We start from the raw sequence: 57455 nt of genomic DNA, 5'->3' as shown, positions 1-57455 counted from the left end.
CACGCGGGTCATCGCCGCCCGGCAGGCAGCCCACTCGCGTGGATGGCGCTGCGCATAGGCGCGCAAGGTGGGATGGCGATCGAGAAAGGCGAGAAATTGGCGCGAGGCGCGGGCCAAACTCGTCACGCGGACCGACTTGCCGAAACTGGTATCGTAGATGCGATGGCGAAAGGTCGCTTCGTCACAATACACGATCCCGCGCTCGATGCTCAACGCGACCAACAACGCATTGTCCACCCCATTCCCGCCATCAAAGTCAGGATACCCTCCCACGGCGCGCAATTCTGCCGTGCGGGCCAGATTGGTGGTAAAGCAGATAAACTTGTGCTCATGATACCCCCAGCGCGTAATCCAATCAGGCCCGCTCATACGACGCGGCGGCAAGGGCCGGTCAGCGGTTGAACCCACCACCCGATCCTGCTCATCGAGCACCTCAACCCGCGAGATAGCCGCCGCCGCGTCAGGATGCGCCTCTAGCGCCGCCACCATTGCCGCGAGATAGCCCGGCGCCAACTCGTCATCATCGCTCAGCAGCACGAAATAGTCGCCGTTCGCCGCCGCCAGCAACTGGTTGAAATGCGGCACAATCGGCACTGAGGCCGGATTCTGGCGAAAGACAAACGGGCGCGGGTAGTTGGCGCGAGCAATATTCAGCACCTCATCGCCGTTACAACCATTATCCGACACAATCAACTCGATGGCAGGATACTCTTGCGCCGCAACCGACCGGATCGCCTGCGCTACGTAGGTGAGCCGTTTGTACACCGGAATTGCAACCGTTACCGTTGCTGCCATGCGCCACCTCATCGCGTTGTAATCTCGCCAACATCACGTGCCGTCCGCTCACGGACAACACGCGCCGGCGCACCTGCCGCAACCACCCCTGCCGGCAGGCTGCGCGTGACCACACTGCCCGCCCCTACCACTGTACCAGCGCCGATCGTTACTCCTGATAGCACTACTACACTATACCCTAGCCACACATCATCTTCCAGTACGATTGGCCCTTTACTGGTGAGCGGCTGATGACCAATGGCTTGACCGGGGGCAGTGCCGTGATCGTAGGGGTAGAAGGCGCACTGTGGCGCTATTTGGCAACCGCGCCCGATGATAATCTGCTCAACATACGCCGAAAGCTGGCAGCGCGGCTGGATGCCGGTGCGTTCGCCGATGAACAAGCTACCGCCGCGCCCGCATTCGATGATCGTGTCGCGATGGAGTTCGACGTAATCGGCTAACTCGATCGGGCCGCCATCTTGGCGCTGGTAGATCACCACGCCATCACCGATGAATACGTGCCGGCCACGCCGGATGCGCCGCCCGTTCAGTTGGGCGGATGGGGCGATGTAGCCTTGCGGATAGCGATGGGCCAGCGCCACCCGCGCTTTGTAAGGCGCATGCGGCAAACCGGCGAGCCACGCAGCCAGCTTGCCGAACCGGTCAGGCCCGGCCCGCCGCATCCAGAGATCAGTCCACGCCTGTATCAGTAGCCGGCGCATCGCCTGCTCCCTTCACGATGACCCACTATGATCGCCATACCCGGCTGCCAGCATCCCGGCGCGATGGTAACGCCAAAAGAGTTCTTCATCCTCTGGCGAAAAGAGATTGCGCCAATCGCCAGAACCGCCTTTGCGCACGAAAAACGGAGTTGCCGCACCCTGCGCCGCCTGCTCTTTCGCCCGCATCCGGTCGAACGATGAGGCAGCCACTGCTGACGCAATCTGTTCATCGCTCGCCTGCATCCCACAAAAATCGAGGATGCGGCGCACTTGACCGGCAGTATCAGCGTAGAGGTCTTCGTACTTGACCACCAGCAGCTCGCAGCCGCTATTGAGCCATCCCAGCACATGATCCGACCAGCTTCCCCAATAGATATTGCCGGTGATAATCTCGCGCAGCGTGACCGGCTGCTCCGATCGCTTATTGCGCCAGTGGTAGTACGAGGTCATCGCATCGCGCCCATCACGCGCAATGTAGATGGCGCGGCGGAAGATTGGGCGATAATGAAGATGGGTCTTCACGAAGCGCGGCCGCATCTGGTTGAACGGTGTGGCCGGATCAGCCATATACGCCAGATCGCCTTTGATGTGGCTGTCAGGCACATACCGGCCAAATCCTTGCAAGCCTAACTCTTCGCCAGCGAGCAGATTGGCGAGCAGAAAACGCACCCATGTATTGCCCGACTTGGGAAACGAAGCGAGATAGTAGAAGTCAGGTTGAGGCTTAAACCCCAGATCGGCATGCGGCCCCTTGATCCAACGGCGGAGCGTGCGGCGCGCGCTACGGAAGACGTTGAGCATACTAGCCCTCCAGAAAGCCCTTCTCTTCGAGATAGCGAATAATCTTGCGCGCGTTCTCTTCGGGGGTAACATCGGTCGTCGTCAACACCAACTCAGGGTTGACCGGCGGTTCGTATGGATCGTCAATGCCGGTAAAGCCGCGCAACTCCCCGCGGCGCGCCTTGGCATACAGCCCCTTGACATCACGCTGCTCGCACACTTCGAGCGGCGTATCAACAAAGACCTCAATAAACTGATCGCTACCAATCATCGTCCGGCACTCATTACGCGCGGCCCGGTAGGGGCTAACCGCCGCGCAAATGACTGCGCCGCCAGCCTTGACTACGGCACTGGCGACAAAGCCGATCCGCAAGATGTTGGTGTCGCGATCCTCGCGCGAAAAGCCCAACCCCTTCGACAGATGGGTGCGTACCACATCACCGTCAAGCACGGCCGGCGTGCGGCCCCGTTCAAGCAACAGAATGTTGAGGATCGACGCAATGGTTGACTTGCCGGCGCCGCTCAAACCGGTAAACCAGACACAGAAACCTTGCCGGTGGCGCGGCGGGTACATCTGGCGCAAGATTTCGGCAGTCTCAGGGCGGGTGAACCATTCGGGCAACAAGCGCCCCTTGGCCAGATACTCGTCACGCACTTGCGTACCCGAAATACTGGCGATCTCGGCCCCCGGCGGCACTTCATCCACCATCACATACCGGCCTTCACGCTTGAGATAGACCAGCTCGGTGAACGGGATCATTGTCACGCCCACCTCGGCGGCGTAGCGAGCCAACAACTCTTGCGCATCATACGGGCCATAGAACGGTCTTCCATTACTGTCGTTGCCGGGGCCGGCATGGTCACGGCCAACGATAAAATGATTGGCGCCGTAGTTGCGGCGAATGATCGCGTGCCAAACCGCTTCGCGCGGGCCGGCCATACGCATCGCCAACGGCAACAGGCTGAGCAGTGTGCGCGACGAGTCGTAGTACTTTTCGACCAACAACCGGTAGCTGCGCACACGGGTGAAATGATCGACATCGCCGGGTTTGGTCATACCGACCACCGGATGGATGAGCAAGCTGCCATCAACCTGCGCTGCTGCCCGTTTGGTCAGTTCTTCGTGAATGCGGTGCATCGGGTTGCGCGTCTGGAAAGCAACCACATTGGGCCGGCCCATCGCGCTCAGCAACTGGCGCACTTCGGCGGGGGTGCGGCGCAGATCGGTGAAATCGTAGTAGCGCGGCAACTGCAACACCCGCAACCGACCGGCGGCGTAAAACTTCCCCCAGCGCGCCATCTCGGCCACCAACGGATGGCGCGGGTCGGTCGTGCCCAACACTGCCAGCGCTTCCCGCTCGGCGTCCCAGCGATAGATCTCGCTCAATTCCAAGATCGCAAGCGGATTATTATGCACATCGCGCAGCAAAATCCGATCGCTGCCGAAGTGGCTCTGCTCAACCGGCAACGTCACCGGGATCGGCCAGAGCGTGCCATCGGCCAAGCGCATCTCTTCCAACACCCGTTCATAATCGGCTTGGCCCATAAAGCCGGTCAGGGGCGAAAACCCGCCGGTAGCGAGCAATTCCAGATCACAGAGGCTACGCATCGAAATCTGGATCGACGGCAAGCGTGAGGCTTCGGCCAGCAGTTCCGGTCGCTCGGCAGCCGGCGCCATTAAATCGATCAAACGACCACCGTAGGGCGAGATCAAGGTAAGATCGTGATTCATACGAGGATGATGACCCTTTGCATACATCACAGCGCCGGACGGAACCACGGCACCCGCACCGGCGTTCCGGCGCGGATCAACCCCGGCACAGTAACAAAGCGATATCTTGCACTCACTTGCGCGAAGACGTGCGCCAGCGCCGCCAGCAACGGCCCCCGATCGGCAGCCGCCGGATCGCGCGGATTGGCTAGCCGGTCGTGCAACAACACGATGCTGCCCGGCTGCATCTGGGCCAGCAACCGTTCGGCTAACCGGTCTGGCGGCTGCGCCACCCAATCTTCGATGTGGCCACTCCAGCCAACCACTTCGTAGCCGAATAGCAAAGCATCAACCCGCGAACCATACGACTGGCCGCCGTAGGGTGGACGAAAAAGGGCCGAACCAAAGGGAGCCAGTACGCGCCGCGCTTGCCATAGCTCGCGCCACCGTTGCCAGCGCGGCGTCTGCGGCATGCGGATGTGGGAGAACGTGTGATTGCCGATCGCATGGCCGGCGGCAGCCATCCGCGCCACCAGATCGCGTTGCCCGGCGGCATGCCGGCCCAACAGAAAGAAGGTGGCCCGCGCTTGATGCTGCGCCAACAGATCAAGCAGTTGCGGCGTATAGAGTGGATGTGGCCCATCATCGAAGGTTAATGCCACAACTGGTTCAGTCGTTTCAACTCGCACCAGCGTGCCGAACAACCGCCGCCCTACCGGGGCCAGCCAACGCCGAAACGTGCGCGCGGGAGACAGTTGGATCGATTGCGGTTGGGCCATAACACCTCTTTCGGTGCGCGCAAGATTGCTTAAATCGCCAACGGCGGGCAACGGTAGCGCCAACTTGCTTGCAACAAGCCGATCAACCACGCATTCATACGCAACCATTCCGCTAACTGTTCACGCCGGCGAATGCGGGTGGCGCGGATCAATTGGCGCATCCATCGCCGGGTATAGGCCAACCACGGCGATAATGAACGCCGGTGAGCATACCGATCGCCACCGTACCGGCGCGCCAGCGCAACATTCGCAATCGCGCGCTCGCGAGTCTGGCGCAACATCCCGCGCAGCGTATCGCGATAACGAACGTAGACCAGCGCTTCCGGCACAAAAGCCAAGGCAACCTGACACTGCAACTGCACGCGGAAGCAGTAGTCGGTATCCATCAAGCGCAACAACGTCTCATCAAAGCCCCCCACCTGCTCGTGCAATGCCCGTTCGATGGCCAACCCGCAACCACCGGCATGCGGCAGATGGGGCGGATAACTCACCTGTTGCAGACCATCGGCCTGTGGGTTGCGCCGGATACGGCTCAGCCACGAATGCCGGTTCAGGCGATCAATATCAAACCGGGAAGCGACAAACGGATGGCGATCAAGCGCATTGCCAATCGCTGCCACCCACCCCGGCGCTACCACATCATCGGCATCGACAAAAGCGAGCGCCGTGCCACGCGCATGCCGCGCCCCCTCGTTGCGCGCAAAGGCGCCGCCCCGGCGGGCGCTGGCATCGATCATGCGCAGGTTGGGCATGCGCGCGAGGAAACTGGCTGCAACCCGCCGCGAATCATCACGCGACCCATTGTCGGCTACGATCACTTCCCATGGCCGATCCCACTGTTGATCGGCCAGCGCCGCCAGTTGTTCGCCAAGCGTCGCCGCTGCGTTATAGCACGGAATAATGATACTGAGTCGCACCTCTGCTTGCACAGACGCTCCTCCTCGCGCGCAATGCGGTGTGCTACCGGTATACTATTTCCGGGTGAAAGAGCGATGATTACCGGCGCAACCAACAGCCTACAATACTGTAATCTTCGCGCGCAGCGGCCCTTGGATCGTTCGCGTCGCGTTGCGGGTATCAACGACCACCGGCGCCAAGGCGACAATCCGCTCGTAATCGAAGGCGCGATGATTGGTGATGATGACCGCGCAATCGCAGCTCTGCAACAGATCATCGGTCAACGGCACGGTACGCATACGGCGGCCATCGTGCATTTCAAACTCGTCGATATGCGGATCGCACGGTATCACCGTCGCGCCATCGGCGGTTAACAGATCGTACACCTTAAACGCCGGCGATTCGCGGTAGTCGTCAACATCAGGTTTGTACGCAATGCCCAACAATACGATTGTGCTGCCGTTGAGCGGCTTGCGCGCCTGATTGAGCGCGCGCACGACCAAGTCATGAACGTGGCGCGGCATTTGGGTGTTAATTTCACCGGCTAGTTCGATAAACCGGGTGGTAAGGTCAAACGCGCGCGCTTTCCACGTCAGATAGAAAGGATCGATCGGAATGCAGTGACCACCAAGACCGGGGCCGGGGGTAAACTTCATAAAACCGTAGGGCTTGGTCGCCGCCGCCTCGATCACCTCCCAAACGTTGATCGCCATCCGGTCGCAGAGCAACGCCAGCTCATTAACCAGCGCAATATTGACGGCACGGAAGATGTTCTCGAACAGTTTGGTCAGTTCCGCCACATCCGGCGAGCTAACCGGCACGACCCGGCTGGTGATATAGCCGTAGAAGGCGCTCGCTAACTCTGTGCAGTGCGCGGTCACACCCCCCACGACCTTAGGCGTATTCTCGACGCTATACCCCTTGCTGCTGGTCTGGCCGGGGTCGATCCGTTCGGGTGAAAAAGCGAGAAAGATTTGTTCGCCCACCCGTAACCCATCACGCTCGATCCGCGGCATAATCAGCTCGCGGGTGGTACCGGGATAGGTGGTGCTTTCGAGAATCACCAGTTGGCCGGGGCGGATGTTGGCGGCAATCGCATTGCTGGCCGCCTCGACGTAGCGCATATCAGGCTCGCGGGTAGCATTCAGCGGCGTCGGTACACAGATCACCAGAATATCGCATTCACGCAGCCGCGCCATCTCGGTCGTCGCCTCAAGCCGGCCCGCTTCACGCAATGCGGCCAGCGCGTTGCTTGCCACATCGCCAATATAGCTCTCGCCGTGATTAATGCTCGCCACCCGTTCCGGGCTGACATCAAACCCTAACACCGGGAACCCGACCCGGCCAGCGCGCTCGGCGAGCGGCAAGCCAACGTAACCCAACCCGATCACGCCGACTTTGGCCGAACGATCATGGATCCGGTTCATCAATTCGTGGAACATAGATGTATTCTCCACACTATACGGCTAGCATTCACGAACGGCCATTATAGGCGAGAGCGACGACGGCGATGCCAGAGCCAGATCCCGCCGCCTGTCACTATCACGCCAGCAGCCAATCCAGCGCCAAACGCTAGCCATGCCAACCGTGAGCGCAATACCGTAGTGATCCGCGCCATCCAGTCACTCTGCGCCGGGCGAGCCAATAGGTAATCAGCCACAATCGCCGCTTCCGCCGGGCTCGCGCCGAGATTGGGCATCTGCGAGCCGCGGTTATCCCAGCGTGGTTCGACAATCTGATTGATAATCCACTGCCGGATAGCGGCCTCTCCTTCCGCCGACAGCACTGCCGCTCGCGCCGCCCGCGTCGAAACCCACGGCTCTTCTTCTACGTTGTCAAGTTCGGCTAATAACTGGCGATACTGGGCATTGTTGAGACGGGCCTGAATGTTGGCAATCAGCAACTCGCGGCTCAACGGCGGCCCGGCAGCGCCGCCAAAACCGCCATCACCGTTGATCTGGTGGCACCCCAAACAACCGCGCTCACGGATGATCTGGCGCGGATCTTCGACTTGGGTGGGGCGGTAGGGGTAACTGTTCGCCGGGTCGGGCACAATCTTGTACACCGATGTCTGGCCGGCTTGGTTCGCATAAATCGGCGCAAAGTAAAGGCCATCCGGCCCAAATGCCACCCCCACCACCATCTGCTCTTGCTTGCCGCGGAAGCGCAAGAAGTAATCGGGCACCGCCATCACCCGCTCGCGTTCCATATCGTAGGTAATCCGCACGATGCCGGGCATTTTGCCGCGCCGCACCGAACCGGCCACGCCGAGGAAGAATCTGCCGACGTTGGCCGGGCCGAGCAAGGTGCTCTCGGGCGGCAGATATTGCAACGTGGTCGGCGCGAGACTTGGCACCCAGACATACGCTGCGCGCAGATGGATACTGTTTTCTTGGCCATTCCAAGCGTAATCTTCGCCGCGCCGCACCTCGACGAAGCGATCGGTGCCAACCCCGTTATCGCCCACAAAGACTCGGCCATCGACAATCCGCATCGCATACGGATTGCGAAAGCCGCTTGCCCAGACATAATTGCGCGCTTTGGTGATGTCATCATCGACGTAGAAAGGATTATCGGGCAGGGGCCGGCCATCGAGATCCATGCGGTAAATCTTGCCGACCATCTGATCGGGATCGCGGGCCAGATGCGGCTGCCATGCCTCGCCAATCCCGACGAACAGTTGCTCGCCAACCACTTGGCACGAACCGATATGGTGGGCTAGGCCTGATTCATAGTTGGCAAACGTTTCGGTAAAGGCGACAAAACTATCAGGAGTGAGACCAAAAACGCCGGGTTTGGTCTGGTAGCGCACAATGTTATTGCGCATCCGCCCGTTTGCATCATTGTAGAGAAAGGTTACAAACACATAGCCGTGATCCGGATCGAGACAAATGCCACCCATGCCGCCTTGCCCTTGGCCGGACGGCAACTCTTCGGCGGGTTTAAACTGAAAGACATTCTCAGCAAAGGTATAGATGCTGCGATCGTTCGTGACCACCTTAATCGCCCCGCGCAGTTCAGTGACAAAATAGAGCGGGTCTTTCGGATGAGGGCCGGGTTCGGGCACAAACGCTATCGCGCTAGGGAATTGGTAGCCAGTGGTATCTTCGACAATCGTAAAGCCCTCGGCCACCGCCCAATCACTCCGCCAGTCGAACGCCGGTGTCTGCGCAAACGCACTGCTGCCGGCCATTATTCCTAGTAAGGCTAGCGTTCCCAGCAGGATCACGCGCCAGATCAGCTTCATGCCACACTCCTCGATCGAAACGGCCTTGTGAACCAAACCATTAATAGAATGCCGCAGAGAAGCGTTAACGCCGCAGCTAATGCCATCGCGCCACTGAGCGGCTGCGGGATCACTAGCCACGGCGCATACCCGATGATGAGCGGCCCGGCTAACGCAAGCAGGAACAACCACCAGCGCCTGCCGCGCCACGGCGCGCCAACCAGTGCCAGCGGCGCACTGAGCGTCGCCGCCAGCGCTACCGTCCACCCGCCGATCTGGTGCGCTTGCACTGGCAACCAGCGATTGACCGCCACTTCGCCCGGCCCAAAGGTATAGGTCTGCCGGTGCGGTTGGCCATCGACAAACAAGCGGGCCGTCACGCCATCGTAGCTGAAGGCTACCACTCGTGGCTTGGCATCGCGAAACACCTCAGTAAAGCGCAAAGCCGGACGATCATTGAGCGGGCGAGTCAACGGGAGCCGTATCCGCACCAGCAGATCGCGGCCCGACTGGATCAAACTAATGTTGTGGCTATCAATTTCACGCCCAACGTTCACCATCAACCCTTCAGCCACCCGTTCCGGCTCGCGCGGCGCGAGCTGCGCCACCAGCGTAAACGCGCGCGCCTGCGCCACTGCCGCCGCCACGCCGGCCAACGGTTCGCTGCTCGCGAGCCAGCGTTGATAGCCCACCCCCACACCCTCGGCAGTAAAGGCCGGCTTCCCCTGCGCCGCCAGCGAGTGGGCAAATGGGCCGTCCAGCGCCGGCGGGAACTGGGTCAGGTCATACGCGAAGAGCGGTTGCGCCGCCAGTGCAGCGGCTGGGGTTAGCGTCGCGCGGGCCTTAGCAGCCGTAAACGCATGGTCATAGAGCGCGACAAAGCCAGCATACCCCGGCCAGAAGCGCCTGCCATCACTGGCCGCGCCGATCTGCAACGCATAGCGCTCCGACCAATTGCTCGGCAAGGTTGCCTGCTGCCAATACGCTAGCAACCCACCGGCAACCAGCAACCAACCAATTAATCCTACCCCCGCTAGCGCCGCCGGGGTCTGGCGAACAACTGCGAGACACCAACCGGCCATCCGGTCAACAACCGGCGCCACCGGCTGGGCCAGCCGCCCACTGCCCAACGCCGCCCCGCCAGCATTGGCCAGCACATCAACCAGCGCCGCCGTGCGTCCGGGAATGAACAATTGCGCCACTTCGATCGCCAAGGCTAGCCCGCCAGCCACAAGCAACGCGCCAACCATTTGCCCGCGCCGCCCCGCACCCATACCGGCCAACAGCCAATGCAACGCGATGCCCAACGGCGTAAACAACAGCACGTTTTGCAGCATATCAAAGACGTGGCTCAGGCCGGTAATCAACGTGAGCGCCGGCTGAGGGGGCAACGAATCACTGAAGGCAAAGGGGTACAGGGTGAGGGCGAAAATGAGCGCCAACACCGGCAGCAACAACGCCACCCCGCGCCGCAGCGACACATATTGTTGCCGGCGATCAAGCAAGCGGCTCATAGGTCGTCGTCCACGGCAAGACGGGGCGCACTACCCCCGACAGGCTGCCGGCCCAATCGCCACGCGCCGTATCGCCTTCAAGGCTATCGATGACTTGAAACGCCACGGCATCGCGTTCGGCAAACTGCTTGACCGGCGGATCGAGCGTAGTCAAGGCTGCTTCCACATACAATGAGCCTTCGGCCAGAAAATTGCCGGGGATGGTCACGCGCGCGCAATATTTGCCGGGAGGGCGGGGCCGCCGCCGCCATTCCGGGTCGAGATCGAGCGTCGTGAAGACCGCCACATTATCTTCGTTGTAGAGGCGGAAATGCGGCAACAAGACATACCCGCCGAGCGTGACGGTAAACTCCATTTCAATCGTTACCGGCGAGCGAATATCAATCGTATCGCTGATGTCGCCATCGGCATCGCGCACCCGCACCGCGCGCAAATAAGCCACCTCTTTGCCCGGCGCGCCGGCCCGCTCAGGCCACACCCGCTCGGCAATGGAATGCGCCCCTTTGCCCAGATAGACGCCTACCACCTGTTGGGCCGGCCCATCCGCCACGACTGTGCCCTGATTGAGCAAAATTGCGCGTTGGCACATACGCAAAATCGACTGCATACTGTGCGAAACGAACAGCACCGTCCGCCCTTGCTGACCCACGTCTTGCATTTTGTTGAGGCACTTCTTTTGAAAACGGGCGTCACCGACGGCCAGCACCTCATCGACAATCAAAATTTCCGGTTCCAGATGCGCAGCAACTGCAAACGCCAACCGCACATACATCCCCGACGAGTAGAACTTGACCGGCGTGTCGATAAATTGCGCTACTTCGGCGAAATCGACGATCGCGTCGAAATTGCGGTCGATTTCGCGCTTGCGCATCCCGAGAATCGCGCCGTTGAGATAGATATTCTCGCGCCCGGTCAATTCAGGGTGAAAGCCGGTGCCGACTTCAAGCAGTGAAGCCACCCGGCCATACAGCTCGGCCCGCCCGCGCGTCGGCTCGGTAATGCGCGAGAGCACCTTGAGCAAGGTGCTCTTGCCGGCGCCATTGCGGCCAATAATGCCGACCACTTCACCCTGCTGCACATCAAACGACACCCCATTGAGCGCCCACAGCTCAGTTGCAGCCGGTTTGTCCCGCCGGCCACGCAGACGCTCGACGATCGCATCGCGCAACGTGACATATCCGGCATTACGCTGCTTGATCGCACCAATCTGGTACTGTTTCGCTAAATCACGCGCCCGAATTGCGTATTGCATAGGCTAGATCACATCGGCAAACTTGCGTTCGACTGACTGGAAGTAGAGCAAACCGGTGAAAAAGATCGTGATCGCTGTCGTCACCGATACCAGCAACAACATACTGGGAGGCTGGGTTCCAATCAATGCCCAGCGGAAGCCCTCAACCACACCGACCATCGGGTTGAGCGCGTAGAGCAGTTGCCAGTAACCTTCGATCAAATTGCTGGGATAGACGACCGGCGTGGCAAAGAGCCAAAGCTGGACGAGAAACGGCGTCGCATGGCGCACATCGCGGTAGCGGGCATTAATGGCTGAGAGCCAATATCCGACGCCAAGCGCCGTGATCATCGCCAACGCCAAAAAGATGGGCAATAGGAAGACGGCTGGTGTCGGCGGCCATTGGTACCAGACCATCAAAGCAAGCAAGATCAAGAACGACAAGCCAAAATCGACCACGCCGGCCAGCACGCTGGCAGTGGGGATCGCTAGCCGCGGAAAATAGACCTTGCGCACGATGTTGGCGCTGCCGACCAGACTATTCGCCGCTTGGCCGACGGTGTTCGCAAAAAACTGCCACGGCAACAACCCAGCTAAATTGAACAACGGATAGGGAATGCCGTTGGTATTGACGCCGGCCAGCCGGCCAAAGATGATGGTAAACACAACCAATTGCAAGACTGGTTGGATGATGGCCCAACTCGCGCCGAGCAGCGTCTGCTTGTAGCGCACTTTAACATCACGCCACACCAGAAAAAAGAGCAGTTCGCGGTAGACCCACAGATCGCGCCAATTGAACTGCCACCATCCTTTGCGCGGCTCGATAATGATTGGGGTAAGCGACATCTCTGGCGAAGTAGAGGAAGGGGTGCTGGTTATCGATGTGCTCGGCGGTTCAAGAGTTGCCATAGTGTCCTGTTGTCCTTGCTGCACGCACACAGGATACAATTAAGATGATGTGAACAGGATAACACGCTGGCAAGGACGGATCACATCAGTGTTGATCAACGTAATAAAGACATGGTATCCCCCCCTATGTAGCATAGTCTGTTCTGTGCGATCGTGCAATTACAAATTCGTCAGTCATTCAACCGCAACGAACCGCGTGCAGCGGATCAACAACTCGCAACAAGCTGCGCTGTAAATCTGGTATCATGCCCATAGCACCTTCATCGCACCGCTATTAACAAAAATGAAAGGTAGTGCATCCTATGGCCTATGCAGCCCTGATTGGCGCCGAAGTCAAGCGCCGCGAAGACCCGCGTCTTATTCAGGGACAGGGCACGTATGTGAGCGATCTGCGCCTGCCGGGCATGCTGTACGTTGCCATTGCCCGCAGTCCATACGCCCATGCCCGGATTGTTGCGATTGATAAGGCAGCCGCGCTGGCAATGCCCAATGTCGTCGCTGTCTACACCGGCGCCGACCTACTCGATTGTTGCCAGCCGTTGCCGTTGGCCAGCTCAGGTGAAGGCGGCGGCGGGCCGCAGCGTTACACGGGCCGCACCCGCTATGTGCTGGCAGTCGAACGGGTGCGCCACGCCGGCGAGGCGGTCGCCGCGGTGATTGCGCGCACGCCGGAAGCGGCGATTGATGCGGCGCTAGCCTTGCCGATCGAGTGGGAACCGCTGCCGGCGGCGGTTGATCCACTCGCCGCCATTGCCCCCGGCGCGCCGATTATCTTCGATGGCTTGCCCGACAATATCGACCATCGCCGCCGCCGCCAAAAGGGGGATGTTGAGGCCGCTTTCGCCGCCGCCCATCGCATCGTGCGCCAGCGCATGGTCAACCAGCGCCTGCTCGGCTTCCCGATGGAAGGACGCGCAGTGGTGGCCGCTCCCGACCCCGCCAACGATGGCGTGACCGTGTGGACGAGCACGCAAACACCGCATCAAGTGCGCGGCGAGATCGCCAAGGTGATCGGTCTCGACGAGAACCGGGTGCGGGTAATTGCACCCGATGTCGGCGGCGGCTTCGGGGTCAAGATCGGCATTTACCCCGAAGAGGCGCTGCTGGCGGCGCTAGCGCGCCAGCTCAATGCGCCGTTGCGCTGGGTCGAAGGCCGGCTCGAACACGTGCAGGCCACCACCCACGGACGCGGGCAGGTGTGCGACATCGAGGCGGCGGTTACGGCGGAGGGTGAAGTGACTGCGTTGCGTATGCAGATCGTGGCCGATCTCGGCGCTTACCCGCTTGCCCCCGGCTTGCCCGATCTGACCACCGCGATGGCCATCGGCGTCTACAAAATCCCCGCCGTCGATCTCGAAGCGATCTGCGTCTACACCAACACCACGCCGGTGGCTGCCTATCGCGGCGCAGGCCGGCCCGAAGCCGCTTACTACATCGAACGGCTCATGGATCTGGTCGCCGCCGAACTTGGGTTAGACCCGGCGGAGGTGCGCCGGCGCAATTTTATTCCGCCTGATGCCTTCCCGTACAAGACGCCGACCGGCCTGACGTATGATAGCGGTGAGTATGACCGCGCCCTCACCAAAGCCCTGACGTTGGCGAAGTACGAGCAGTTGCGCGCTGAGCAAGCCGCCCGCCGTGCCGCCGGCGACCGGATGTTGCTTGGCATTGGGATTGCCTGTTATGTCGAAATGTGCGGCTTTGGCCCCTACGAAAGCGCCCAAATCAAGGTCGAACCGAGCGGTACGGTGACGGTGACGACCGGCATCTCGCCGCACGGGCAAGGCACCGCCACCACCTTTGCTCAAATCGTCGCCGACCAGATCGGGGCCGATTTCGAGCGGATCGTGGTCAAGCACAGCGATACCGCGATCACGCCGATGGGAGTCGGCACGATGGGATCGCGCTCGCTGGCCGTCGGCGGCGCGGCGCTGGTGCGGGCCGCTGCCAAGGTGCGCGAGAAGGCGCGCCAGATTGCGGCAGCGATGCTCGAAGCCAGCGTGGCCGATATCGAGCTGAGCGAGGGCCGCTACCGCGTGCGCGGCGTGCCCGATCGCGCTCTCACCCTCGCCGAGATTGCCCGCCGCGCTTACAGCAACAAACTGCCGCCCGAACTCGATCCCGGTCTCGAAGCGGTGGACTACTTCCGCCCGCCAGACCTGATCTATCCGTTTGGCGCGCACGTCGCCGTGGTCGAAGTCGATCGCGAAACCGGCCATGTCCGCATTCGCGAGTACTACTCGGTTGATGATTGCGGGCCGCGCATTAGCCCATTGATCGTCACCGGGCAGGTGCATGGCGGGTTGGCCCAAGGCATTGCCCAAGCCCTGCTCGAAGAGGTGGTCTACGACGCCAATGGCCAGTTGCTCAGCGGTACGCTGATGGATTACGCACTGCCGCGGGCCGATCTCTTCCCGCCCTTCACGGTTGACAAGACCGAAACGCCGACCCCGCTCAACCCGCTCGGCGTCAAGGGTATCGGCGAAGCGGCGACGATCGGCTCTACGCCGGCCATCGCCAACGCGGTGATCGACGCACTGGCGCCGTTCGGCGTGCGCCACCTCGACATCCCGCTGCGCTCGGAAAAGGTGTGGCGGGCGATAAATCATGTGTAAGGCGCAGAGGGGGCAAAGGCGCAGAGGACTCACACGCAAAGGCGCAAAGTACGCAAAGGGCGCAGAGGATTCACACGCAAAGGCGCCAAGCACGCAAAGGGCGCAAAGATGTTGGGAATGTTGATCATCCTCCGCGTTCCCTGCGTCCGCTGCGGTAACATTCCCCCTCCCCCAGCGGGGGAGGGGCAAGGGGTGGGGGCCAATCCAAATGGCGCAGCGGGGGCAACGGCGCAGAGGACTCACACGCAAAGAACGCAGAGAATTCACACGCAAAGGCGCAAAGAACGCAGAGCGCGCAAAGGATTGAGAAAATACGGAAAAAGCGTGTCCTGCCCCTTGCTCCCGTACCCTCTGCGTTCCCTGCGTTCTCTGCGGTAACATTCCCCCTCCCCCAGCGGGGGAGGGGCGAGGGGTGGGGGCCAATCCAAACGGCGCAGCGGGGGCAAAGGCGTAGAGGACTCAAACGCAAAGGCGCAAAGGGCGCAGAGGATTGAGAAAATACGGAAAAAGCGTGTCCTGCCCCTTGCTCCCGTACCCTCTGCGTCCCCTGCGTCCGCTGCGGTAACATTCCCCCTCCCCCGCTGGGGGAAGGGCGAGGGGTGGGGGCCAATCCAAACGGCGCAGCGGGGGCAAAAGCGTAGAGGGATCAAACGCAAAGGCGCCAAGCACGCAAAGGGCGCAAAGGATTGAGAAAATACGGAAAAAGCGTGTCCTGCCCCTTGCTCCCGTACCCTCTGCGTCCCCTGCGTCCGCTGCGGTAACATTCCCCCTCCCCCGCTGGGGGAGGGGCGAGGGGTGGGGGCCAATCCAAACGGCGCAGCGGGGGCAAAGGGCGCAAAGGATTCACACGCAAAGGCGCAAAGGGCGCAAAGGGCGCAGAGATCTTGGGAATGTTGATCAACCTCTGCGTCCCCTGCGTTCTCTGCGGTAAAACCCTAACAAGGAGATCAACTGTGTCCAATATGCTCCGTGAATCACCATACCCAATGGTCAGCATCGCCGACGCCACCGCGATGATCATGGCGCACACCCAACCGCTGGGCAGCGAAGAGATCGACGCGCTCACCGCACTGGGTCGGGTGTTGGCAACCGATATTGCCGCGCCGGAAGATATTCCTGACGTGCCCAAAGCGGCCATGGACGGCTACGCCCTCCGGGCCGGCGATGGTCTCGCCCCGCGGCGCGTGGTCGGTGAACTGACCGCCGGCGGCGACACGACGGTGGCGCTCGGCCCCGGCGAAGCGACCCGGATCATGACCGGCGCGCCGATGCCTCCCGGCGCTGACGCGATGATCCCGGTTGAGCTGACCGAAGAGCGCGATGGGATGCTCTTTATCAAGCGCGAGCTGAAACCCGGCGACTATGTGCATGTGGTCGGGCAAGATGTCGCGCGCGGCCAGATCGCGCTCACCGCTGGCACGATCCTCGGCGCAGCCGACATCGGCATCCTCGCCACCCTCGGCCTCACCCGCATCAGTGTCTACCGCCGGCCCCGAGTGGCGGTGCTCGCCACCGGCGATGAGGTGGTCGAGCCGGGTGAAACGCGGCCCGGCGGCGCGGTGCGCGATAGCAACCGCTATGCGCTGATGGCGGCTGTGCGCGAGGCCGGCGGCGAGCCGATCTCGCTCGGCATTGCCCGCGATGACATTGCCGTGCAGCGCCAAGCCATCTTGCGCGGCCTTGAGCAGGCCGATGTCTTGATTACCAGCGGCGGCGTCAGTATGGGTACCCGTGACCTCATCAAACCCCTGCTCGCCGAACTCGGCACGGTTCACTTTGGCCGCATCGCCTTCAAACCGGGCAAACCCACCACCTTCGCCACCGTGAACGGCAAGCTTGTCTTTGGCCTGCCGGGATTCCCCGTCTCGTCACTGGTCTCGTTTGAAGTGTTCGTTCGTCCGGCGCTGCGCGCGCTGCAAGGCGACGCCAGACCATTCCGCCCGCACGTTGAGGTAACGCTCGATAGCCCAATCACTCCGGCCCCTGACCGGCCCGAATACCAGCGCATTATCGTTACCTACCGGGCAGGCCGGCTCTTCGCCACCAGCACCGGCGGCCAAGGCAGCTCGCGCATCCTCTCGCTGCGCGGGGCTAATGGCCTCCTGCTCGTGCCCGCCGGTGAAACGGTCTACCCGGTTGGCAGCGTGTTGCCGGCACTGCTCACCGGCCCGCTCTTGAGCGAAGGATAACCCGTGGAACATTATGTCGTGTTACTCAGTGTATTGCAGCAAGAGCCGGAACCGTGGCCCGGCCCGTTGACCTATCTGGGGTTGGCGTTATTACTGGTCGCGGTGATTATGACTATCTATAACCGGCGGCGAAAGTAACGATTGTTAGCATGGCATGTGACAGTCCCACTGCTTTAGCCTTTGGAGTGCGGCAGTTTCACTGCCGCATCCCGGCAACAGATTATGGAGTGCGGCAGTCTCACTACTTTAGCCTCTGGAGTGCGGCAGTTTCACTACTTTAGCCTCTGGAGTGCGGCAGTTTCACTGCCGCATCCCCTCTCCGATACTCATGCTCGCCAAGGAATGGTATGATTGAGCCTTGCGCACGCTCATCTAACCGTATGAGCGCAACGAGTGCCAAGACGCAGATCCGTGTACCATAAGGCTATCACGATGACAACCACCCTCACCGTCACCACCAGCACCACCCAATACCCGGTCGTCACCGGCGCAGGCGTGTTGGCGACCCTCGCTGACCGGCTAGCCGAACTCGGCTTGCGCGGCGCGCTGTGGCTGGTTGCCGACGAGCATCTGGCGGCGGTCGCCGAACAGACGGCGGCAACGCTGCGCGCCGCCGATTACCGCGTGCATACCATCACGGTTCCGTCAGGGGAAAACAGCAAGTCGTTCGCCGAACTGCACCGGCTCTACGATTGGATGATCGGCAACGGTATCGAGCGGCGCGACGCCGTGCTGGCGCTGGGTGGCGGCGTGATCGGCGATCTAGCCGGTTTCGCCGCGGCAACCGTCTTGCGCGGCGTGGCGCTGGTGCAATTGCCTAGCACGCTCTTGGCGATGGTCGATGCCGCCGTCGGCGGCAAGACCGGCATTAACCATCCGTTGGGCAAAAACCTGATTGGCGCCTTTCACCAACCCCGGCTAGTGCTAGCCGACACCAACCTGCTGGCGACGCTGCCCCCCCGCGAGTTGCGCGCCGGTTGGGCCGAGGTGATCAAGCACGGCGTCATCCGCGACGCCGGCCTGTTTGCCGCCCTCGCAGACCTCGCCGCCGCGCGCGGCTGGCACGCCGCCAACCCCGCCGCGTGGGACGCCGGCGACGCCGAGTTGACCACCGAACTCACCGGCATCATCGCTCGTGCTGTCGCGGTGAAAGTTGAAGTCGTCTCGATCGACGAATTCGAGCGCGGCGAGCGGATTACGCTCAATTACGGCCACACCATCGGCCACGCCATCGAGCAACTGCTCGGCTACCGCCTGCTGCACGGCGAATGCGTCGCGATCGGCATGGACGCCGCGGCGCGGATTGCGGTCGCGCTCGGAATGTGTGCGCCAGAGCTAGTCGAACGGCAGCGCGCCCTCCTCGCCGCTTACGGCCTCGCCACCGCAATGCCGGCAGACCTTGACCGCGAGGCGATTCTGGCGCTCATCACCCGCGACAAGAAGGTGCAGGCCGGCAAAGTGCGCTGGGTGTTGCCCACCGCCATCGGGCACGTCACCGTGCGCAGCGATGTGCCGATCGATGTGATCGAAACGGTGTTATCGTCGTCACCGGCATTGTAGGGGCAGAGCGTGCTCTGCCCAACGACAGAGCGTGCTCTGCCCAACGACAGAGCGTGCTCTGCCCAACGACAGAGCGTGCTCTGCCCAACGACAGAGCGTGCTCTGCCCAACGACAGAGCGTGCTCTGCCCAACGACAGAGCGTGCTCTGCCCAACGACAGAGCGCACTTTGCCCCTACGCCCCCGTTTTCGCCTGCACAATCTCGCGCACCGTCGCAAAATTCTCGGCAGTGCATGCCAGCAGCAACGGCGGCCCGCTGGGAGGGTAGAGGATCAGCGCGTACTGTTGGGCATCAACCTCTACCTTCCGCACCTTCCCCCAACGGATCGCATAGTTCGTGCGCACCGCCATCCCTGACGCCGTCACCGAGGTCTGCCCGCTCAAGAGCGATCTGGCTCGCACCATCTTCATGAAGACCGGCGCCCGTCCGCTGACCTGAGATCGCACGCCTGTCTCATCAAGCTGAATATGTTGCTGGTAGCCAAGCAACTTGAACAGCACCATCGCGACCAACAGCAACCCCACGACGGCAGCAGCGCCAATACCCATCATCCGCAAGGCGGCGAGCCAGCGATCGTGTTCAGTCACGAGTGCGATCAACAAGCCAAGCAATATGATCGGGCCGCCAAACACCAGCGCCATTTGCCGCCAAATGGCCGGATTCCGAAACGGTGATGCGTCAACCTGCCATTCGAGCGCAACCGCGGGGGAATTCATAGGTTACACTTTCTAAGCATAGCTTGGGTGAGCGTAAGAACAACATCCCTACGCCCCCGTTTTCGCCTGCACAATCTCACGCACCGTCGCAAAATTCTCGGCGGTGCAAGCTAGCAGAAACGGCGAACCGCCTTTGCGGTAGAGGGTCATCTGGCGCTGGCGTTCATCAACCTCCACCTTCGCCACATCGCGCCAGCGAATCGCATCGCCGGTGCGCATGACGAGACCGGCCCCCATTGCTGAGGGCCGGCCACTGAACAGCAAGCCAATCCGCACCAGTTTCAAAAAGGCGCTCGTGCGCCCGCTGACCTTCGCCTGCACACCCTCGTCGTCAAGTTGAAAATGCTGCTCGTACCCCACGAGAGTAAACACCAGCATCACCAAGAGCAACAATCCCAGCATCACGCCACCGGTCACCGCCATGACCTGCAAGGCGACTTGCCACCGATTCTGCTCGGTGATCGCAACCATAAACAGCCCGAGCAACACGATCGGAATGCCGAACACCAACCCCATCTGCTGGAGCACGACCCGATTCCGGAACGGCGACGCATCAACCTTCCATTCAAGCAACAACGTAGACGCATTCATGGATGTACGTTCCTTCCCCAGCCGTAACCATCCAGCGTCATGGGACGCCCCTCAGCCTGCTATCGCCGCTTGCGGTGAAGTATTCTGTGACCCATCGCTACCGGCGCGTTTTCGACCGTACAAACGCGTACACGCGATCAAAATTGTCAGCAGTGCAAGCTAGGAGAAATGGCCCCCTGCCGCTGCGGTGCAACATTATTTGCCGCGATGGTTCATCCACCTCCGCATATTGCACATCCTTCCAGAGCACGGCATCAACGATGTTCGACAGTGATATCGGCTGGGGTCCCGCCTTCCATGCCACTGGTAACGTGGTGCTTGCCGGCAGGCCAACCTGCGCCATCACACCTTCATTGAACATGCTAAACGAGTACCGGTATCCCATCCGATCGTACAACCACGCCACGATCACAATAACCGTCAGCGAAACCGCCGCGACAGCGAGCCCAATGAGGAACATGAACCCTGCTGCCTGCTTGCCGCCAATGAAGACGAGCAACACAATCGGCAAACCGTGCATCACCGCTAGGATCACGGCCCACTGCTTGAGAATCTTGCGATTGCGAAACGGCGATGCATGCGCTTGCCATTCAAGAATGGGAGTAGAGGTAGCCGTAGTAGCCTCCTTTCGCGATGCGCTTGATATCTTGTTTGCACAGTAGCCAGAGGCGATGTCGTTTGCAAGAGAAAGGAAGCCAACCATCAGCGCATATTTCGCGACAGTGCCAGCAGGTGGCAGTGACTGCGATAACAGCGAGCGCCGCACGAACGTGCGGCGCTCGAAACAGACGGCGTTATCAACAGCGTTCCTGTTCACCCCATTTCCAATTCGCGCCGGCCTAACGCGCTCATCCGGCCCCACGCCACCGCCAGCGCTGCAATCGCAAATGGCATAATTTCGACCGTCGCCATCAACGCCATATCCTCGGCCAACGTCGTCTCTTCGTCGAGGAAGCGCAGCACGCGCTGGATCGGGTTGTGGCGGAACAGATTGGCGAAGAAGCGATGGCCCGGCATCCGTCCGGCATCGAGTACATTGAGCAACACGCTATCCATCCACGCATGGCGCTTAAAGCGCGGCTGCGGGTAGAACGGATGCCCATCCCTGATCAGACTCTCAACGATCTGCCGCGTCTGCCACTGGATGCGCTGAAAGGTATATCCGGTGGACGGCTTGCTCATCCCGCCGGCGGTGCCGATATTGAGCACGTGCGGGCTAGGCCGCAGCGGCAACGGCACATCACTCATCGGGATGACTCCATATTCGACGTGCGTGATCTCGTAGCGGTCGATGCCTAACTGTTCGGCGATATACTGCTGCAAACCGGCTTCGTATTCGGCTTGGCTGACCAGTTGCGGCGAGAAGATCGTGTACTCGACCAATGCAGTATGGGCATCGAACGGCAAGACGTAGCCAAACCGTACATCGCCGACTTGCGGGATGCGAAAATCCATGAAGGTGGCCGCTTCGGCGTCGAACACCGGTTGCGGGGTCGTGATCACCCACCCCTTAAAATGTTGCAACCATGCATGATAGCCGGGCGGCACCGGCGCTGGCCGGTAGACGCTGTTAAAGCCAAACCGCGCGGTATAGGTCTTGCCGCCGGCCGTCACCGCCACCCCATCAGGCAACTCGACAAACCGTTCAACGTTGCCCTGTATGCGCGTAATCTGCGGGCGGTTCGCCATCCAGTCATCAACAAACCGGTAAAAGTCAATGCCCTGTATCAATTTATACTGGTACGGCGCAATCGCCAACCGCTCCGACCAGCGCTCATCGTACAACCAGAGATGATCCCAGCGCCGCGAGACGACCGCTTCAAACGGGCCTTGGCCCACTTCCCAAAAGCACCACGTGCGATCGTTCCGCCGGGTTTGATTTGGATCAATCAAGAGGATCGAATGTTCAGCCAACGCGCTCTGTCCAAGGTGATAGGCCAGACTGAGACCGGCGGCGCCAGCGCCGGCAATGATGTAATCGTAGTCCATACGCCCTGTTCTCCCTGCGGCCATTTGGCCTGCCCTTTTTGCATTATAACCCGGAGTGCTATACTGGAAACGGCAAGATCGGCAGTAATACCGGTTTGCCTGCCAATTCGTCGCCTACCTTGAGAGGTTGTGTATGGGAGCAGTGATTACCGCCAGCGTCCGCCTGCGCGAAGGTCTCCACTTTACCGCCGTGGCCAATTCGGGCCGCCCGATCGAACTCGATAGCCCGCACGAAGGCAATACCGATCTCGCCGGCCCCTCGCCGATGGAGACAGTGCTGATGGCGTTGGGCGGCTGTTCAGGGATGGACGTGATTAGTATCTTGCGCAAGAAGCGCCAGCCAGTGACCGGCCTTGAAGTGCGCGTGCAAGGCGTGCGCGGCGACGAGTATCCCAAGCCGTACACCGAGATTGAGCTGGTCTACCGCTGCGCCGGCGACGTCGATCCAGCAGCACTCGAACGCGCCATCGAGTTGTCACGCGACCGCTATTGCCCGGTCTGGCGTATGCTCGGCGCAACGGTAGATATTCGCTACCGCTACGAGATCGTGCCGTCGTTGGATGAGGCAAACTAGCGCGCACCAACCAGCCGCACCGAGACGGCCCGCTGGGCCGTCTCTCTCACCTCTCAAACCCCTTGCCCGTTGTTCACGCTCCTGTTGACGCTCTTGTTGACGCTCACCCGTTATGCTGGGTTACGTGAACAAGATATGCTAATCTCACAGGAGCAACAACCGTATGACGTGGGTGATTGACGCTTCACACTCGATGATTACTTTCTCGGTCCGCCACATGATGATCTCGAAGGTGCGCGGTCGCTTTAGCCGGTTTGACGGCACAGTCAATTTTGATGAGCAGAATCCGGTCAATTCGTCAGTGAATGTCACCATCGACGCGGCCAGCATCGACACCCGCGACGAGCGACGCGACGGCCACCTGATGTCACCCGACTTCCTCGATGTCGCCAACTACCCGACGATCACGTTTGCCAGCAAGCGGGTGGAGGTCATTGACGACAGCCATGGCCGCATCATTGGCGACTTGACGATCCGCGGCGTCACCCGTGAAGTGGCGCTGGAAGTCGAGTACAACGGCCAGTCGAAATCGCCGTGGGGCACGCTCAGCGCCGGCTTCAGCGCCAGCACCAAGATCAACCGCAAAGACTGGGGCCTGACGTGGAATGTTGCGCTCGAGACGGGCGGCGTGCTGGTTGGCGAAGAGGTGACGATCGACATCGAGATCGAAATCGTTAAGCAGGTGCCGCAAGAGGAGCCGGTCGCGGCGTAAACCGACAGCAGGAACGCAAAATACTGGTATACTTCATAATGAAGCTGCTTCACGCAGCTTCATTCGTGGAATACACTTGGTGAGGAGGCTATGTCGCTGCAACCTATCGTCGTCTACGGCACCAACTGGTGCCCCGATTGCCGCCGCGCTCAGCGGGTGCTTGACCAGCACGGCGCGCCGTACACCTACATCAACATCGAACACAATCCGGCCGCAGCCGAGTTTGTGGTGAAGGTCAACCACGGCAATCAGAGTGTGCCGACGATCGTCTTCCCCGATGGTTCGATTTTGGTGGAGCCGTCGAACCGGGCTTTGCAAGAGAAATTGAGCCAGATGGGGTAACCGGTAGGGGCAGAGCTTCGCTCTGCCCCTACTTGCTTAATGCTCCGCGGCGCGTTTGGCGGTTTGGGTGCTGTAGGTGCTCTCGAAGATCTTATCGGCGTTACCGGCCTCAAATCCTTCGCGGCGATGCTCGCGGCGCAGCTCGTGCGGCGGCAGATGGGCAAACGCATCGAGCGGACGCCGTTCGGCAAACTCCACATACGACCCCGCAATCTGGTGGCGCTCGCCGCCGGCAAATTCAGCCCAGATCAGCTCAGCGACGGTGCTCGACTGCAACAGTTTGCCGTCGGGGCTAACCTTGATCTTGCCGCCGGCATCGTTGAGCTTGAAGCCGTGCCGTTCAAGGAAGGCGTTGAAATCGGCGATGGTGTTGTAGCCGGCGGGCAAATTATGCACCGTGATCGTAAAGTGATTGAGGTAGTAGCGGTTGTAAATCACCCACGCGGCATACTCACTCTCGGCGGCCAAGCGTTGATAATCAGCCCACGTGGGCAAGCGCCAGAGCGGCCGGTGCAGGAAGTCATCCACCTGCGCCGCATCATCCAAATCGAGCGCATCAACCGGATCAGCGGTCACTTCATCGGTATAGCTGCGAATAATTGCGGCCGCTTCCGGCGATAGATCGCCGACGCGCAATTCAGAGATGAAGATGCGCGGCAAATCGGGGCGCGGCGGGAGGTACCAGAAGGCATCGAGCTTCTTGGCCGGGAAGTGATAGCGGTCGCGCCGCTCGTACCCGTAATGCAGAAAAATCTTCTCGAGCGAGCGAATGCCGAGCTGCGGCACTCCCATGGTGCGGAAGGCGATATGGTCATTCTCGATCGCTTCTGGGGAATCGATAATCCCTTCGGCGACCATCGCTTGCGCGATAGCAGTCACATCCGGCACCCGCTCGCGGTAACGGCGCATGAGGCCGGCTAACACCTGCTCGAAGATGTGGATGCGGTCAGTGGTTGTCGTGGTCATAGCTCCTCGTCTGCAATGATCACCACACCGGCGTGGTGGCATATTCATAGTTGTATCTTACCTTACCACCAGCGCAATGCGGTATCGGTCAAAAGTTGCACTCGGCGGGGCCAATCCGCCATGTCAGCGCGCTGCTCTGCCCCAGCCTGTACGGGCAGAGCGCTGCTCTGCCCCCTCGCTGCCCGTCGTTCCATCAGTACGAGTAGAGCGCCGCTCTGCTCCCTACGACACCGCCACCGCCGAATAGATCAACGGCAACCACACCCGCACCTCAGTCCCATCGCCGGGACGCGAAATAATCGTCACCTGCCCATCGAGTGCCGCTGCCCGTTCGCGCATCTGGCGCAGGCCCAAATGGCCCGCCGGCGGCTCTTCGCCGGGATTAAAGCCAACCCCGTCATCCCGCACGTGAATGATCAACCCCTGATCGCGCACGCCGAGCTTCACCCACACCCGCCGCGCTTGGGCATGTTTGGCCGTGTTGTTCAACGCCTCTTGGACGAACCGGAACGCGGCTAATTCCAGCACCGGCGGCAGATCGGGCGGCAGATCGGTCAAGTCAATTTCAACATCCCAATCGTGCTGCTCGGCAAACTCGGTGACAAAGCGGCGCAACGCGCCGGCAAACCCAAGCTGGCCAATCTCAATCGGGCGCAGGGCAAAGATCGCGCGGCGCAACTCTTCGATCTGCGCGCGCAGATTCGCTTTGAAGGTCGCAAACTCTTCACGCAAACGCGCCGGATCTTGTTCCAGCCAATCTTCCCACAGATTGATCCGCATGCGCATAAAGGCCAGCGACTGGGCCACCCCATCGTGCAGATCGCGCGCAATCCGGGTGCGCTCGGCGCTAATCGCCCGCTCAACCGCCGCAACACTGGCGATCACACGGTCGCGCCGCCGGCTATTGACCACCGCTTCGGCCAACTCGCTGGCAACCGTCGCCAACAACGGCTGGCGCGCTTCGCGCAGCGCCGCTTCGCCCTCTTTGAGGAACGCCTCGATCCAGCCGATCGGCGGCGCGTCACGCTCAGCCAGCGGCAACACCAAGCAAGCCGCCCAACCGCAGGCTTGCTGGGGCCGCAGCACCGATGGTTGGGCCGGCGGCGCAGGCATGGCGCGCAACCCAAACGCAGCCCGCGCCCGTTCCAACATCACCGCATCGATCCCGGTCACCCGCGCCGTATACGGCTGGCCCTGCTCATCGGTCAGCACAATCGCCGCCGCCGCCGCATCAACCAAGCGGGCCGGCAGCGTAATCGCATAATCGAGCACCTCATCGAGGGTGGCGCTCGACGCAACCCGCTGGTTAATTTCATAAAGCAATTCCAGCCGTTCATTACTCTCACGCAGGGCCTCGAGCATGCGCGTCTCGTTCGAGATCCGCTCCCGCTCTTGCCGGATCGCCCAACTAAACACGATCCAAATCGCGGCAAACGCCAGCAACCCCCAGACAATCGGATCAACCGCCCGCCCGGTTGGCGTCTCCATCGCGGTATCGAACAAGATCCCTTCCACCAGCCGGGTAAGCGCAAACAGCAACCCGACCACTGCCGCAAACGGCCAGCGCAGGCGAACGAGAAGTTCGATCGTATTGCGGGGAGGCGATTTCATAGCCGGTGTGCTAAGACCCGTTCAAACGCTCGATAGTGCAACGGCAAGGCCTGTTCGAGATGGCGGTCGGCCACGGCCCACGTATGCGCACCGTCGGGCAGCGCCGCCACCGGTACCGCGTTCGCGATGCCTAGCGTCGCCAGTGCGCGCAAGAGATACTCACCGCGGTAAAAATTCGACCCCCACGGCTCAATATGCTCCGGCCCGTACTGGATCATCCACGTAATCCGTCTCAGCGCCGCCCGGTCAGCTTGCATCAACAGACAGATCGGATTCTGCGCACGCATCACTTCCGGGGTGCGCGGACGGCCCAACGCCGGATCGAACATCGTCGCGTTGAGCAGCGTATCGTAGCGCCGCGCCATCCGCCCGCCATCGCTGGCATACGGAAACGAGCCATCGTAGGCGCTGACGCTGACAAACAGATCGGGGCGCAGCGCCACCGCTTTGACCGCCATATAGCCGCCGAGCGAGAATCCGGTCAAGGCCCGCGCCGCCGGGTGCGCGCCAAATTCACGTTCCATCAACGGCAACACCTCATCGAAAAAGAAGGTGGCGAAGCGGCCACTGCCCACCCCGGGAGCATCGGTAAGCTCCGGCGCGACAAAATCGGCCAGCAGGCCGGGAATGCGATTATCAGCGCTCGCCAAGCCGGGCATAGCCAGCAACAACGGCCCCACGTCGCCGCGCGCCCGCACCCGCTCATAGACATCGATCGCGCTCCCGAACCGGCTCTCGTCCTCGCGCCGGTTCACCCACTCGCGCTCGTGACCGCGCAACAAATAGACCACCGGCAGCGGCGGCCCCTCTGGCTGGTAATCCGGCGGCGCATAGACATACATCCGCCCGGTCACACCTAACGCTGCGCTCGGCCATTCAATCAAGCGCGCGCGTGGATCGATCTCCATGCTCATTCTCCGGCGGCACACCCAACAACTGCGCCAACAGATCGTCCTCGGCTGCTAGCGCCCGGCGCGGCAACGGCGGCGGCAGCTCGGCTGGCGCCACCGGCGACGTGGAACGCGGCAACGGCGGCGGCAATTCAGACGGGCCGGCTGGCGGAGCCACCGGCTGCGGCGGGGGTGGATGATTTGCCCTATCCTCACCATCTGCCGGCGCAGCCCGCCACTGCTTCACCGCAAAGCTCGCAACCGCAAACAGAGCCGGCAGCAGCGACAGCCACGCCACCACCCGAAACAACGCACCATGGGGCGTATCGGGATTCAGCAAGGCGATAATCGCCGCCGCCACCGCCAGCATCAACCCGCCGCCCCACAACCGGCGCCACCAGCCCGCATCACGCCAAAAGAGCACCAGACCGGTGACGATAATCAACAGCGTGATCAGGGCCATAATCGGCCCCACGCCGGCCAGCGGCCACGTCGCCAAACTAAACCCGCCCAAAAAGAAGACCAGACAGCCAAACGCGCGTTCTGGCCCGCGGAAGATCACTCGTAACAACCGGCCAATTCCGCGCATAGCGACTCCACGGACAACTGCTTTCTTTCAGTATACCATTCTCATTTGGGGCTGGGGGGAGGGTACACCATCCCCCGCTTGCCGCTTGTCATTGCGAGGGAGGGGCGGCTCCCAGCGCGGCTGGGAGTCGCCCGACCGAAGCAATCTCCCCCGATAGCGGAACGAACCGGCTCAGGTAGAGATGTGGTTGGAACAGGGAATAGCCACAAAGAGACGCAAAAGGCACAAAGTGGGGGCAAGTTTTTACCGCAGAGGACGCCGAGGGCGCGGAGGGAATAGCCACAAAAACACACAAAAGCCACAAACGCGAACATGTGTTTGCCCCCGGCGGGGAGTGCGTTGTTTACTGCAGGGGGCGCGGGGGATGATCGCCATATTAACAATCTCTGCGCCCTTTGCGGAGCCGGACAGCCGTCCGGCTCTACAGCGCCTTTGCTCGCTCTGCGCCTTGGTATTGCCCCCCCTCCCAGCCTCCCCCCGCTGGGGGGAGGAGTCAGCTTCCCCTCCCCCAGCGGGGTTCAAGGGCGGACAGAACATCTGTCCAGAACCCGGCCCTAAAGGGCCGGGCTAGGATTACGAAGCCCGCTGCGCGGGCTGCTGGCCCCACCTCCAGTCCCTCTCCCACTGGCGTGGGAGAGGGGAGCGCAGCACCAGCCTTTTAGGCATCGCACAGCGATCAACGGTTGTATTCGGGCAAGTGTTCTGTCCGCCCCTCCCCCAGCGGGGGAGGGGCACGGGGTGGGGGTAAGGTATTTACCGCAGAGGTCGCCGAGGGCGCGGAGGGAATAGCCACAAAAACACACAAAAGCCACAAACGCGAACATGTGTTTGCCACCGGCGGGGGAGGGCGGTGGGTACCGCAGCAGGCGCGAAGGGCGCGGAGGATGATCACCATATCAACAATCTTTGCGCCCTCTGCGGAGCCGGACAGCCGTCCGGCTCTACCGCGGCTTTGTGTTTGATCTCTCTGCGCCCTTTGCGTTCCTTGCGCCTTTGCGTTTGATCTCTCTACGCCCTTTGCGGAGCCGGACAGCCGTCCGGCTCTACCGCGCCTACACGTCAGCGATGGCCTGCCGCGATTTGGCCTGTTCGCGTAGAATAAACTTCTGAATCTTGCCGGTCGAGGTCTTGGGCAACGGCCCAAAGGTAAACTTCTTCGGAATCTTGTAACCCGCCAAATACTTCCGGCAATGCTGCTGCAACTCCTCTTCGGTCACACTCACCCCGTCACGCAACTCGATAAATGCATGCGGCACCTCCCCCCATTTCGGATCGGGAGCCGCTACCACCGCCGCCAGCATCACCGCCGGATGCTTATACAGCGCATCTTCCACCTCGATCGACGAAATATTCTCGCCACCCGAAATGATAATATCCTTCGCCCGATCGGTAATCTTGATATAGCCATCGGGATGCACCACCGCCAAATCGCCGGAATGGAACCAACCATCGCGGAAGGCCGTCTCGGTGGCTGCCGGGTTCTTGAGATAGCCCTTCATCACAATATTGCCGCGGAACATCACCTCACCCATGGTCTGGCCATCCCACGGCACTGGCTGCATCGTCGCCGGATCAAACACCCCAATCGCCTCTTCGGCGTGGTACGTCACCCCCTGCCGGCCATTCAACCGCGCCTGCTCCTCGATCGGCAACGTTGCCCAATCGGGTTGCTTGGCGCACACCGCCGCCGGGCCATACGTCTCGGTCAACCCATAAACGTGGGTAATCTCAAAGCCAATCTCGGCCATCGCCTGCAACACCGCCACTGGCGGCGGGGCCGCCGCAATCAACCCGCTCACCTTGTGGCTCCCCTGCCCGGCCCGCCAATGGGGTGGCGCATTGTTGGCGATCAGCGAATGGACAATCGGCGCGCCACAGTAGTGCGTCACCCGATACCGCTCAATCGCCTGCCAAATCAAACCGGCATCCACCTTCCGCAAACAGATATTCGTCCCCGCATTCGCCGCCATCGTCCACGGAAAGCACCAGCCATTGCAATGGAACATCGGCAGCGTCCACAGGTACACCGCGTGGTGCGGCATCCCCCACGACACGATATTCGAGAGCGCGTTGAGGTAAGCGCCGCGGTGGTGGTAGACCACACCCTTGGGGTTGGCCGTGGTACCCGACGTGTAATTGAGCGAAATCGCATCCCACTCATCAGCGGGGTAGATCAACTCGAACTGCGGATCGCCGCTCGCCAGAAAGCTTTCATAATCGAGCGCACCTAGCCGGTCGCCGGGGCCGGTGTACTCCGGGTCATCCACATCGATCACCAACAACGAACGGCCCAACTGGTCAAGCGCCGCTTTCACCACCGGCGCAAACTCGCGGTCGGTGATCAACACCTTGGCTTCGCCGTGATCAAGGATAAAGGCGATGGTTGCCGCATCGAGCCGGACATTAATCGTATTGAGCACCGCGCCGGCGCCGGGCACGCCAAAATGGCACTCGTACATCTCCGGCGTATTGCTCAACACCGCCGCCACCGTATCGCCGTGACCAACCCCGGCGGCGCGCAACGCCGACGCCAACCGCCGCGCGCGCTCGTAGACCTGCGCCCACGTATAGCGCCGCTCGCCGTGGATCACTGCCGGCAACTGCGGATGCACCAACGCCGCCCGCTTCAGCAACGATAACGGCGTCAACGGCACATAATTCGCAGCAGTTTTCTCTAACCCGATGTCGTAAATGCCAGCCATCACGTCCTCCTGCGCTCGCGCCGTAGCATGCGCTGCACCGCCCATGCAACAGCCAGAAGCGAATCACACCTTCGCGGTTTCATTTTCAGATCCAAACGATATGTATAGTATCTCCCATAACCCGCCCCCACGCAAGTAAGGGCGGACAAGCAACATCTGATCCGGAACTAGGGAGTACGAAGCCCGCTGCGCAGGCTGATGGCCCGCACCCCCAGCCCCTCTCCCACTGGCGCGGGAGAGGGGAGCGCAAAGCTGGGTGTTGAGGCATTGCATAGCGATCAATGCGTGTGACCAACCGAATGATCTGTCTGCCCTTCAAGCCACGCAAGGAAGAGCAGAGCGCCGCTCTACCCCATCTCCCCCTGCACATTAACGAATCTCTATCGCAAGACCGATTGACAACGCGATCAAACCATTTATACTTACCTATACAGACTACGGGGATGCTCTGGTTTCGACAGGGAGTGAACGCCGTAGACTGCAGGTCGTGCCGCCCAGTCACGTAAAAGGGGCAAGGCAACAACTGCCAACAACAACGCTCGGGTTCAGCCTCGGCTGGCCCTCGCTGCCTAAGCAATTGGCAGCGCGCTCCCCGCAGCTCCCCCGATGGCTGCGGATCGAGCGTCGTGAGTCGGGTGCTCCGGTAGCGCTCGCCTAAGCGCAACCGGCTAAGACAATAGGCTGGCCCGCCGGTCGCTCTGCCACTCGCGCGACCACGGGCGAGATCAAGCGAGGGGCTAAACCTGTAGATGTCTGCGGTCTAGCTTTCTGGACGGGGGTTCGACTCCCCCCATCTCCACCAAACAGGGGTTGTGAGGCTGCAATCCTTTCCCCCACCCCAAACCCCTCCCCCGCTGGGGGAGGGGTTTTCATTCCTCCCCCCAGCGGGGGGAGGCTAGGAGGGGGGCATGGGAAACCCTCACCCCCAACCCCTCTCCCGCTAGCGGGAGAGGGGCGCTGTGGTATGCCGCTCCATAGCAGCCCTCCCATACACCCGCCAGATGTGCCCCACCCCATGCCCCTCCCCCGCTGGGGGAGGGATTTTCATGCCTCCCCCCAGCGGGGGGAGGCTAGGAGGGGGGCATGGGAAACCCTCACCCCCTCCCCTCTCCCGCTAGCGGGAGAGGGGCGCTGCTGTCTCTCGCTCCACAATGCCGTTCCCGCCAACCACGCTGCTCCCCCTCTCCCGCCGTCAGGTGGGAGAGGGGGTTGGGGGGTGAGGGAGTCAACGCAACGGCGCCGTAGAGCCGGACGGACGTCCGGCTCCGCAGAGGGCGCAAAGGGGTTTGGGGGAAGCGCCGCTTCGGTTGTCATTGCGAGCCGCCAGAGGCGGCGAAGCAATCTCCCCCTTCAGCGGGAGCGATGCACGCAGGCATATCATCCGCTGACGGAGGGGATTGCTTCGGGCGCTACGCGCCCTCGCAATGACATTTCCTCTCTACGTCCTCCACGCCCTCGGCGGTAAACAGACCCTCACCCCCAACCCCTCTCCCGCTAGCGGGAGAGGGGCGCGACTGTTTCTCGCTCCACAATGCCGTTCCCGCCAACCACGCCGCTCCCCCTCTCCCGCCGTCAGGCAGGTAAGGAGGCTGCAAAAGCTATCAGAGATAATGGTTCGGATTCTCAGCCGGCAGACCTTCGGCGCGCGCAGCGGCAATCAGGTCTTCATCGGCGGCGATGAATGTCAGCGCCGGCAGACCAGCCGCAATCAGCGGCTGATTAGCGAGCAGCGCCGCCGCAAGTTGCACCGCATCGTAGCCACGCAGCCGGTGACGCTGGGTTAGAGCTACCGCTTGACTGGTTACCGCCGGTTCAATGGCAACAATCTGGTATTCAGCATCAAAATGCCGTAACAACAAACTCACCAGATCGTCCCGTTCACGCAAAGCGATTGCGCCGGCCCGGCAGCGCGCTGCGAGCGCTGCAGCAACTTCCACCCGTGTAATCTCGGCAACTACAACGACGTGGCCGGCCAAAGGATGAGTGATCGCCGAAACCCAACCACTGCCAATTTCATGCAAATACCGTTTCGTCAAAGCACTGGAGTCTAGGAAAAAGACACTCATTCCTTTGGCCCGCGCATTTCCAAAATAACTTCGCTGAGCGGCTTACCACCGGCGCGATCAAGAATAGCGCGCGCCTCTTCTAGCGTTAAGGTTGATTGCGCCGCCCGCTCTTTCTCCTCCGGCGACAACTCGGTAAGTAACCCGGCTGCGCGGAGAATAGCGGTCACCTGTTCGCGCTCGCTGAGCGGCGCCGCCGGCAACTGCGCACTTAACAACTCGGTGGCGACCGTCTCAACTGGCTGCCCCCGGCGTAGCGCCTCGGCGTGCAAACGACGGTAAATCTCATCCGGCAGGTGAAGAGTGACTGTAGCCATAGCTGCTCCTTCCTTGCCATTGATTGTACCATGCCGTTGCGTAGGCAGGCGCTTTGCTCCTGCTCTATCTACGGAGGAGTTGTCCTTGCTCCCCCGATCCCGCCGTCAGGTGAGAGCCGCAAAGCAAGCACAGTCGCAGAGGGGGTAAAACGCAAAGGCGCAGGAGCGCCGGACGGCTGTCCGGCTCCGCAGAGGGCACAGAGCAACCAAACGCAAAGGCGCAAAGGACGCCGAGGGGTTTTGGAGGGAAGCGCCGCTTCGGTTGTCATTGCGAGCCGCCAGAGGCGGCGAAGCAATCTCCCCCTTCAGCGGGAGCGATACACGCAGGCATCTCATCCGCTGACGGAGGGGATTGCTTCGGGTGCTACGCGCCCTCGCAATGACACTTCCTCTCTGCATCCTCAGCACCCTCAGCGGTAAACAGACCCTCACCCCCAACCCCTCTCCCGCTAGCGGGAGAGGGGCGCTGCTGCGTTTCGCTGTAGCAATCTCGTTGCCGCCAATCCGGCCGCTCCCCCTCTCCCACCATCAGGTGGGAGAGGGGGTTGGGGGTGAGGGCCAAAAACCCAATTTCCCCCATCCATGTGACCGTACATGTCACAACCGTCTGCTATCCTGTTCGTAGCAGCATCGCACGACGGCATATCGTAATTTTGGAACTAGGCAGCAAGCCTGCAATCAGGTACGCTGACAACAACAGCGTTGCGCTGCCTGTGACCATAAGCATCTCGTAAAGGAGCTTGTATGGCCACCCAACCACCCGGCTCTCCCCCTATCCCTCCCCATCGTCTCGCAACGCACCGGCCCGGACGTGTCCTCTTGCAAACGCCGGAACTGGTTGCCTTGCTGGCCAGTATGGTGTGGATCGACCTCACCGATTGGTCACCGCTCGCAGTGACACTGGGCGCAATGAGCAGCCTTTGGTTTCTGGCTCGCTATCTGCTGCTTTGGCACGCCCGGCAGCGCTTTCAGCACGGACGCTATCACAATGCCACTGCATTGGCCTGCGCCGCGCGCCGGATGAATCCCTATTCCGCTGATGCGTATTGGCTGTTGGGGCTCAGTGCGTTACAACGCAATCGCCCCGCATTAGCTGTTAAGTATCTCCAGCAAGCTTGCCGGCTTGATCCGGATAACCACAAGCTCTACGCTGCGCTGGCCGCGGCGCACATCTTAGCCGAAGAACCGGACGCAGCCAACCGCTGTGCCCAGTATGCCCGCTATTTGCAACCAAACACGTTTGAGGCAACTATGGTGATGAGTGATTGCGCTACCGGGGATCAGCAGATCGAGCACTATTTGCGCGCTGCACTCCCCTATGCCCGCCGCCTGCCCGATCGCGCTGTCATCCACTGCGCGTTAGCCGCGCACTTGCTCAAGACTGGACGACGCACCGAAGCGGTCTCTTACCTTGCCCAAGCAATACGATGGGCCCCGGCATGCCCGCCTGCCACCCGCGGCTCGTTGCATTATCAGCTTGGGGTGCTACTCTGGCATTGCGGCGAAACCGGCATGGCCTACGAACAATTCCGCGCTAGCCTGAAAGTGGACCCGCACGGCCCGTATGCTGCCAAAGCATGGCGCGCGGCAGCGCTTGGCCTTGCCAATCAGTCAGCGACGCAGGCTGGCGAGCAACCAAAAGCAACTGGCGAAGTGATTGAGTTAGCATCGGAACAGGAGAAGGTCGCAAACTCGGCGTAGCGCGGGCGATAGGCTCAGTCAACTGATAACCGTAAGCAGGGCGTATTGCTGTACCAGCAATCACGCCCTCATTCGCCGAATTACAGTCGAGTGATCAAACCCGTCCGCAGGCGACGATCCGTAACCCATCACACGCTCATTCGCCGAAACGCAGTGGGGCGATCGCACCCGTCCGCAGACGCTGATCCGTAACCCATCACGCCCTCATGCGCCGAATCATAGAGCCAACGAGAGCGAATTGCATGCGCTTCCTCGTTGGCTCCCCACTCACTATTCGTTTATTCGTTTATTCGTTCCCTCATTCGTTTATTCGTTGCATGTAATCGAGTGGGTTTTGGTTCACCCACTGACCATCGCGCCAAACCCATACCTGATAATCGAGGTGCGGCCCGCTTGACATACCGGTCGAGCCAATATAGCCGATCAGATCGCCGGGGTTCACCCACTGCCCATCGCTGACCGCAAAACCGGCAAGGTGCGCATAACCAGTGCGATACTGATCATTTGTCACCCAAATGTGATTGCCCCCCGGCCAACTATCGCGCGTCAACGTCACTCGCCCGGCATGAGTCGCATACACCGGCTGGTTCCACGTCCCTTCAGGATCGGCCTTGCCGTCGCCATCACCATCGAGGGCGAGGTCAATCGCTCCCCACACACTGGCCGGCGCGTGCGTCCCCACGCCATACCCTTGCGTGATCACCGTATTAGCCGCCCGCAACGGATTGCCGCTCGGCACGAGCGCCGCATCAAGGCCACGCCCTTGCGGTTGGGCGACACCGACCAGCGCATTGGCCGGCGCCGCCGCATTGGCAACCAACGCCTCGCCAGCGCCTACCGGGCCGCGCCAGCCGCTCAGCACGCGCCGGTCGCTGTTGGCCATACCGAGCAAGACAAAGGCGGCCAGCGCAATGATACCGATGATGACAATGGTTGAGGATTGCCGCATAGAACTTCTGGGTGAAAGGTTGTTGGATTATGGAGTGCGTCAGTAGCACTGCCGCGTCAAACCGTTACAGCACCGCCGCTGCCGCATAACATCACGGCACTTGCCCAGCACGCCACCGGTCAACAAGGCTTGTGACGGCATTGATAGAGCCTTGCACCTCATATGATTATGGATTGCGGCAGTCCAACTGCCGCATCACACCGTTACAGCACCGCCACTGCCGCATAACATCACGGCACCTGCCCAGCGCGCCACCGGTCAACAAGGCTTGTGACGACATTGATATAGCCTTGCACATCATTCTCAAACGCCGGCGCGTAGATCGGGATCACCTCGGCTACCGTCTGCAAGCCGCGCCCGCGGATGTATTCCACGTCGATCAGGCGATACCAATCGGCAATGCCGGTCTCCCAATCGGGATAGTCGCGGAACCGGCCATAGCAGGTTGGGTAGCCGGCGCAGATAATGTTGCCGACATTGTGGGTCGTGCTGCCATCAGGTTTGCGCCCGGCCCAATTGGGGTTGGTGCCGGCGCTGCTCTCGTGGATGAAGAACGCGACGGCGTAAGCCGGATCGATGTTATATTCAACGCCGAGCCGGTACCAGATTTCGCCGGTGCCAGCCGCCGGCGAGCCGTAGCTGCGCAGGATTTGGTCGATCTGCGCCGGTGAGAGACTAGGAGCAACACGTAACCGGTGATCACCCGGCGATGGAACGGCAGCTAATGCCAAGGCGATATTAGCGGTTGTATCACGGCTGCCGGTGCCGGCGTTAGCGTATTGAAAACTCAAGATCGGCGATGCGGGCGACGCCATCCACGCAAGTGCAATCACCACCACGCTGATCACCCCGATCACGGCCATGACCAGCGGGTGGTTAAACCAACCGGCAACCGGCGGCGGATCGAAGGGCCGTGATGATAGCGGCTCATAAGGCAACGTCCCTGCCGACAACGGATCAGTGAACGGGGCAGATCGAGCGGATCGCGCAGGCCGTTCGGCCACGGCTCCCTCCGCTGTGATGCTGGTTGGGGATGGTGCGGGTCGGGCTGGTGCCAATCGCTCACGCGCCACGGGAGCTTGCGCTGCCCGGTACCCGCTAGCGCCACCCTTCACCGGCACGCGCGGGGCGCTGGCCGTATCCGCTGCGGACGTCCGTCCGCCCAACGTGGATGTTGGCCGGGTATTGCCAGTTGGCGCGCTCGACCCAATCGCTCGCTCGGCCCCGCCACGGGCCGGTGCGCGCTCTGGCGTGGTGCGGCGCGATTGGGATGGGCTAGCCGCCCGCGCCGGCCGCTGGACCCGCTCGTAGACTGACCGTACATCGTCTGGCACCCGCAGACCGGGCAGCGCCTCAGGTGCGATCTCGTACTGGAGCCGATCAGCCAGCGCCGCATCGAGATCGGCGGTCAGATCGGCCAGCGGTTGCGACGGCGCGCGCTCCGTGGCTGGGCCTTCGATTGGGAAGAGCGGTTGACCCAATTGCCGGGGCCGCTTACGGTGAGGAAAGGCGCTCACTTGCTCCGCTCCTGCGCCAGCCGGTGCCACTCTTCCGGGGTGGGCAGCCGAAACGTGCCATCACGGTTGAGATAGACCAGTTGCTCGTAGTGGATGGTAACTAACAGATCGGCGAGACCGTCACCATCGATATCCTCTAATGATAATACCACAGGCGTCAGATCTTCGTGTAACCCAAACAGATAGGGGCCTTGCCACGTCTGCGCTTGGGCCGGATCACCGCCGGGCAAAGCAACAATCACCACCTGCCGGTCGAGATTCATCGCAATGAAGCGTGATGGCTGGCCGGCCCGCTCCGCCGGCAGGCCCGCGTAGCCGATGAGATGCGTGGTGCGCGGACGCCCATACCGCCAATCGTCGATCATGATACGGCCAAACTCGGCGACAGTTCCCACAATGACGACCAGCGCCGCCACCGCCAACACCGTCACCATTCCCCTGACGATACGGCCAACTGCATACACGCGCCGCACCGGTTGCAATTCCCGACTGGTGGTCGCCATGCCAGCCCTCCTTTCGCAATAGTCACCTTGCGACCTGCCCTGCCGCGCTGCTCGTCCCGTGGCGCCGATCAGTAATGACCGATCTCATGAACTCTTTTTTCGTGAACAGGTCGAACAAGTGTTCTAATTGTAGCAAGAAACGCGCAGTTCGTCAAGCAGTTTTTTTGCGTTGTGATCGGGCAAATCCGCTCTAGAGCCTGATCGCTGGTAGTACGATGGTTCGCTGAAGGCGTACAATATGAACAATTAGTAATACGTGCTCGCGCCGGCGTTGGCGCCTGTTCCCACGCGCAACGGCTGTTTCCCTTGTCTTCACTCGGTAAGGAGATCTATACGGTATCTGCTTGATCAACGCTCATACGAGGAAATGTTGGCCCGCAAGAGCCATCCCCGTGATTGTTACGTGCGCAATCAAGAGTATTGCCACCATCTGTACATCGATGGCGTCAAATACACGGTCGCTCGCGCGGTCTATGCCTGCCTGAAAGAGGCGCAAGCCAAAAATGACGTTGATGCGCTGCTGCACTTGCAGATGCACGTGACCGATCTCGAACGCTTGATTAGCGAGGCGCGCGCCCGCGGTGAGAATGTGGCTGCGCTGCGCATGCTCGGCGACCCGCCGCCATCTGATGATGAAGCGCGTCCCCAATTGAGCAATTCGTTTCTACCGCCGCAGCCGGCCACGATTGATGAGACCGGTCTGAACCGCACCTTCCTTACCGAGCAATTTTTGCGCATTCTCTACAACAAAGGCCGCGCTACCGGCATGGAATTGGCCGAGGCAATGGGGCTGTTTTACCGCGTGATCGAGCAAATCATCATCGATCTGCGCAATGTTGAACAGATCGATATTGTCGGCCAACGCGGGTTTGGCGATATTAACTACGAATATGTCTTGACGCCGCGCGGCCAGACCGCCGCCCAAGCGGCGATGGAAAAAGTGCAATATGTCGGCGTTTGCCCGGTGCCGCTCGACAAGTGGATCGAGTCGGTCAAGGCGCAGACGGTGAAGAATGTCAAAGTCACCCGCCGCAATATCCGCGATGCTTTTGAAGGGCTGGTGATAGATGAGTCGATCTTGAATATGGTCGGCCCTGCCGTCAATTCCGGTTCGTCGGTGATGCTCTTTGGCTATCCCGGCAACGGCAAGACCACCATCGCCGAGCGGATTACCTATCTGATGGGTGATGATATCTTCATTCCCTACGCCGTCTACGCCGATGGCGCGGTGATCAAGATGTATGACTCGGTTATTCACGAACCACCCCGCCGCCCGCTGCCCGAAGAGACTGAGTACGACCGGCGCTGGATCCGGATTAGCCGCCCGGTGGTTATCGTCGGCGGCGAGTTGACGCTCGAACAGCTCAATCTGGTCTACAACCCGACCTCAAAGGTCTATGAAGCGCCGTTCCAGATGAAGGCCAATTGCGGCATCTTCCTGATCGACGACTTTGGCCGCCAGCAGGTGCGTGTGTTTGACCTGCTCAACCGCTGGATCGTGCCGCTCGAAAAGCGGTATGACTTTCTCAATACGGTCTCTGGGCAAAAGATCCAAATTCCGTTTGACCAGTTGATTATGTTCAGCACCAACCTTGACCCCAAGGATTTGGGTGATGATGCCCTCTTGCGCCGGATTAAGTTTAAGATTGAGGTGATTGACCCCACCGAAGAGCAGTGGCGCGAGATTTGGAAGATTATGTGCAAGGTGCGGAAGGTGCCGTACGATGATCGCAGTATCGATTATCTGATCGCGAAGTGGTTTAAGCCCGATCAACGGCCATTCCGCATGTGCCAGCCGCGCGATATTCTCGATCAGCTCATCGCGATCGCTCGCTACAATATGGAAACGCCGACCCTGAGCCCCGACCTGCTCGATGCGGCGTGCCTGTCGTATTTCCCCAGCAAGGAAAAGAAGAACTTCGGCGCCAAGGTGCGGCTGGATTTATAATCCTTCCACACCAAATCAATACTATGGCAGCGGCGCACTGCGGTGCGCCGCTAGTAGTTTCTCGGTATCGCCAATCACACTGCCCTCTGCCCAACACCTCTAGCCATCCACTAGCCATTGCGCCATAATACGCCGCCGGTAACAGACCTTTTTGCTATTGATTCAAGATCAATAGGTTCTCTTCGCGAATAATCACCCATGCCCTTATCAAGCCGGATGGCTTTCTAATGCCTCGCGTCTTTATTCACAAAGAATAAGCGCACAGTTGCAATCGGTAGACAATTGATCGTAATTCCGTTATAATTCTGAAGCGGTACAATACTTTGTGGGGCAAGTCACGGATATTTCACTGCTGCCGGCATACGCCGGCAGTTGGTTGTCATCTCTTTTGTTGCGCAGATGTTGGTTTGGGGAAGGATGGAACGATGACAGGAGTGCTCACCCTCACCCGCACGTCGGTCGGCAAGAAGGTGATTATGGCGCTGACCGGCTTTGTTTTGGTCGGCTTCGTCGTGTTTCACATGTACGGCAATCTCAAGATGTATCAAGGGCCTGAGGTGTACAATGCGTATGCCGCTGGTCTGCGCGAACTCGGCTACCCCGTCTTCGGCCACGAACACCTACTCTGGGTCGCGCGTTTTGTTTTGATTGCTTCGGTCTTTCTGCACATTTGGGCAGCCACTAGCCTGACCTTGCAAAGCCAGCGCAGCCTGCGCGCCAGCAGCATTTCCACCATGCGCCGCTATGGCCAGCACAAGCGCCAATCTGGCTATGCCGATTATACGATGCGCTTCGGCGGCGTGTTGATCTTTCTCTTCATCGTGTACCATATTTTGCACCTGACCTTCGGCGTCGTCGGCTACGAGCCGGGTCAATTTATCCATCCCCACGGCGACACCTACGAGACCTATAGCAATGTTGTGTACGGGTTCCAGAATCCTTTCATCGTCGGCTTCTACCTGTTGACGATGGTCTTCCTTGGCTTGCACCTCTACCACGGCGTCTGGAGCATGTTCCAAACGCTGGGTTGGAATAACCGCACTTACGACCGGCTGTTGCGCGGCTTGGCCATCTTAGTGGCGGCAGCCGTCTTTATCGGTAACGTCTCCTTCCCGTTGGCGGTCTACTTCGGCTTTGTCGCCTAACAGGCCGCCCCAACGCTAGAAGAGCGAGGAATTCCGCATGAGCGAGATCAAGAATGAGACGACGGTTCGCACCGGGACGCGGCAGGTCGAGTTCGTGAGCGCGCTCGACGCCAAAGCGCCAAGCGGGCCGATCGAGCAGCGCTGGGATAAGCATCGCTTCGAGATGAAGCTGGTTAACCCAGCCAATCGCCGGAAGTATACGATTATTGTCGTCGGTTCCGGCCTTGCCGGCGCGTCAGCCGCCGCAACTCTCGGCGAAGCCGGCTATAACGTGCTCTGCTTCTGCTACCAAGATAGCCCGCGCCGCGCCCACAGCATCGCTGCGCAGGGTGGCATCAACGCGGCTAAGAATTATCGCAACGACGGCGATAGCATCTATCGCCTCTTCTACGATACGGTTAAGGGCGGCGACTTCCGCGCCCGCGAGAGCAATGTCTATCGCCTTGCGCAGGTCTCGGTCAATATCATCGACCAGTGCGTCGCCCAAGGTGTGCCGTTCGCCCGTGAGTACGGCGGCCTGCTTGATAACCGTTCGTTCGGCGGCGCGCAAGTGGCCCGCACCTTCTACGCCCGCGGCCAGACCGGCCAGCAGTTGTTGCTCGGCGCCTATCAGGCCCTTAGCCGCCAGATTGCCGCCGGCACGGTCAAGATGTTCCCGCGCACCGAGATGCTCGATCTCGTCGTGGTTGATGGCCGCGCCCGCGGGATTATCACCCGCGATATGGTGACTGGCAAGGTGTCGCGCTATGTCGCCGATGCGGTGGTGCTGGCCACCGGCGGTTACGGCAACGTTTTCTACCTCAGCACCAATGCCAAGGGCTGCAACGCTACCGCGATCTGGCGCGCCCATCGCCGCGGCGCGTTCTTTGGCAACCCCTGCTTTACCCAGATCCACCCGACCTGCATCCCGGTCAGCGGCGATTATCAGAGCAAGCTGACCCTGATGTCTGAGTCGTTGCGCAATGATGGCCGGATTTGGGTGCCCAAGAAGAAGGGTGATCCGCGCCGCCCGCAAGATATTCCCGAATCTGAGCGCGATTACTATCTCGAAGAGCGCTACCCCAGCTTCGGCAATCTGGTGCCGCGTGACATCGCCTCGCGCGCAGCCAAGCAGGTCTGCGACGAGGGCCGCGGCGTCGGCCCCGGCGGGTTGGGAGTCTACCTCGACTTTTCCGACGCGATTAAGCGCCTTGGCCGCCAGAAGATCGCCGAGCGCTACGGCAATCTGTTTGATATGTACAAGCAGATTACCGGCGAAGATCCGTATGAAACGCCGATGCGCATTTATCCCGCCGTTCACTATACGATGGGTGGCTTGTGGGTTGACTACAACTTGCAGAGCACCATCCCCGGCTTGTTTGTGATCGGCGAGGCCAACTTCTCGGATCACGGCGCCAACCGCCTCGGCGCGTCGGCTTTGATGCAGGGGTTGGCCGATGGCTACTTCATCTTGCCCTATACCATCGCCAACTTCCTCGCCCAAGTCAAACCCGGCGGCCTAAGCATTGATCGGCCTGAGTTTGCCGAGGCCGAAGCCGAGATTAACCAGCGCATCAATCGCCTGCTCAGCATTCGCGGCAAGCGCACGGTCGATTCGTTCCACCGCGAATTGGGCAAGCTGATGTGGGATAAGTGCGGCATGGCGCGTAACGCTGCCGGTCTGCGCGAAGCCTTGGCCCGCATCCCTGAGATCCGCGCCGAGTTCTGGGAGAATGTCAATGTGCCCGGCGAGGCTGGCGATCTCAATCAGGCGCTCGAGAAGGCTGGCCGCGTGGCTGATTTCCTCGAGTTGGCCGAGCTGATGTGCCTCGATGCCCTCCACCGCGAGGAGTCGTGTGGCGGCCACTTCCGCGAGGAATACCAGACGCCCGATGGCGAGGCGCTGCGCAACGACGAGCAGTTCTCGTATGTGGCGGCGTGGGAGTTCACCGGCGATTTGGCCAAGCCACGCTTGCACAAAGAGCCGTTGGTCTTTGAGTACGTCAAGCCGACCCAGCGCAGCTATAAGTAAGCCTAACTGCCGCCGGTCGGGACGCCGGCCGGCGGCTGGAGATACGCTATGAAGACGATGAAGATCACGCTCAAGATCTGGCGGCAGAAGAACCGCTCGACCCCCGGCGAGTTTAAGACGTATGTGATGGATAATGTCAGCCCCGATATGTCGTTCCTCGAGATGCTCGACGTGCTCAACGAGGAGCTGATGTCGCGGGGTGAAGAGCCGGTGGCGTTTGATCACGATTGCCGCGAAGGCATCTGCGGTATGTGTTCGCTGATGATTAATGGCATTGCCCACGGCCCCAAGAATGCCATTACCACCTGCCAGTTGCACATGCGCAGCTTCAACGACGGCGATACGATTACGGTTGAGCCGTGGCGCGCAGCGGCGTTCCCGATCCTCAAGGATTTGGTGGTTGACCGCAGCGCCTTCGATCGCATTATTCAAGCCGGTGGTTATATCAGCGTCAGCACCGGCTCGGCGCCTGACGCCAATACCATTCCGGTGCCCAAGACCGCTGCCGATCGGGCGATGGACGCAGCGGCCTGCATTGGGTGCGGCGCGTGCGTGGCCGCCTGCCCCAACGGCTCGGCAATGCTCTTCACCGCCGCTAAGGTGACGCACCTTGCCCTCTTGCCGCAGGGCCAACCCGAACGCTACCAGCGCGTGGTCAATATGGTGGCGCAAGCCGATTTCGAGGGTTTCGGCAACTGCACCAATATCGGTGAATGCGCCGCTGTCTGCCCCAAGGAGATCAGCCTCGACACGATTGCCCAGCTCAACCGTGATTTGGTCGGGGCGGCGTTGCGCGGGATCGAACCGAATACGCCGATCGCGCCGGCCACCGCGCGGTGATGGTGATCATTGCATTTCACCCCAACCGTTCCGCCCGGTACCGTTCCCGCAATTCGTCGATGCTGGCCAACCGGCCAGCATCGTCTTCAACATACCAATATTCCCACCCGTTATACGCCGGTTTCCCCTGCGCTCTGGCCGCGATGGCATGGATCGACCCGCTGACCCCGTTCCACACCACGTGGCCATCAGCTTTGACCTCTGCTACCACTGCCCGATCCCGCGAATAGAGCCGCTCGCCAACCTGCACATAACCGGCGGCCACCAGCTCGCCAAACGCTACCCGCGGCGCCTCCCGGCGCGAGGGTGTCATCAGCAGCGCCGCGCTCGCTGGGGCGGGAATGGCAGCGATCCGCTCGCGCGCAATCGCCACATACGCCGGGTCTTGCTCAATGCCGATAAAGTGCCGGCCTAACTTTTTCGCCACTGCCCCGGTCGTGCCGGAGCCGAAAAATGGATCGAGCACCACGTCACCCGGCTGCGATGAAGCCAAGATCACCCGGTAGAGCAACGCTTCCGGTTTTTGGGTTGAATGCGCTTTCTGGCCGTTGACCTTGATCCGCTCGGCGCCAGTGCAGATCGGAATGCGCCAGACGTTTTGCATCTGTTTGTCGTCGTTCAGATGCTTCATGGCGTGATAGTTGAAGGTGTAGGTCTGCTGATCGGCTGAGGTTTTGGCCCAGATGAGCGTCTCGGTGGCGTTCTGAAAGCGGGTGCCGCGAAAGTTGGGCATCGGGTTGGTCTTGTGCCAGATTACGTCATTCAAGATCCAAAAGCCAAGATCCATCATGATTGCCCCAACCCGAAAGATGTTGTGGTACGAGCCGATCACCCAGATCGTGCCGCTCGCTTTTAAGACCCGCCGGCATTCGCTGAGCCATGCCCGCGTAAACGCATCGTAGGCTTGAATATCGCCAAACTTATCCCATGCATCATCCACCCCATCAACCAGCGTTTGATCGGGCCGGCGCAACTCGTTGCGTAATTGCAGATTGTAGGGTGGATCGGCAAAAATCAGATCGACCGATTGCGCGGGAAGTTGCGCCAACATAGTTAGGCAATCACCCAAGAGAATTTGATCAATTGGTAATAATGATGCAACCATAGAAATAGCCTGTTTATTCATAGAGACGGCCCGGCGGGCCGTCTCTACCCAAACCGCGCGAGCGGCTGGCATGCTGGTTATCGCACTGCCTTCCGTAGATGCGCACGCTCGCCCGCTACTTGCTCAAGCACTGCCAATGTGGTCTCCGCCGTGCGCTGGTACGAAAAACTGGCCGCCCGCGCCAATCCGCGTGTACTAAGATCGTCTCGTAACGCTTCATCTTCCAGCAACCGGTTGATCGCCGTCGCCCAACCGGCAATGTCGTCTGGCGCAATCCGGATCGCCGCTGCCCCGGTGACTTCCGGCAGCGAACTCGCATCGCTGACGATCACCGGCGCACCGCACGCCATCGCTTCCAGCGGCGGCAAGCCAAACCCCTCATAGCGCGACGGATAAGCAAAGATGGTGCAGGCCTGATACAGCAGTGGCCCATCTGCCACCGGCACGTCGATCCGGCGCACTGCCGCACCCAGATCAAGATCGGCAATCAGCGCGTCAATGTCGGGGAAGAGGCGCGGATCACGACCTAGCGCCCGGCCAGCGATCGCTAACGTAACCCGCTGATGCCGATTCCGCACCAGCGCGAATGCCCGCAGCAGGGTGGGCAGATTTTTACGCTCATCAAGCCCGCCGACGTAGTAGATAAAGGGCGGGTGGACACCGTACCGGGCAGCTACTAACGCCTGCGCCGCCGCCCGATCCGCCGCTGGACGGTACTGCTCGCCGGCAGCCAGATACGCAACCGTGACTCGTTCCGGCGGCAGTCCCAGATAGTTGAGAATAGCGCTGCGGCTAAAGTTCGAGAAGGTCATGACATGCGTACTGCGCAGCGCCGCGCGGCGGGCCAGCGCCATATAGGCGCGCACCAGCCAACTGCCGCGATAGGCCGGTAACAGGAGCGGGATCAGATCGCCAATCGTTGTCACCACCGGCAACCGCGACCGCAACGGCGGCGCAAAGTACGGCACAAAGATCACGGTTGGCTGGCCGTTGCGCGCCAGCCGCGCGGCAATGGCCGGCACGGCAATCTGCTCGAAGATCACTTTCGCGATTTGGCGGGGGCCGCTAATCTTGACCGTGATGGTCTCGATCCCAACCGGCGCCGCCGGCAACGCTGCGCCAGCCGGCAGCAGCATGGCGTAGCGGTGCTGCGGGGCAAGGCGGTGCAACCATGGCAACAAATGATGCAGGTATTGGCCAATGCCTACTGACGGCTGGGGCCAAAAGCTGCCATTAATGACGATCTGCACGCCGGACTCCTCAACCATACGCGAGGACGGGGTGATGGTGATGGCGGTATCTTCCTGTAATAATAGCCGATTTTGCCGGAGTTGTAGCAACCGCTCCACGCACAACGTTTGACACAGCCGATCACCGGTGTGATAATCGCCGGCACGCCAAAGCACTTGCTGGCAGAAAGGCAGATATACCATGCAGAAACATCCTTCCAGCCTCAAACTCGAATCGTGGCTCGTCGCTGCCGGACGTTCCGCCGAACCCGGCGCGCCGCTCAATGTGCCGCCAATCCCGGCCTCCAATTTCATTCTTGGGCACGGACGTTCGTATTCGCGCACCGATTCGACGCCAACGTGGGAAGCGCTCGAAGAGATCGTGGGTGGGCTTGAAGATGGGCACGCGGTCGCCTTCGCTTCCGGGATGGCCGCCGTAGCTGCGATCTTCGACCAGCTTGCCGCCGGCGCGCTGGTTGCCATCCCCGATGATTGCTACCAAGGTGTAGCCGGTTTAGCGATGGCCGGCGCTGCCCGCGGACGCTGGTCGGTGCAGCGCATTGCGCTGACCGACACTGTCGCGTGGCAGCAGGCGTGCGCCGAAGCCGATCTGATCTGGCTGGAGTCGCCGTCGAATCCGCTGCTGACGGTCGCCGATCTGGCGGCGATCTGCGCTGCGCCGCGCAAATCCGGTGCGATTGTGGCGGTTGACAACACGTTTGCAACCCCGCTCAATCAGCAACCGCTTGCCTTTGGCGCCACGGTGTCGGTGCAGTCGGCCACCAAGTTTATCGGCGGCCATTCTGATCTGCTGGCGGGAGTCGTCACCACCCGCGACGAGACGCTCTGGCGGCAACTGCTCCACACCCGCGCCTTGGCCGGCGCTACTCCCGGTACGCTCGAGGCTTTCTTGGCGGTGCGCGGCGCGCGCACGCTGGCCCTCCGGCTCGAACGAGCGCAGCGCAATGCGCTGGAATTGGCCCAACGGCTCGCACAGCACCCGCTCGTGACCCGCGTGCGCTACCCCGGCCTGCCCTCGCACCCAACCCACGAGGTTGCCAAGCGCGTGCTCAAAGGCTTCGGCACGATTATCTCGTTCGATGTGCGTGGCGACGCCGCTGTGGCTGATGCGGTCTGCCGCAACGTCCGTCTCATCCGGCATGCCACCAGCCTCGGCGCGGTCGAGTCAACGATGGAGCGCAGAGCGGCCATTGCTGGTCAAGAACACCTGCCGCCGACCTTGTTGCGGTTGAGCGTGGGAATTGAGGATGTTGATGATTTGTGGGCAGACCTAGACAGCGCCATACGAGCGGCGAATTAACCCAGCCGCGCTCGTTCGGCTCGCAGATGGGCAGCCAGCGCTTCAACCGGCGGAAACTCGGCTGCCCAATCGTCGTTGGCCGGCCAGAACGAATCGAGCCCACGCGCACCGGCCCGCTCGTAGGCGAGCGCCTGCGCCATCAGCTCAAGGCGATCAAGCGCTTTGACCAGCCGCGCCTCTGGCGAGGCGCCATCAGCGTATTCATCCCACAGGGCGAGATATTCGGCAGCGCGGGGCAAATGCCCGATCAGGCTCTCTAGCCCATCCCGCTCGGCCCGGCGCTTCGCCTCTTTCCCCAACAAGCGGGTCGCCGAAGCGGGCAGATCGCCGAGCAGCGATTCGGCCAGATCATGCAACAGCGCGATGGCTAAGACCTTCCCCCGATCAATACCCGCTATCTGATCGCCGATCAGCAGGCAAAGCACCGCCACGCCATACGAATGCTCGGCAATGCTCTCGACATCGCGCACGCCGCGTTGCAGCCAACCGGTGCGCGGCAAGAGTTTCAATGATAGCAGACGCGGAATCAAGGCGCTCAGATCGGGCTGATCCATGCTTCTCCCTTCAGGTATCAGACCACAAACCGCTAATGCAGCGCCGCAACTGCGCGTTACTCATGCGCCGTCTCTGCCGGCGGCTCGACGCCGCTCTCACGCGGCGCAAAGAGACGAACGGCGCGCAAGGTAGCAATCATCTGCGCCGCCTCTTCCGTCATCCGTACAATCCGATCCAGACTGGCGCGCAACGACATGTCATTCACCTCTTCGCGCACGAGTTGCGCCTCCCCCATCATGACGGTCAACGCCTGACTGATATGATGAGCTACTGCGCGCACCGCTATCCGCGCCTCGTCTACTTCGGTTTTGAGCCGTTCATATTCGCGCACCTGCAACCGGAGCTGGTCATAGCTCACGGCCCGCCGTAAAGTGTGGCGCAAGGTATCGTGATTGATCGGTTTCGTGAGATAATCAAATGCTCCCAGCGATAACGCCTCAAGGGCAGCCTTGGGCGAATCATTGGCGGTAGTGACAATAATCAACGGTCGATCTGGCTCCATCGCCATCCAATTTAAAATATCGAAGCCGCTGCCGTCAGGCAAACCGAGATCGAGCAAAATAATCCGCGGGCGGCGGGCCAAAATTGCTAGTCGCGCCTCGGTTACGTTGCGCGCAGTATCAACTGCATAGCCGTCACGCCGCAACATCGTGGTGAGCGATAGTTGCAGAATGTGGTCGTCTTCGACAAGCAGAATGGGTTCTTGCACCGGATGTTCCTCTCTAACAATGCTTGAACGGCAAAACAGCCAAGCTCATTCTAACGAAAGAGCATTAATTTCCTACTCTCACTTGGCATTGCGGACAAACATAGGTGCTGCGCTGCGCGACAACCATCCGCTCAACCGGCGTCTGGCAACGCGGGCACGGTTCGCCCTCGCGATCGTAGACGTTAAAATGCTCTTGCTGGCTGCCACGACGACCGTACCCATCCCGATAGTTGCGCAATGAGCTGCCTTGATTGGCAATCGCTTCGGCCAACACCACCCGAATCGCGTGATGCAATGCCGTGATGTGTTCCGCCGCCAACGACCCTCCCGGCGTGAGTGGATGGATGCGGGCTAGCCAGAGTGCTTCGTTGGCGTAGATGTTGCCAATGCCGGCAATCAGGCGCTGATCGAGCAAGAGCGCCTTGATCGGCGCGCGCCGGTCGCGCAGCCGCTCAGCCAGCACCTCTGGCGTAAACCCATCTGCCAGCGGTTCGGGGCCATGGGCCGCGTCAAGCATCGCCAACCCCTGCTGATCGAGCAGATGCACCCGGCCAAACTTGCGCTGGTCGTCGAAGATCAAGCGCCGGCCATTGTCGAGGTCGAGGGCAAAATGGACATGCGGCGCATCGGCGGCTGCCGGTTCAGCTACCAACAGATGGCCCGACATGCGCAGATGGATTGCCAGCGTCCACCCGCCATCGAGCGTCAGCAACAGCCACTTGGCCCGCCTCCCGATCGCTTCGATCCGGCGTCCGGCCACCAAGGCGGCAAAATCCGGCGCCGGCGGGGTCAGCATGCGCGGCCAATCCAGCTTCGCCAACCCGACAATGGTGCGGCCCAGCAACTGCGCTTCCAGCGAACGGGCCACCGTCTCGACTTCAGGTAACTCTGGCATCGCCATCTCGCCTATTCGCGCCACTCAGCCGCGCCGTCGGCCCAATGTTCCTGCTTCCAAATCGGCGCAATCTCTTTGATCCGATCCATGATGTAGGCGGCGGCGGCAAAGGCTGCATCGCGGTGCGGCGCCGCCACCACCACCAGCACCGCCGTCTCGCCAATTTCCAGCCGGCCCACCCGGTGATGGACGCACACCTTCCCGATCGGCCAGCGTGCCCGCGCCTCATCGGCGATCTGGCGCAACACCGGCGCCGCCATCTCAGTATAGGCTTCATAGACCAAAAACGCCGTCGGACGTCCGCCGAAGTGATTGCGCACGACGCCGCTAAACGTCACCACTGCGCCGTCATCCGGCGTTTGCACCGCCGCAACCAGCGGCGCCGGATCGAGCGGTTCGGTGGTGATCACAAAGGGTTCGACCATCCTGAGACCTCCTATGTTACCGCAGAGACGCAGCACACGGATTGATCCACACGTCGTTGCTTCCGCGGTAAACCTCACCCGCCGCTGACCGGCGGGATGAAGGCGACTTCATCGCCATCGGCCAGCACCGTGGCTGGCTGGCCAAACTGCTGATTCACGGCAAACAGCAGCCGTCCGGTATACCCGGCCAGCCGCGGATACTCGGCCACCAACTGCTCCCACAACTGGCCGAGCGTTGTACCCTCGGTCAAGGTATATTGCGCGGTCGCCTTCCCGACAATATCGCGATGCCCGGCAAAAAACCGCACGGTGACGGTGATCATCGTCCACCTCCTCGCTACAACCGCGCTTCCATGCCGCCATCGGCAGTAATCACCGCCCCGGTCAGATAGCCAGCGGTCGGGCTGAGCAGGCACAAAATAACCCCGGCCACCTCTTCGGGAGTGCCGAGCCGGCCCAGCGGCGCGCGGCGGGCAAAGGCCCGCAAGGCCTCGTCAGGCCGTTGAGCATTAACCAGCGCCGCGTTGGCTCGCAACAGGGAGGTATCGATCAAGCCGGGGCAGACACAGTTGACCCGAATCCCGTCGGGCGCGCCATCGAGCGCCATCGCCCGCGTCAGCGCAATCACGCCGCCCTTGGAAGCCGCATACGCGGCCCAACCCGCTTCGGCGCGCAGACCGTACACCGACGCCACATTGACAATCGCGCCACCGCCGCGCCGGCGCAGTTCCGGCATCACAAAGCGCGACACTAAAAAGACGCCGGTCAGATTGACGTTAATAATCTCTTGCCACAGTTGCAGGGTCGTGCTTTCGATCGTGCCCGGTTGCTGAATACCGGCATTATTCACGAGCAGGTCAATCCCGCCAAACGCTAGCACCGTCTCGTTAGCAATGCGCGCGGCATCGGCCTCATCGCTGACATCGGCGATCACGGCGAGCGCGCGGCCTCCCCACGCATTGATCCCCGCGACCAGCGCGGTCGTCGCTGCTTCGTCGCGGTCGGCGATGGCCACCGCTGCGCCTTCGCGGGCCAACGCCAACGCCGTTGCCCGCCCGATCCCCTGCGCGCCGCCGGTGACAATGGCGACTTTGCCTTGAAATTCCATACGATCTACTCCACCTCGTGCTCAGCAGGCAAGACCGGCCCAGTGCCGGTTGGACGCAGCGCCTCAGCGGCGACTCGCCGCCAGAAGGCGCTAAACCGGCGCGGCGGCTCGCCACGCCACGTCACAAACGCCGGTGGTTCATGCATCACCACCTGCAACCCGGCGGCGCGCAACTCGGCCACATACTGCCGGAAACGCGGCGCCACGCTCGCCGTCACATGTACCGCCGTCGCCTGCTGCTCGGCGGCAAACGCCCGCACTTCCTCCACCACCACCCCGCGCCGGATACTGCCAGTTCGCCCAGCGATCGCCTCTAGCGCGCATTCGTACAGAAAGAAGAGCCGCTTGAAGCTGAGCTGGGCCGCCGCCAAGAACGGCTCGTCAAACACGAAGATCGCCGGCGCAGCCGGATTGGCCAGCAGCGCCGGATCGGTCGGGCTAAGACTATCGCCGTGGAGCCACACGATCGCGCTGCTCATCGCCGCCCCTCAAGTTCTGCCAGTGATACGCCAAACAAGCGTTGTGCCAAATTCTCGTAGCTATCGTCAAACGGGCAACCGCCAGCGGCGAGGGGACAACGCGCGCAAAACGCGCCGTCGCTGAACCGTTCGACATTGTGGCGGTTGAAGATATACGGTTTGTGACTGAACGTACTGCCGACCCACTGCCACGACAAGCTATTCGAGGCCGGATCGCCATCGAGCAGGTGGCGGTAGAAGAGCTCAGCCCCCTCGCGCCAATCCACGCCGAGCCAGTGTTGCAGGTAGGCAGCTACCCACATGCGGGCATGGTTGTGCATATAGCCGGTCGTGTACAGCTCGCGCAACGACTCGTCGATACACACGAGACCGGTGCTGGCCGCTGCCACCTCTGGCGGCAACTGGCGGCGCGGCGCGCGAGAACGATGCTTGGCCGGCTCAAGATCGTGCTGGATCCGGTCGCCGAGCTGGGCATAAACCAATTGCCAGAAGGCGCGCCATGCCAGTTCATTGACGAATTTTTCGGTATCGGGCGTATGGCCAAACCGGCTCAGGATCGAATCGCGCACCTCGGCCAGCGTGAGCACCCCGTGGCGCAGGTATGGCGAGAGGACGGAAACGCCGCGTTTCGCGACATCGTTCCGAGTACGGGCATAGCCGCGCGCATCGAACGCGCGCAGCCGGCGTAACGCTGCCCGCCTCCCGCCCCGAATCGGCGACGGGATCGCCGGGCCAGCGTACAAGCCGTCTAGCGCGCCGGCGAGATACGCCACCTGCTCAGCGCGAGTTGTCACATCGGTACGAAGCTGCATTGTAGGTTCGTCGTTAAGCGTCTCTTTCGAGTATACCACGAGTTGGGGGAGAACCGGCCAAGTGGCTGCCACAACCCTACCTTCGCGGTATGAAGAATGTCTCCTGCGCGCGCATATCAATGCGGTTGAGCGGGCGCAACGACTCTATGATCGCGCGCACCTCATCAAGGGTGAAACCGGTGGCTTCGAGCGCTAGCCGCACATTACTCCCCCGCCGGTTGGTATTCGCCTCAATCGCGACCCGATACCGCTGCCCGCGCACTGGCTCGATCCGCACCCGCCATGGGCCGATCACGTCGGTTGGAATGGCGCTATCGATACCCGGCAGCCGGTCAAAGGTGAGAATCAATTGCTTGCCGGAACCAGTATAGATGGCGCCATTAAGGCGCGGGCCGCGCCATCCCAGCAAGACCGCCCGTTCGATCCCGTCAGGAATGGTCGCCGGCAACACCAACGCGTCAGAGACTTCCCGGATCGCGCTTGGTTCGATCACATTACCCAACCGCACCAACGGCCATGCCGGATCAACCAGCGGCTGCCCCACTACTCCTGACGCTTCCGCCCGCCCATTCCATGCTCGCTCGAAGGTGAAGGCATCGCGGATCTGCTCGCCGGTGACGAGCCAATTAAATTCGACTAACCGCCACACCACCCGGCTGGTTTGGGTGCCGCCGGGAGGCCCGATTAACTCGGTGATATTCAGCACGTGACCATCGGTCTCGCTAATCGCCATGAGCACGGTCACTGGCTCAGCAACGTCAGCCGGAACATCAACCGGGCTTATCCCGCGAAAGCTGACGATATACGCCAACCGCTCGCCGATCCGTTGCCGGCCCAGCAAACGCAGATCAGGCGCCGCCGCGGCTTGGTGCAAGTAGTTTGGCGGGATGTTCCACGGCCCGCTAGTGCGGCGAGCCGCCAATGCGGCCTGCTGTTGGCTGGAATCAGCCGCACTCATCACCAGCGCCGGTTCGTTCGGCAACGCCGGCACCGGCAGATCGCCGTACAACGCCGGCGCATACGCGCCATCGAGCGCGTAGTACAGGCGGCGCTCGCCGTCGCCGAGTTGAAACTCATACGGCGCGCCGCCATCAACGTGACGCAATTGCAAGCGGTGGCGGGCCGGATTAGCGCGATCGTGCCAGATTTCGGCATACAATGGAGCAACAGTGCGGTTGTTGAAATACCAGAGGGTCTGGTAACGCGCCTGCCACACCGGCGGGCCTTCCGGTTCGGGGATGCCGCCATGGGCCAAGGCCCGCGCTACTAATTCGTCTGCCCGCACGACCGGTTCGTTGGCGCCGGTGGCCACGACCGTAACCGGATTTCTAAACATACCGGGCAATACGAGGATCGCAACGAGCACCACCAACACCGCCGCCGGCGCCGCCAGCGCGAACGTAGCAAGGCGCTGGCGCGGCGTCGCCGCTGCACGCAGCAACCGATCGGCCAGCTTCGCAGGCATGGGGAAGGTCTGCGCATAGCGGCGCAGAATGAGTGTCAGCTCGCGCGTCGCCGCTTGCCATTCGCGCTCGAACATCCGGCAATGCGCGCACCCGGCCAGATGCCGCCGCACCTGTTCAAACGCGCGGAGATGCTGGGCCGGATCGATCAACGCTTGCCGCACCGGCCCGCACTCATCACTGCTCACCTGCGCCGGCAATGAATGGCGCGATGTGGGAGCTAACGCTTGCACGGCTTGCTCAAGCGTCCGGATCGCATCCGCCGGCTCTTGGCCAAGTATCTTAGCCAAGCGGACGCTATCCATTCCCAACACACCATACGCTAACACGGCCATCCGCTGCGGCAACGGCATGGCTCGCAACGGCCCCAGCACCGGAGCGGCTGCCGGCGCCGGTCGCCGTTCCAGCGGACGATCGGGAGCATTGGCGACCACCACCCGATAGAGACGGGCAACCAGTTCATCAGATTGCCAGCTCGCAGGCGGATGCTGGCGAAGATCAGATACCCATTGCCGCAACAACCGCTGCGCTGCCCGTTCGTCCGGCGCAAGCGCCAAGGCGATGCTGTACAGCGTATCACCGGTTTGCGCCAACCAACGCGCCAAATTAGCTTCGATCATGGGTTTGCTCAGCGTGCTGCGACGCAGCGGCATCATCGGCCAGTTGTTGCTGCAACCGCCACATCGTCTTGACCCGCGCGCGATGCCACGCCGCGCTCTTGGGGCCAGTCTCGCGCAACAAGACAATCCGTTGCAAGGCGGTACGCAACAGAGCGCGCCGTTGCGCTATCATTTCATCAGTATCATCGGTCGCCATAGCGATACCATCACATTAATTGGCTACCATCCGCTCAAACCGCCGTCCGGCCCGCGCCCCCGGCACCGGTGTCGATGCCAGCACTTCATCGATCACCGCGTTCGCGGTCACATTGCGTACCCGCGCCGCCGGGCTCACGATCAGGCGATGGCCAAGCACCGGCTGCGCCAGCGCCTTCACATCATCAGGCGTCACGTAATCGCGCCCGTTTAACGCCGCCCACGCTTGCGCCGACCGGTACAGCGCCAACGCGCCACGGGTGCTCGCACCAAGGTAGATATCGGCATGGGTGCGGGTAGCCGTCGTCAACGCCACAATATACTCGACGATCAGATCATCGACGTGAACCTGCTTGATCTCTGCTTGCAGGGCCAGCAACTCGTCGATGTCAACCACCTTGGGCAACGTTTCCAGCGGATGACCGTCGCGCTGCCGTTTGAGGATGGCAATCTCGTCGAGCCGATCGGCGTAGCCGAGATGCACCCGCAACAAAAAGCGATCGAGTTGCGCTTCCGGCAAGGGAAAGGTGCCTTCGTACTCGATCGGGTTTTGCGTCGCGAGCACCACAAACGGTTGCGGCAACGGATGGGTGATGCCATCAACCGTGATTTGCCGCTCCTCCATCGCTTCCAACAACGCCGACTGCGTTTTGGGAGTCGCGCGGTTGATCTCGTCGGCCAGCACAATTTGGGCCATAATCGGGCCGGGCCGGAATTCAAACTCGCGAGTTTGCTGGTTGAAGATCGACACACCGGTGACATCACCGGGTAACAGATCGGGCGTACACTGAATCCGTTTGAAACTCGAACCGATTGAACGCGCAATACTCTTGGCCAACATTGTCTTACCGGTGCCGGGTACGTCTTCGATCAAGACATGGCCGCGGCACAAGAGAGCTACCAGCACGAGCTCGACAATCCGGCGCTTGCCGATAATCACTTGTTCGACATTCGCCACAATGCGCGTAGCTACTTGCTGAACATGTTCCACATGCACCTCAGTTCAGATTATTGTCATCTTGATGCACAAGCAGTATACCACGATCACTGAGCGCAAGCCGGGCGCACTCGATGAACCGTTCACCCATCAGCCTGATCCCCACTCCCTACTCCCCATTCCTATGGTATTCTGATGCAAACAGCATGACACGGAGGTCTGGCAATGCTTGAGCGGGTGGCGGTTCTCTACAATCCATTAAGTGATGCCTCGATCCAGTTATCGCGCGAAGTGGTTGACTGGTTTCACGCTCGCGGCATCAGCGCAACGCGAGGTATCTCGCAAGAGTTTCGCGATCAGCCGCAATTGGTCGCCGACTGCGACTTGATGATCGCCCTCGGTGGCGACGGCACCGTCTTGCGCGCCGCCCGGCTCTGCTTCCCCCATAACATTCCCGTCTTGCCCGTCGCACTCGGCCATCTCAGTTTTATGGCCGAAATCGGCCCCGACGAGATTTATAGCGGCTGCGAACAGATCATGAATGGCGGCGGCTGGTTCGACGAGCGGGCGCTGGTGCGCGCACAACATTGGCGGAATGGGCAAAAACTCGGCCAGCATACCGCGCTAAACGAGGTGGTCATCTCGCGTAGCGATCTGAGCCGGATCGTCAATGTGCATGTGACGATCGATGATAGCCCGCTGACCACTTACCATGCCGATGGGGTGATTGTCGCGACAGCCACTGGCTCGACGGCGTATGCACTCGCCGCCGGCGGCCCGATTGTTGACCCGCGTTCGCAGGCGCTGGTGCTGGTGCCGATCGCCGCCCACCTTACCAATATCCCTTCGATGGTGCTGCACGAAGACGCCGTGGTGACGATGCAGCTCCGGTCGCGCCACCATGCGTTGCTCGCGGTCGATGGCCGCGAGAATATCGATCTCGTCGAAGGCGATGAAGTCGTGGTGCGCCGCAGTCCGCAGGTCTGCACCTTTGTCCGCCTGCGCCCAAGCAATCAGTTTTACACTCAATTAGTCGCCCGCTTGCGCCGCTCATAAGGTGCGCCGATTGCGCTCAACGGCACGAGATGCGTTACACTACAAGCATAATGCAGAGGGCACAAGGAGAAGACGAGGTATGATTCGTTACACAGGCGCTTCGGTAAGTGGGCGGATTAACGCTCCGGTCGAGGCCATTTGGGAACTGGTCAGCGATGTCGAGCGCCATCCGCAGATCGCCGGCAGCGGCGAAGTGCAGGCCGTGACCATCCGCGACGGGCGACCGCTCGAGGTTGGCGCGGTGTTTGAGTCACAACAGTTGATACGTGGCATCCATTATGTCACCGCGAACCGGATCGTGATCTGGGATCCGCCGTATCGCTTTGCGTGGCGCGTTGGCCTGCCGAGCGCACCCGGCATTGCCCAAATCTGGATGTTTGCCCTGCAACCGGAAGCCAACGGCACCCGCGTCACCAATGGCGTTGCCCTGATTTACGCGCTGCCGACCTTCTTCCCATTCTCGTTGCTGCGCAAGAAGCTGGCTAAAGGCTACGCCAACTCGATGCTCCCGACGCTCGATAATCTGGCCCGTATGGTCAATGCTCCGCCGCCTGACGATGTGCGCGTGATTACCGAGCCGCCAGCCGAGCTGACTGCGATGTTGCCGCCGCTCATCGTTCCCGGTGCGACGATGGTGGCAGCGGTGGTCGCCGCCGTCGCCGGGATCCTCGCCCTCCGCCGCCGCAACCCGCACTAACGTCGAGGCGCAAAGCGAGCAAAGGCGCAGAGAATGTGAAACGCAAAGGCGCAGAGGGCGCCAAGCTCGCAAAGGTTTTGGAGATGGTCTCCCAAGTATGTTGGGAGACTATCTCATAGTGGATAACACGACTGCAAAGATGCCTAAGAGATATACCACACGCACACTTATAAGATGATCCAAATACTTCACGCACCTTTGCGTTCTTCGCGTCTTTGCGTGTTGCCGCTTTGCGTCTTGGCAATGGGAACAGACGCTACCT

General features: G+C 61.1%; 53 protein-coding genes and 1 other RNA gene (1 of these 54 running past the window's edge). 16 read left to right on the top strand and 38 right to left on the bottom strand.

All coding sequences use genetic code 11. From position 1 onward, the window contains the following. From A6A03_RS18385 to A6A03_RS18335, 11 genes are all read right to left on the bottom strand, one after another. A protein-coding gene (locus A6A03_RS18385; RefSeq protein WP_066791185.1) for a glycosyltransferase family 2 protein crosses the window boundary here: on the bottom strand, positions 1–795 show its 5' portion. 186 nt of this gene lie to the left of the window's left edge; the window shows 795 of its 981 coding nt (coding positions 1–795); its start codon is at positions 793–795; its stop codon lies off the left edge, out of view. Positions 796–803: 8 nt separating this feature from the next. Beyond that, a complete protein-coding gene (locus A6A03_RS18380; protein WP_066791181.1) occupies positions 804–1499 on the bottom strand; it encodes an acyltransferase in 696 nt (231 codons plus the stop codon). 12 nt (positions 1500–1511) lie between these two features. Further along, a complete protein-coding gene (locus A6A03_RS18375; protein ID WP_066791179.1) occupies positions 1512–2300 on the bottom strand; it encodes a sulfotransferase domain-containing protein in 789 nt (262 codons plus the stop codon). Position 2301: 1 nt separating this feature from the next. Next, the gene (locus A6A03_RS18370; RefSeq protein ID WP_066791177.1) at positions 2302–4011 is read right to left on the bottom strand and encodes a bifunctional sulfate adenylyltransferase/adenylylsulfate kinase; all 1710 of its coding nucleotides are present in this window, start codon (positions 4009–4011) and stop codon (positions 2302–2304) included. Between the two features lie 26 nt (positions 4012–4037). Then, a complete protein-coding gene (locus A6A03_RS18365; protein WP_066791176.1) occupies positions 4038–4769 on the bottom strand; it encodes a polysaccharide deacetylase family protein in 732 nt (243 codons plus the stop codon). A 29-nt stretch (positions 4770–4798) separates the two neighbouring features. Continuing rightward, on the bottom strand, positions 4799–5698 hold the full coding sequence (locus A6A03_RS18360) for a glycosyltransferase family 2 protein (protein ID WP_066791175.1): 900 nt from the start codon (positions 5696–5698) through the stop codon (positions 4799–4801). 87 nt (positions 5699–5785) lie between these two features. Beyond that, on the bottom strand, positions 5786–7108 hold the full coding sequence (locus tag A6A03_RS18355) for a nucleotide sugar dehydrogenase (RefSeq protein ID WP_066791173.1): 1323 nt from the start codon (positions 7106–7108) through the stop codon (positions 5786–5788). A 44-nt stretch (positions 7109–7152) separates the two neighbouring features. Then, positions 7153–8913 carry a PQQ-dependent sugar dehydrogenase gene (locus tag A6A03_RS18350; RefSeq protein ID WP_066791171.1) on the bottom strand — a complete coding sequence of 587 codons (1761 nt, stop codon included), beginning with the start codon at positions 8911–8913 and terminating at the stop codon, positions 7153–7155. After that, positions 8910–10406, bottom strand: coding sequence for a VanZ family protein (locus A6A03_RS18345; RefSeq protein WP_066791169.1), 1497 nt, complete (start codon positions 10404–10406; stop codon positions 8910–8912). The genes A6A03_RS18350 and A6A03_RS18345 overlap by 4 nt, the downstream gene beginning before the upstream one ends. Then, positions 10390–11658, bottom strand: coding sequence for an ABC transporter ATP-binding protein (locus tag A6A03_RS18340; RefSeq protein ID WP_066791167.1), 1269 nt, complete (start codon positions 11656–11658; stop codon positions 10390–10392). The genes A6A03_RS18345 and A6A03_RS18340 overlap by 17 nt, the downstream gene beginning before the upstream one ends. Positions 11659–11661: 3 nt before the next feature. Then, on the bottom strand, positions 11662–12546 hold the full coding sequence (locus A6A03_RS18335) for an ABC transporter permease (RefSeq protein ID WP_066791165.1): 885 nt from the start codon (positions 12544–12546) through the stop codon (positions 11662–11664). Between the two features lie 302 nt (positions 12547–12848). Here A6A03_RS18335 and A6A03_RS18330 point away from each other — a divergent pair, with 302 nt between their 5' ends. The 4 genes from A6A03_RS18330 (at position 12849) to aroB (ending at position 18910) form a co-directional block, all read left to right on the top strand. Further along, complete coding sequence (locus A6A03_RS18330; RefSeq protein WP_066791163.1) at positions 12849–15161, top strand: xanthine dehydrogenase family protein molybdopterin-binding subunit; 2313 nt, start codon at positions 12849–12851, stop codon at positions 15159–15161. A 962-nt stretch (positions 15162–16123) separates the two neighbouring features. Further along, positions 16124–17350, top strand: coding sequence for a molybdopterin molybdotransferase MoeA (locus A6A03_RS18325; protein ID WP_245669061.1), 1227 nt, complete (start codon positions 16124–16126; stop codon positions 17348–17350). Positions 17351–17353: 3 nt separating this feature from the next. Beyond that, on the top strand, positions 17354–17488 hold the full coding sequence (locus A6A03_RS21025; RefSeq protein ID WP_281181305.1) for a hypothetical protein: 135 nt from the start codon (positions 17354–17356) through the stop codon (positions 17486–17488). 294 nt (positions 17489–17782) lie between these two features. Beyond that, positions 17783–18910: a 3-dehydroquinate synthase gene (aroB, locus tag A6A03_RS18320; protein WP_066791161.1), complete on the top strand. Its 1128-nt coding sequence runs from the start codon at positions 17783–17785 to the stop codon at positions 18908–18910. Positions 18911–19084: 174 nt separating this feature from the next. Here the strand turns inward: aroB and A6A03_RS18315 are convergent, their stop codons facing one another. The 4 genes from A6A03_RS18315 to A6A03_RS18300 form a co-directional block, all read right to left on the bottom strand. Continuing rightward, the gene (locus A6A03_RS18315; protein WP_066791159.1) at positions 19085–19627 is read right to left on the bottom strand and encodes a hypothetical protein; all 543 of its coding nucleotides are present in this window, start codon (positions 19625–19627) and stop codon (positions 19085–19087) included. A 48-nt stretch (positions 19628–19675) separates the two neighbouring features. After that, positions 19676–20218: a hypothetical protein gene (locus A6A03_RS18310; protein WP_066791157.1), complete on the bottom strand. Its 543-nt coding sequence runs from the start codon at positions 20216–20218 to the stop codon at positions 19676–19678. A 97-nt stretch (positions 20219–20315) separates the two neighbouring features. Then, a complete protein-coding gene (locus A6A03_RS18305; protein WP_216636367.1) occupies positions 20316–20921 on the bottom strand; it encodes a hypothetical protein in 606 nt (201 codons plus the stop codon). Positions 20922–21031: 110 nt separating this feature from the next. Beyond that, entirely contained in the window at positions 21032–22207 is a 1176-nt protein-coding gene (locus A6A03_RS18300; RefSeq protein WP_066791152.1) for a lycopene cyclase family protein, read from the bottom strand. 133 nt (positions 22208–22340) lie between these two features. Between A6A03_RS18300 and A6A03_RS18295 the strand changes: the two genes are divergently transcribed. The 3 genes from A6A03_RS18295 (at position 22341) to A6A03_RS18285 (ending at position 23835) form a co-directional block, all read left to right on the top strand. Beyond that, positions 22341–22781, top strand: a complete 441-nt coding sequence (locus A6A03_RS18295; protein WP_066791150.1) for an OsmC family protein — start codon at positions 22341–22343, stop codon at positions 22779–22781. A 163-nt stretch (positions 22782–22944) separates the two neighbouring features. Next, positions 22945–23493, top strand: a complete 549-nt coding sequence (locus A6A03_RS18290; protein ID WP_066791148.1) for a YceI family protein — start codon at positions 22945–22947, stop codon at positions 23491–23493. A gap of 90 nt (positions 23494–23583) precedes the next feature. Beyond that, a complete protein-coding gene (locus A6A03_RS18285; RefSeq protein ID WP_066791146.1) occupies positions 23584–23835 on the top strand; it encodes a mycoredoxin in 252 nt (83 codons plus the stop codon). Positions 23836–23871: 36 nt separating this feature from the next. Here A6A03_RS18285 and A6A03_RS18280 read toward each other — a convergent pair whose 3' ends face one another. The 5 genes from A6A03_RS18280 to A6A03_RS18260 form a co-directional block, all read right to left on the bottom strand. Then, a complete protein-coding gene (locus A6A03_RS18280) occupies positions 23872–24801 on the bottom strand; it encodes a DUF1338 domain-containing protein (protein WP_066791144.1) in 930 nt (309 codons plus the stop codon). Between the two features lie 222 nt (positions 24802–25023). Beyond that, positions 25024–26412: a sensor histidine kinase gene (locus A6A03_RS18275; RefSeq protein ID WP_066791142.1), complete on the bottom strand. Its 1389-nt coding sequence runs from the start codon at positions 26410–26412 to the stop codon at positions 25024–25026. Beyond that, positions 26409–27320 (bottom strand): alpha/beta hydrolase, encoded by a 912-nt coding sequence (locus A6A03_RS18270; protein WP_066791140.1) that lies wholly within the window; start codon positions 27318–27320, stop codon positions 26409–26411. Before A6A03_RS18270 ends, A6A03_RS18275 begins: the two co-directional genes overlap by 4 nt. Then, entirely contained in the window at positions 27289–27891 is a 603-nt protein-coding gene (locus tag A6A03_RS18265; protein WP_066791139.1) for a hypothetical protein, read from the bottom strand. Before A6A03_RS18265 ends, A6A03_RS18270 begins: the two co-directional genes overlap by 32 nt. A 1052-nt stretch (positions 27892–28943) precedes the next feature. Further along, complete coding sequence (locus A6A03_RS18260; RefSeq protein ID WP_066791137.1) at positions 28944–30593, bottom strand: acyl-CoA synthetase; 1650 nt, start codon at positions 30591–30593, stop codon at positions 28944–28946. Positions 30594–31032: 439 nt separating this feature from the next. Here A6A03_RS18260 and ssrA point away from each other — a divergent pair. After that, positions 31033–31395: a transfer-messenger RNA gene (gene ssrA / locus A6A03_RS18255) on the top strand. Between the two features lie 799 nt (positions 31396–32194). On the opposite strand, the gene A6A03_RS18250 is transcribed toward ssrA, so the two are convergent. Together A6A03_RS18250 and A6A03_RS18245 are read right to left on the bottom strand one after the other, a co-directional pair. After that, positions 32195–32659 carry a type II toxin-antitoxin system VapC family toxin gene (locus A6A03_RS18250; protein ID WP_066791135.1) on the bottom strand — a complete coding sequence of 155 codons (465 nt, stop codon included), beginning with the start codon at positions 32657–32659 and terminating at the stop codon, positions 32195–32197. Beyond that, complete coding sequence (locus A6A03_RS18245) at positions 32656–32973, bottom strand: hypothetical protein (RefSeq protein WP_066791132.1); 318 nt, start codon at positions 32971–32973, stop codon at positions 32656–32658. The genes A6A03_RS18250 and A6A03_RS18245 overlap by 4 nt, the downstream gene beginning before the upstream one ends. Positions 32974–33717: 744 nt before the next feature. On the opposite strand from A6A03_RS18245, the gene A6A03_RS18235 reads away from it, so the two are divergent. Then, entirely contained in the window at positions 33718–34674 is a 957-nt protein-coding gene (locus A6A03_RS18235) for a tetratricopeptide repeat protein (RefSeq protein ID WP_066791128.1), read from the top strand. Between the two features lie 298 nt (positions 34675–34972). Here the strand turns inward: A6A03_RS18235 and A6A03_RS18230 are convergent, their stop codons facing one another. The 3 genes from A6A03_RS18230 to A6A03_RS18220 form a co-directional block, all read right to left on the bottom strand. Beyond that, on the bottom strand, positions 34973–35623 hold the full coding sequence (locus tag A6A03_RS18230) for a M23 family metallopeptidase (RefSeq protein WP_066791126.1): 651 nt from the start codon (positions 35621–35623) through the stop codon (positions 34973–34975). 230 nt (positions 35624–35853) lie between these two features. Then, on the bottom strand, positions 35854–37140 hold the full coding sequence (locus tag A6A03_RS18225) for a glucosaminidase domain-containing protein (protein WP_066791124.1): 1287 nt from the start codon (positions 37138–37140) through the stop codon (positions 35854–35856). Continuing rightward, entirely contained in the window at positions 37137–37643 is a 507-nt protein-coding gene (locus A6A03_RS18220; RefSeq protein WP_066791122.1) for an FG-GAP repeat domain-containing protein, read from the bottom strand. The genes A6A03_RS18225 and A6A03_RS18220 overlap by 4 nt, the downstream gene beginning before the upstream one ends. 367 nt (positions 37644–38010) lie before the next feature. On the opposite strand from A6A03_RS18220, the gene A6A03_RS18215 reads away from it, so the two are divergent. The 4 genes from A6A03_RS18215 to A6A03_RS18200 all read left to right on the top strand — a co-directional run bounded on the left by A6A03_RS18215 (position 38011) and on the right by A6A03_RS18200 (position 43587). Further along, positions 38011–39591 (top strand): ATP-binding protein, encoded by a 1581-nt coding sequence (locus A6A03_RS18215; protein ID WP_245669058.1) that lies wholly within the window; start codon positions 38011–38013, stop codon positions 39589–39591. A 425-nt stretch (positions 39592–40016) separates the two neighbouring features. Then, positions 40017–40736 carry a succinate dehydrogenase cytochrome b subunit gene (locus tag A6A03_RS18210; protein WP_066791120.1) on the top strand — a complete coding sequence of 240 codons (720 nt, stop codon included), beginning with the start codon at positions 40017–40019 and terminating at the stop codon, positions 40734–40736. A gap of 37 nt (positions 40737–40773) precedes the next feature. Further along, positions 40774–42747 (top strand): fumarate reductase/succinate dehydrogenase flavoprotein subunit, encoded by a 1974-nt coding sequence (locus A6A03_RS18205; RefSeq protein ID WP_066791118.1) that lies wholly within the window; start codon positions 40774–40776, stop codon positions 42745–42747. A 48-nt stretch (positions 42748–42795) separates the two neighbouring features. Beyond that, positions 42796–43587: a succinate dehydrogenase/fumarate reductase iron-sulfur subunit gene (locus tag A6A03_RS18200; protein WP_245669057.1), complete on the top strand. Its 792-nt coding sequence runs from the start codon at positions 42796–42798 to the stop codon at positions 43585–43587. Positions 43588–43603: 16 nt separating this feature from the next. Here the strand turns inward: A6A03_RS18200 and A6A03_RS18195 are convergent, their stop codons facing one another. Then, positions 43604–44692 (bottom strand): site-specific DNA-methyltransferase, encoded by a 1089-nt coding sequence (locus A6A03_RS18195; RefSeq protein WP_066791116.1) that lies wholly within the window; start codon positions 44690–44692, stop codon positions 43604–43606. A 77-nt stretch (positions 44693–44769) separates the two neighbouring features. Further along, complete coding sequence (locus A6A03_RS18190; RefSeq protein WP_342673063.1) at positions 44770–46125, bottom strand: glycosyltransferase family 4 protein; 1356 nt, start codon at positions 46123–46125, stop codon at positions 44770–44772. Here A6A03_RS18190 and A6A03_RS18185 point away from each other — a divergent pair. Beyond that, complete coding sequence (locus A6A03_RS18185; RefSeq protein WP_066791113.1) at positions 46124–47242, top strand: trans-sulfuration enzyme family protein; 1119 nt, start codon at positions 46124–46126, stop codon at positions 47240–47242. The genes A6A03_RS18190 and A6A03_RS18185 overlap by 2 nt on opposite strands. Here A6A03_RS18185 and A6A03_RS18180 read toward each other — a convergent pair. From A6A03_RS18180 to A6A03_RS18130, 11 genes are all read right to left on the bottom strand, one after another. Beyond that, positions 47239–47796, bottom strand: coding sequence for an HD domain-containing protein (locus A6A03_RS18180; RefSeq protein WP_066791111.1), 558 nt, complete (start codon positions 47794–47796; stop codon positions 47239–47241). The two genes, A6A03_RS18185 and A6A03_RS18180, sit on opposite strands and share 4 nt — an antisense overlap. Before the next feature lie 56 nt (positions 47797–47852). Next, the gene (locus tag A6A03_RS18175) at positions 47853–48506 is read right to left on the bottom strand and encodes a response regulator (RefSeq protein ID WP_066791109.1); all 654 of its coding nucleotides are present in this window, start codon (positions 48504–48506) and stop codon (positions 47853–47855) included. 64 nt (positions 48507–48570) lie between these two features. Continuing rightward, complete coding sequence (mutM, locus tag A6A03_RS18170; protein WP_066791298.1) at positions 48571–49401, bottom strand: bifunctional DNA-formamidopyrimidine glycosylase/DNA-(apurinic or apyrimidinic site) lyase; 831 nt, start codon at positions 49399–49401, stop codon at positions 48571–48573. Between the two features lie 11 nt (positions 49402–49412). After that, the gene (locus A6A03_RS18165) at positions 49413–49826 is read right to left on the bottom strand and encodes a molybdenum cofactor biosynthesis protein MoaE (RefSeq protein WP_066791107.1); all 414 of its coding nucleotides are present in this window, start codon (positions 49824–49826) and stop codon (positions 49413–49415) included. Positions 49827–49900: 74 nt separating this feature from the next. After that, a complete protein-coding gene (moaD, locus tag A6A03_RS18160) occupies positions 49901–50149 on the bottom strand; it encodes a molybdopterin converting factor subunit 1 (protein ID WP_066791105.1) in 249 nt (82 codons plus the stop codon). A 14-nt stretch (positions 50150–50163) separates the two neighbouring features. Then, positions 50164–50934, bottom strand: a complete 771-nt coding sequence (locus tag A6A03_RS18155; protein ID WP_066791102.1) for an SDR family NAD(P)-dependent oxidoreductase — start codon at positions 50932–50934, stop codon at positions 50164–50166. Positions 50935–50939: 5 nt separating this feature from the next. Then, positions 50940–51413 carry a cryptochrome/DNA photolyase family protein gene (locus A6A03_RS18150; protein WP_066791100.1) on the bottom strand — a complete coding sequence of 158 codons (474 nt, stop codon included), beginning with the start codon at positions 51411–51413 and terminating at the stop codon, positions 50940–50942. Then, entirely contained in the window at positions 51410–52225 is an 816-nt protein-coding gene (locus A6A03_RS18145; RefSeq protein WP_066791098.1) for an FAD-binding domain-containing protein, read from the bottom strand. The genes A6A03_RS18150 and A6A03_RS18145 overlap by 4 nt, the downstream gene beginning before the upstream one ends. A gap of 76 nt (positions 52226–52301) precedes the next feature. Continuing rightward, entirely contained in the window at positions 52302–54308 is a 2007-nt protein-coding gene (locus tag A6A03_RS18140; RefSeq protein WP_066791096.1) for an anti-sigma factor, read from the bottom strand. Further along, positions 54295–54504 carry a hypothetical protein gene (locus A6A03_RS18135; protein ID WP_066791094.1) on the bottom strand — a complete coding sequence of 70 codons (210 nt, stop codon included), beginning with the start codon at positions 54502–54504 and terminating at the stop codon, positions 54295–54297. Before A6A03_RS18135 ends, A6A03_RS18140 begins: the two co-directional genes overlap by 14 nt. A gap of 15 nt (positions 54505–54519) precedes the next feature. After that, positions 54520–55494 carry an AAA family ATPase gene (locus A6A03_RS18130; protein WP_066791092.1) on the bottom strand — a complete coding sequence of 325 codons (975 nt, stop codon included), beginning with the start codon at positions 55492–55494 and terminating at the stop codon, positions 54520–54522. A 171-nt stretch (positions 55495–55665) separates the two neighbouring features. On the opposite strand from A6A03_RS18130, the gene A6A03_RS18125 reads away from it, so the two are divergent. Both A6A03_RS18125 and A6A03_RS18120 read left to right on the top strand, forming a co-directional pair. Beyond that, positions 55666–56496, top strand: coding sequence for an NAD(+)/NADH kinase (locus A6A03_RS18125; RefSeq protein WP_066791090.1), 831 nt, complete (start codon positions 55666–55668; stop codon positions 56494–56496). Between the two features lie 79 nt (positions 56497–56575). After that, positions 56576–57193: an SRPBCC family protein gene (locus tag A6A03_RS18120; protein WP_066791088.1), complete on the top strand. Its 618-nt coding sequence runs from the start codon at positions 56576–56578 to the stop codon at positions 57191–57193. The last annotated feature ends 262 nt before the right edge of the window (positions 57194–57455 follow it).

Source organism: Chloroflexus islandicus, from assembly GCF_001650695.1.
In the GTDB taxonomy this organism is placed as follows: Bacteria; Chloroflexota; Chloroflexia; order Chloroflexales; family Chloroflexaceae; genus Chloroflexus; species Chloroflexus islandicus.
This window is presented reverse-complemented; position numbering and strand designations above follow the sequence as displayed.

Bases quoted from the DNA above. Each gene is read 5' to 3' on its own strand.
- A6A03_RS18380 (WP_066791181.1), bottom strand. From the start codon at position 1,499: ATGCGCCGGCTACTGATACAGGCGTGGACTGATCTCTGGATGCGGCGG.
- A6A03_RS18375 (WP_066791179.1), bottom strand. From the start codon at position 2,300: ATGCTCAACGTCTTCCGTAGCGCGCGCCGCACGCTCCGCCGTTGGATC.
- A6A03_RS18370 (WP_066791177.1), bottom strand. From the start codon at position 4,011: ATGAATCACGATCTTACCTTGATCTCGCCCTACGGTGGTCGTTTGATC.
- A6A03_RS18365 (WP_066791176.1), bottom strand. From the start codon at position 4,769: ATGGCCCAACCGCAATCGATCCAACTGTCTCCCGCGCGCACGTTTCGG.
- A6A03_RS18355 (WP_066791173.1), bottom strand. From the start codon at position 7,108: ATGTTCCACGAATTGATGAACCGGATCCATGATCGTTCGGCCAAAGTC.
- A6A03_RS18350 (WP_066791171.1), bottom strand. From the start codon at position 8,913: ATGAAGCTGATCTGGCGCGTGATCCTGCTGGGAACGCTAGCCTTACTA.
- A6A03_RS18345 (WP_066791169.1), bottom strand. From the start codon at position 10,406: ATGAGCCGCTTGCTTGATCGCCGGCAACAATATGTGTCGCTGCGGCGC.
- A6A03_RS18340 (WP_066791167.1), bottom strand. From the start codon at position 11,658: ATGCAATACGCAATTCGGGCGCGTGATTTAGCGAAACAGTACCAGATT.
- A6A03_RS18335 (WP_066791165.1), bottom strand. From the start codon at position 12,546: ATGGCAACTCTTGAACCGCCGAGCACATCGATAACCAGCACCCCTTCC.
- A6A03_RS18330 (WP_066791163.1), top strand. From the start codon at position 12,849: ATGGCCTATGCAGCCCTGATTGGCGCCGAAGTCAAGCGCCGCGAAGAC.
- A6A03_RS18325 (WP_245669061.1), top strand. From the start codon at position 16,124: ATGCTCCGTGAATCACCATACCCAATGGTCAGCATCGCCGACGCCACC.
- aroB (WP_066791161.1), top strand. From the start codon at position 17,783: ATGACAACCACCCTCACCGTCACCACCAGCACCACCCAATACCCGGTC.
- A6A03_RS18315 (WP_066791159.1), bottom strand. From the start codon at position 19,627: ATGAATTCCCCCGCGGTTGCGCTCGAATGGCAGGTTGACGCATCACCG.
- A6A03_RS18310 (WP_066791157.1), bottom strand. From the start codon at position 20,218: ATGAATGCGTCTACGTTGTTGCTTGAATGGAAGGTTGATGCGTCGCCG.
- A6A03_RS18305 (WP_216636367.1), bottom strand. From the start codon at position 20,921: ATGGTTGGCTTCCTTTCTCTTGCAAACGACATCGCCTCTGGCTACTGT.
- A6A03_RS18300 (WP_066791152.1), bottom strand. From the start codon at position 22,207: ATGGACTACGATTACATCATTGCCGGCGCTGGCGCCGCCGGTCTCAGT.
- A6A03_RS18295 (WP_066791150.1), top strand. From the start codon at position 22,341: ATGGGAGCAGTGATTACCGCCAGCGTCCGCCTGCGCGAAGGTCTCCAC.
- A6A03_RS18290 (WP_066791148.1), top strand. From the start codon at position 22,945: ATGACGTGGGTGATTGACGCTTCACACTCGATGATTACTTTCTCGGTC.
- A6A03_RS18285 (WP_066791146.1), top strand. From the start codon at position 23,584: ATGTCGCTGCAACCTATCGTCGTCTACGGCACCAACTGGTGCCCCGAT.
- A6A03_RS18280 (WP_066791144.1), bottom strand. From the start codon at position 24,801: ATGACCACGACAACCACTGACCGCATCCACATCTTCGAGCAGGTGTTA.
- A6A03_RS18275 (WP_066791142.1), bottom strand. From the start codon at position 26,412: ATGAAATCGCCTCCCCGCAATACGATCGAACTTCTCGTTCGCCTGCGC.
- A6A03_RS18270 (WP_066791140.1), bottom strand. From the start codon at position 27,320: ATGGAGATCGATCCACGCGCGCGCTTGATTGAATGGCCGAGCGCAGCG.
- A6A03_RS18265 (WP_066791139.1), bottom strand. From the start codon at position 27,891: ATGCGCGGAATTGGCCGGTTGTTACGAGTGATCTTCCGCGGGCCAGAA.
- A6A03_RS18260 (WP_066791137.1), bottom strand. From the start codon at position 30,593: ATGGCTGGCATTTACGACATCGGGTTAGAGAAAACTGCTGCGAATTAT.
- A6A03_RS18250 (WP_066791135.1), bottom strand. From the start codon at position 32,659: ATGAGTGTCTTTTTCCTAGACTCCAGTGCTTTGACGAAACGGTATTTG.
- A6A03_RS18245 (WP_066791132.1), bottom strand. From the start codon at position 32,973: ATGGCTACAGTCACTCTTCACCTGCCGGATGAGATTTACCGTCGTTTG.
- A6A03_RS18235 (WP_066791128.1), top strand. From the start codon at position 33,718: ATGGCCACCCAACCACCCGGCTCTCCCCCTATCCCTCCCCATCGTCTC.
- A6A03_RS18230 (WP_066791126.1), bottom strand. From the start codon at position 35,623: ATGCGGCAATCCTCAACCATTGTCATCATCGGTATCATTGCGCTGGCC.
- A6A03_RS18220 (WP_066791122.1), bottom strand. From the start codon at position 37,643: ATGGCGACCACCAGTCGGGAATTGCAACCGGTGCGGCGCGTGTATGCA.
- A6A03_RS18215 (WP_245669058.1), top strand. From the start codon at position 38,011: ATGTTGGCCCGCAAGAGCCATCCCCGTGATTGTTACGTGCGCAATCAA.
- A6A03_RS18210 (WP_066791120.1), top strand. From the start codon at position 40,017: ATGACAGGAGTGCTCACCCTCACCCGCACGTCGGTCGGCAAGAAGGTG.
- A6A03_RS18205 (WP_066791118.1), top strand. From the start codon at position 40,774: ATGAGCGAGATCAAGAATGAGACGACGGTTCGCACCGGGACGCGGCAG.
- A6A03_RS18200 (WP_245669057.1), top strand. From the start codon at position 42,796: ATGAAGACGATGAAGATCACGCTCAAGATCTGGCGGCAGAAGAACCGC.
- A6A03_RS18195 (WP_066791116.1), bottom strand. From the start codon at position 44,692: ATGGTTGCATCATTATTACCAATTGATCAAATTCTCTTGGGTGATTGC.
- A6A03_RS18185 (WP_066791113.1), top strand. From the start codon at position 46,124: ATGCAGAAACATCCTTCCAGCCTCAAACTCGAATCGTGGCTCGTCGCT.
- A6A03_RS18190 (WP_342673063.1), bottom strand. From the start codon at position 46,125: ATGGTATATCTGCCTTTCTGCCAGCAAGTGCTTTGGCGTGCCGGCGAT.
- A6A03_RS18180 (WP_066791111.1), bottom strand. From the start codon at position 47,796: ATGGATCAGCCCGATCTGAGCGCCTTGATTCCGCGTCTGCTATCATTG.
- mutM (WP_066791298.1), bottom strand. From the start codon at position 49,401: ATGCCAGAGTTACCTGAAGTCGAGACGGTGGCCCGTTCGCTGGAAGCG.
- A6A03_RS18165 (WP_066791107.1), bottom strand. From the start codon at position 49,826: ATGGTCGAACCCTTTGTGATCACCACCGAACCGCTCGATCCGGCGCCG.
- moaD (WP_066791105.1), bottom strand. From the start codon at position 50,149: ATGATCACCGTCACCGTGCGGTTTTTTGCCGGGCATCGCGATATTGTC.
- A6A03_RS18155 (WP_066791102.1), bottom strand. From the start codon at position 50,934: ATGGAATTTCAAGGCAAAGTCGCCATTGTCACCGGCGGCGCGCAGGGG.
- A6A03_RS18150 (WP_066791100.1), bottom strand. From the start codon at position 51,413: ATGAGCAGCGCGATCGTGTGGCTCCACGGCGATAGTCTTAGCCCGACC.
- A6A03_RS18145 (WP_066791098.1), bottom strand. From the start codon at position 52,225: ATGCAGCTTCGTACCGATGTGACAACTCGCGCTGAGCAGGTGGCGTAT.
- A6A03_RS18140 (WP_066791096.1), bottom strand. From the start codon at position 54,308: ATGATCGAAGCTAATTTGGCGCGTTGGTTGGCGCAAACCGGTGATACG.
- A6A03_RS18135 (WP_066791094.1), bottom strand. From the start codon at position 54,504: ATGGCGACCGATGATACTGATGAAATGATAGCGCAACGGCGCGCTCTG.
- A6A03_RS18125 (WP_066791090.1), top strand. From the start codon at position 55,666: ATGCTTGAGCGGGTGGCGGTTCTCTACAATCCATTAAGTGATGCCTCG.
- A6A03_RS18120 (WP_066791088.1), top strand. From the start codon at position 56,576: ATGATTCGTTACACAGGCGCTTCGGTAAGTGGGCGGATTAACGCTCCG.